We start from the raw sequence: 55,226 nt of genomic DNA, 5'->3' as shown, positions 1-55,226 counted from the left end.
CAGTGACGCGACCACGCGATCGAGGTCGAACGAGATCGCGACCATCCGGCCGCCGCCCGTCAGCCGGCTCCGGTAGGCCCGCAGCTGCGTACCGACCGTGTCCACGACCACGTCGAACCGGCCGAGGTCGCCGGGTGTCACCGCCCGGTAGTCGATGCACTCGTGCGCGCCGAGATCCCGTACCAGGTCGAAGGTCCGCGCGCCGGCCAGCGCGGTCACGTGCGCGCCCAATGACCGGCCGAGTTGCACCGCGATGCTGCCGACCCCGCCCGCGGCACCGCGGACCAGCAGCCGTTCCCCCTGCCGCAGCCCCGCCTTGTCCACCAGTGCCGTCACCGCCGTGGTGCCGACCCCGGCCAGCGCTGCGGCCTGCTCGAACGTCAATCCGTCCGGGATCGGGGCCACCCGGTCGGCGGCGATGGCCGCGTACTCGGCCGCCGCGTTCATCGCGCGGCTGACGCCCCACACGGGCTGGCCGATGGAAAGGCCGGTCACGCCGCTGCCGAGGGCCTCGATCCGGCCCGCCAGGTCGAGGCCCAACTGCTTGGGGAAACCCCGCCCGACGAGCAGGCCCGTGACCGCCTTGACCCGGCCCGCCCTGCCGTAAAGCTCGCCGCCGTTGACGCTGGTGGCGCGCACCCGCACGAGCACCTGGCCGGGTCCGGCCGCCGGTCGTGCGACGTTGCCTTCGTACAGCACCTCGGGCGGGCCGTACCTGTCGTAGAGCGCGGCGCGCATCTGTGCCACTGGCTTGCCTTCCTGTCACTGTGACCCGGACATTCCGGGAGCTCACGCGGGACGACGCTAGCCGCTCAAACGGACAGGGCAATCCGTTTAAGCTAAAGTGAGGAGGATGAGCACGCGATCTTCTCGGTTGCCCGCCGCCCCAGGCCGCCCCCGCTCCGACGCGGCACGCAACCGGGCCCGGCTGCTCCAGGCGGCCGGCGAGGCGTTCGCCACGGCCGGGTTCGACGTGCCCATGGCGGCGATCGCCCGCCGCGCCGGGGTCGGCATGGCAACCCTCTACCGGCACTTCCCCACCCGCGAGCAGCTGGTCACCGAAGTCTTCGCCGACCGGTTCCAGGCCTGCGCGGCGGTGGCCGACGAGGCGTTCGCCGACGAGGACCCGTGGCGCGGGTTCTGCACGCTCGTGACCAAGGTGTCCGCCATGCAGGCCGCCGACCGCGGCTTCACCGCCGCGTTCCTGACCGCATACCCGGACGCGGTCGATCACGAACAGGCGCGGGCCCGCGCCGAGGACGGGTTCGTGCGGCTGATCGATCGGGCCGTGGCGGCAGGGGCGCTGCGCCCCGACTTCGCCGTCGCGGACCTGATGCTGCTGCTGGTCGCCAACGACGCGGTCATCGTCGCCGCACCCGCGGGCCAGGCCCCGGCCGCGTCACGGCGGCTGGTGGCGTACCTGCTGCAGTCGTTCGCGGCGGGACACACTCGGCCGCTGCCCCCGCCGCCGCGCCTGCGCCTGCACCACGTGCACCAGCCCCGCACGGGCGGATCCGGCTGAGCGGCCGACAGTGTCACGTAGCCTCGTCGGGTGGCGTACTTCGTTTCCTTGACCGCGGACGAGGCAGCATCGACCGTCGGCCAGCTTCGGATCGAACAACGCCTGACTGTCGCCCTGCGTCGCGGCCAGCAGCCCGTTGGTGTGGACTCGGCAGGTCCACCTGTGGTTCTCGTACTGACCGAGAGCGGGGTCGGCGGTCCCCGGCGGTTGCAGTTCCTGGGAGTTCGAGCACGTCACAACATCGTCGGGCCGGTCGACCGAAGCATCACGATCGAGCCACTTCGCGAATGCATGCAGACGATTTATTGGGAAGGTCCCGTCGGCAACCTCCTCGACCGCCTTCCGAAGGGACTGGCGTCTGACGCTGACCGTGATGCTCCGCGAGGTGCCGTCGGCGAATGTGACCGCGACGTGTGGTCTGCAGTCGAGGGCTTGCTACGAGAAGGTCATCCGGAGCTCGGTCCGTTGCTCGATTGGCTTCTGGCCCAGGCCAACCAGGTGGTTTTCGACGATTCTCCGGCCGACCAGTCGTGGCAGGAGCAGCAGGACGCGACACGCACCGTCGTTCGCATTGCGGGCTTTCCGCCCTCCGCAGTGGCAGCCTGGGATCGCCCGCCGGGGCGGGATGATCCCTACCTCGCCGGGGTGATTCCGCAGCCGCCGGAGCACAGCCTCATCGAGCACGACATTCGTGCGGCAGGCGTCGCATTCGACATGGCAGCGCAGTTGGCAAACGAGCCGGGAGCGCGTTGCCACATTCACGTGCTTCGCGACAATGAAGGTCGGCAGCTGGAGATCGCAAATGTCAATGCCATCGGCGTCGAGCACCGCACCGGCACCGACATGCTCTACTACTACCAGCCGACTGAGAGTTTCGTCCTGGTGCAGTACAAGAGGATCGACCCGGTCAAGCGCTTTACGCTGGTCGATGCCCGTCTGCGCAGCCAACTGACGCGTTTGGAGAAGGTCGCGAGCCTCAGCAGGTCGGCGCAGGGCCCCGACGACTGGAGGCTCGCCGGCGACCCCTGCTTCCTGAAGCTGGCCTACTGGCCGCAAAGCGACAGCGGGCTACAGGTCGACGGACTCGCGCCCGGAATGTACCTGCCAGTAAGCTATGTTCGGCTGCTGCTCGAAGACGCCTGCACCGGCGACGACGAGCAACGCCACCTCGGTTATCCGCAGGTAGCCCGCCACATCGTCAATACGCAGTTCATCGAGTTGGTCAGGAACGGTCTTGCGGGAACCGTCGGCGTCACCCGAGACCAGTTGCTGGACCTGGTGATCGAACGTACGGCTGCCGGCTCGAGCATGGTCGTGGCGATCGAGAGCAGCAGGGAGTCGGCCAAGGCCCGCCATCAGCGCGCGCACAGCCGCAAACGCAACACCAAGCCATACACCCAACTCACCTTCGCCCAGCCGACCTTGTTCGACGGCGAAGTCACGGGCTGACCGACACCTGACCGCGCAGCCGTGATCCGGTCCGATGGTGACCGTTGCCGCGCCCGAACAGCTCATGTGTCCCGCCCGAGCGAGCGCGACATGGTGGCCAGACCGAGCACCGCGAGCAGGGCGAGGGCGCTCGGGAGGAGAAACACCAGCGGCAGGCCGATCGCCGCGGCGCCAAGACCCCCGGCGCGGCAGCCGAGAACCCGAGCCGGACAGGAACATCGCCACGGCGGCTCCCCGGTACAGCGGGGAAACCCACGTCAACCGCAGCGCCGATGACCGCGCGGTGGGCCTGTTCTACCTGACGAACCTCACCCAGCCGGTGTCGAGGCCGCCTTCGGCGCCTACCGCGGGGCCAAAGCGCTGGAGGTGTACCGCTACGGCGGCCATGAGGGCGGGCACCGTGCGCACGAGCAGAAACAACTCAGGTGGCTACGCGACGTCTTCGAGCAGCCGCGCCCAGGGCGCCGGCGCGACTGCCCGGCCGCACCGAAGGCAGGCGAATCGCCGCGTCAATCGACGCAGAATCCGGGACCTGCGCCTACGCCCACCGCCCACCGGCGATGCTCGAACGGAGACAACCATCCGAGCGCGCTCGCCAGGAAAGGACGGCGGCCATGACCGCGACAGTGCATGACGACGTGCAGATCGCCGACTTCGGCAAGGAGATGTGGGACTTCCTCACCAGGAGGCACGCGGCCATCTCCTACAACTTCCGCGACATGGAGGTGCACGTCCCCCGCCGGACCGGACCCGACTCGCCCCGAGCCACCTGGGTCCTCAACGGCACACTCGAAATCAGCACCAGTGACCACGACGACGCGCCACGCCGCTAGTCGCCGGCCGGGCAGCCCGATCCGGATCTCCGGGGGTGTCGACGTCACGGTCCACGCCGGAGGCCGGCACACCACCGGTCGCCTCGACGCGGAGCCGGGGCACCCGCTCGTCGTGAGTTTCGCCGATCCGGCGCTCGCCCTGGCACAGCTGCCGCAGCTCGCGATGTCGCGCGCCGCGGCAGCGCCGCTTCTCAGAGCACTCGGACGCGTCGAGGTCCGCCGCGCCGACGGAACCTGGCTGCTGCGGATCTACTGGCACGACGGGCGGGTGCACCGCTGGTGGAGCACCGCCGGGCTGCGCCTGCTGCCGCGCGCCGCTGCCCTGCGCGTGCTCGCCCGCCGCACGTCCCGTCGGTGACCCGGCCGATTAGCACCGCCGCGATCCGGTAATACCGGGTGCATGAGCCAGCCGAACCTCGATCCCGCGCAGTACCCGCCGATCGATCCGTCCGAACCCGTGCCCGACGATCCCGGCGTGCTGCTGCCGGGCACGCCGGAGGTGCTGCCCGCGGCACCGGTCGAGCCGATGCCGGGCGATGAGGACCCCGGCGGCGATCCGGGACGCGTACGCGAGCCCGCATGAGCCGTCGGACCCAGCGCCGGCGATCGCTCACGGCTGCGTGGCCGCCCTGCGGTACCCGTCCAGTGCCGTTGTCGCCTCGGCATCAGCGGGATGCCGGACCAGGTGGGCCACGTGCTGCCACATCGCCCGCTCGTCGGCCAGGGTGGCGGGCATCACCAGCCCGAACGCCTCGGCGAGCCGCTGTCGGCCGAGGTTGACCATCGCCCGCACGGCACCGTCCCAGCTGTCCACCGCGCCGACCGCCGCGCTGTACCAGATGCGGGCCGCCACCAGCAGAGCTGCTGCCCCGGCCAGCGGTGCGGGCCCGCTGACGGTGCCTGCGAGCCACAATCCGGTCAGCGTGAGCGACAGCAGCACGTGGCCGGACAGCATGCACACAAAGAAGTCGACGTTGGCACGAGCCGCGGCCTCGTCCTTGCGCGCCTGCTCCTCGACCAGGCTGACGAGCTCGCTCCACAGGATCTGCGAGTCAAGCCCGAACCTGCTCCAGGCATACTCCTCCAGCCTGCGGATCGAATTGCCCAGCCGGGTGGGGGCGATCTGCTCGTCGTCGATCGGATAGCGGCGCAGGCGCTCGGCTGCCAGACCGATCGCGACGGCGGAGACCTCGCCGCGACGGGCGTACCGCGAAAGCCTGCCGTGGGCGCGATACGGGGCGATTGCCTCCGCGACATCCTGGCCCGCGGCCTCGGCCGCCGCGAGACGCATGGCGTCGTGCCGGTCGGTGAGCAGGTGCTTGCGGCTGAGCTGGCGTCGACGGCCCCAGCGCTGCAGGGCCGCCGGCCACAGCGTGTAACCCTCGAGGATGCGGTAGAGCAGGTTCTGGATCGCCGCCAGCACCAGCCCTGCCACCAGCACTCCGACGCCGAGGACGGCGACGGTCGGCGTGGCGGATCCGCTCAGCAGGTCGCCGACCGACAGACCGGACACCGCCGGTGCCAGCGCGATGAACAGCGCGACGTTGATGAGTGTCGGCAGGATCCACCCGACGACCAGGCCCCATCCTCCGCCGAGAATCCCTTTGGCGATGTCGCTCACGAACCACCGCGCATACGCCGCAGCAGCCGCGTGAGCACACTCGGGGTATCGGCCGACAGCGGCCCGGCGGTCGTGGTGCGCCGAGACCAGCCGGCGGCGAGATCCGGGCCGGGTGGCGGCCCCCCGGGCGCGTCGAGGCCGACCGGCAGGTCAGGCGGCGGGCTGGGGCTCCAGGTCGGGGCAGGCTGATAGAGGTCCGGGCCTGGCGGCCGCGCCGACACCGGCGCCGAGTCGCCCTGCTCCGGGCGCGGGGACGGGACGACCTCCGGCCAGGCCGCGACCGGACCGGCTGCCGCGGCGCTCGACGGTGTGAGCCCTTGTTCCGCGAGCCACCGCGGGAAGGCTTCCGGAGTCACGTCCGGATCGAGCGCGTCACGATCGTCCGCGCCTTCTTCTCGCTCCATGTGTCCTCCAGTGCGATGACGGTCGTGATGGGACAGTACGCAGCGGCTGACAGCCCTGCGGCTGAGAGGATCTGCCTGGGGCCTTGCGCCGGACAACAGAGCCTAACGAAGTCCCGCGGGTGACGGTCGATCGCCGCCGCCGCGGCTGGGTGGCCGCATACACCGGCGGTGCCACCGGTTCTCCCGTCTGTCCAGGTGCGGCCGGGCACAGAACCGACGCCTGCCGCCTCAGGATCGCGTCGCGGTGACGACGATGTTGTCGCGGTAGTGGCGAGTTGCCTTGTCGAACGGGCCGCCGCAGGTGATCAGGGTCAGGCGCGGCGCGCCGTCGCGGGCGAAGTATCTGTCCAGCGGGATCCGGGTCTTGCGGTACTGCTCCACCGCCACGACCCGGAAGGCCGCGGAGCCGCCGCGGGCGTCCCATACTGTCACCGGGTCATCCTCGTCCAGATCCCGCAACCCGAAGAAGGCTCCCTTGCCCTGAGTCGCGCTGTCGACGTGTCCGGCGATCACGATCGACCCGGCGGTCGCCTCCAGCCCTGGCCCGTACCGGTACCAGCCGACCCGGTCGACGCTGGGCGGGACTGCGAAGTCACCGGTCCGGGCGTCGATGCCGACCGGCTCGACCCGGGCGTTCAGCGACATGGCGGGGATGGCCAGCCTGGCCGGCGCGATCGTCGGCCCGCCCGTGGGCAGCACTCCCGGTTGCACGGGGACCGCGACGCCCGGTGTCAGCGCGGTCGGTGACGATGAGTCGCCGACCAGGCCGTCGACTGCCGGAGCGGGGTCGTCGGCGTCGGCGCGGCAGCCTGCGGCGGCCAGCAGCGACATGCCGCCGAACAGGTGCAAGGCGTGGCGGCGGGTGACGCCGGGGCGGCGCGCCCCGCGGGTGTCGCGGGGCGCGCCGTAGGGGCGGGGCATGGTCATCGTGTGGTGCGCCGGGTCGCCATCCGGACGCCGCCGCCGACGGCCAGCAGCAGCGCGGCAGCGGCCGCTGCCAGCCACCACGCGCTCATACCGGACTCGTCGGCCAGGCCGCCGTCGCCGCTGGGAACGCCACCGGGAGCCGAGTGCAGACCGGTGATCACCTGGGCGACGACGCCCAGGTTCTTGCCCTCGGCCGAGCCGGTCGCGTACACGATCGTCGCGGTTCCCTCCTTGAGGTCGACGTCGGTGGCCGGGATCGCCACGGTGGTGGTGCCGGCGAGCACGACGTCGGCGCTGACGGTCCCGGCGGGCAGGTCGGCCTTGGCCTCGTCGGGGTTGGTGAGGCCCTTGAACACCGGCGTGCCACCGGCGCGCACGTCGACGGCCGGAGCGGCGGCGGTGTGCCGCACGATCAGGCGCGCCTTGCCCGCGCCGACCTTGCTGACGTCGTTGACGAACGGCGTGATCTTCGGGGTGCCGGCGGCGTCGAGATGCGCGACGATGCTGATGTTCGCCCCGCCGGGGACCTTCGCGCCGTCGACGGACAGGATCGCCTTGTCGATCGGCTCGCCGGGCTTGGTCAGGTCGAGGTCGTAGCTGCCTTCGGGCAGGTCCAGCGGGCCCGCGACGTCGCCGGGCTTGAAGTCCTTCAACGTCACCTTGCCGTTGACGTACACGTCGACCGGCGTGGCGGGGATGCCGTGCACCACCGACACCTTCGACGTGGCCGCATACGCTGGTGTCGCGGTGGCCAGGCCGGCGGTCGCGGTCACGGCGGCGGCCACCGCGCCCAGCGCCAGGATGCGGTGGATGTTCAGGCTGCGCATCGCTTCTCCTTGGATCGTCGTCTGCTTCGGACGGCTGAACTCGCCGTCATCGGGGGCTACGACGCCCGCGCCGACGGCGGATGCGGCCAGTGACATTGACGACGGGATGCATCCGGCAGTGCGTTGCCGGTCGTATCAGGCGTTGTAGGGGTGTGCGCGACAGGCCGAGGAAGCGTGGTGGCCGTGGCGGGTAGAGTCTTGGCGACCCGATGGAAGGCGGCCTGTCCAGTGACTGCGCAGCGCGATCAGGCTACCGCCGTCGTCGCTGACGGCGTGGCGGTCCGGTTCGCCGCCGGGGACGAGTCCGCGCTCCGGGAGGCCTACGACCAGTACGGGTCCGCGGTGCTGCACCTGGCCACGCGGCTGCTGCGCAGCCGCGCCGACGCCGAGGACATCACCCAGGCGGTGTTCGTGTCGGCATGGCTGGCACGCGACAGCTTCGACCCGGCCCGCGGCAGCCTGCTGGGCTGGCTGCTGGCCATCACCCGCCGCAAGGTCATCGACCTGGTGCGGGTGCAGCAGCGGGCTGAACGGGTCGAGGACGCGATCCGGCGGCAGCCCGAGCCGCCGCCGGCCGCGTCCGCAGAGGAGGTCGTCGAGCAGCTGGTGGTCGCCGACGAGCTGGCGAGACTGCCCGACGACCAGCGCAGAGTGCTCGAACTGGCTTTCTACGACGACCTCACCCACCAGCAGATATCCGAGACGACCGGGCTTGCCCTCGGCACGGTGAAAAGCCACATCCGTCGCGGCATGGCGGCGATCAAACGGCGATGGGAGGTGGACGATGCGCCATCTGGACACCGAGCAGCTGACTCTGCTCGCCTTTGACGAGCCGTCGCAGCAGACGACCGCAGCCGCACACCTGACCTCCTGCGACACGTGCCGCGACGAGGTGGCCGAACTGCGGCGCCTGGCCGGCGTGGTAGCCCACACACGACCGCTGCGCGCCCTGCCACCACCGCCGCCTCGCTTGTGGAGTGCCATAGCCGCGCAGGCCGGCCTGGCCGAGGCCGCGACCGGCACCGCTGCCGCCCCGTCAGGCCGAACGTCTGACGCTGCCGCATCACCCGACGCCGGCTCCGGGCCGCGCGGCCCGGTCCGCCCCACCGACAATCGCCCTCCCGCCGCCGCGGGTCCGGCCCGACAGCGGCGCGGCTTGGCCAAGCTCGCCCTCGCCGCCGGCGTCATCGCCGCCGTCGCCGCCGGTGCCGTCGCGGGCGTCTGGTGGGACAGGCCGCCACAGCCGACAGTGCTCGCAGCAGCGGCGCTGACGGCCTACGGCGACACACCCGCCTCGGCGACCGGCAGCGCCGACGTCGTCGCCGGGAATCGCCTGCGCCTGCACGTGGCCGGGCTGCCCGCGGTCGACGGCTACTACGAGGTATGGCTGATCGACCCGGACACGATGAAGATGTTCTCCGTCGGCACCCTCGGCCCCGGCGCCGACGGCGAGTTCAGCCTGCCGGCCAACGCCGACCTGGCGGCGTACCGGCTGGTCGACGTGTCCGCCGAGCACTTCGACAACAACACCGCCCACTCCGGTGACAGCCTGCTGCGCGGATTGCTCACCTGAGCCCACGCGGGCGAGCTCGCGTGGGAGCTGCACCTCGTCAGGAACGGCAGGCGCGCTGCACCGCAGACCCAAGGATCTGACCTTCTGCTGCGATGTCGACCGTTCGGCGTTCGCCATGGTCGGAGAAGTCCGCAATGATCACGTTGTCCTGGCCAGGGTGGCGTGCTGAACGGGTGAACCCCTCACTCGGGAGTCACCAGCCGGCGGTGCCGGGCCCGCCTTTGAACGGGCCCGCGAGGTCACGGGTGATCCAGCCGCCGTAGAAGTCACCTGCCTGCGGCATGACAGGTTCGCCGTCGACGAGGCACGTGTCGAGTTTCGACGGGTAGAACGCGAGCAGGCCGGCGAGTTCCTGGTAGCCGGCCGTCGGTGCCTCGTACGACCAGGCTGCCTGCGGCACGACGACGTCGCCGACGACCAGGTCCCAGTAGCCGGCGGCGCCTTTGAACTCGCAGTAGGTGCTGCGTCCGGACGGCCGCAGTGGGAGCAGCACCGCGTCGCGCGGGACGTAGTAGACCGGCGGGTGCGAGGTCTCCAGCACTCTGACAGCCTGCCGGGTGTCGAAGACGACCCGCCCTCGGTGCGTCGCGGTGATCCGGCGGGCGCTGCGCTCCCAGCGCGGTGGCCGTGGGTAGTCCCACACGTTCTCGGCTGCCGGGCGGGGTCCGCCGACGCCGCGCCCAGCGGGTGCGGTCGTCATCGCGGCACCGGTCCGCCAGGTATCCGCAGGTAGTCAGGTCGGGTGCCGAGCTGCGCGGTGGCAGGCGAATCGGCGGGGACGACGCGTTCGAGCACGGCCGCCGCCGGGCTGGTCTCCGGCGCCGTCGGGTATGTCGACCAGTACGAGGACACCGCTGCCATCGCCTTGGCCTCGTCCTTGGCCTTCTCGCGGATGGCGTCGTCGCAGGCCGACAGCCAGGTGGTGTAGCCCGTGAGCTGCCAGCGCGAATTGTGCGTGATCTTGCCGACCAGTTCCATCGAGCGTCCGGCGCACCGGCGGGACAGGTTGCTGATCTTCTCGTCGATGCCCATGACTTCCTCCGGCTGCGAGTGCCTGCGGCCGTGATCGCCGGCCACGTCTTCATCGTCACTGCCGCCGGTGGGCAGCGCGACCCCTGGCCCACTATTGCGTCGATTTGCGCGTCGAATATTGGCCCGGCGGCGGCCGGGCTCAGCGCGGCTCGGGGCGGTCGGCGCGGGCGGCCTCCCGCGAGGCGACGATCGCGCCAGTCATCCGGCGAATCACCTCGGCGGCCACCAGCAAGTCCTCGGTCGGCAGGTCCGCGAGGGCTTCGGCCATACGCCGGCCGAGGGGTTGGAAGAACTCCCGTGCCATCGCGAGCGCGGTGTCGTTCATCGACAGGGTGAGCCGGCGGCGGTCACGCGGGTCGCGGATGCGCTCGACGTGCCCGGCGCCTTCCAGCCGGTCGATCAGCGAGGTGGTCGCCGAGGCGCCCAGGCCGAGACGTGCGGCGAGTTCGCCGGCGGTGAGCGGCCGGCCCTGCTCGGCGCTCGCGGCGATCCACATGATCGCGTTGAGGTCGCTGCGGCCCAGGTGGTGGGCTCGGGCGAACACGTCGACGAACACGTCGCTCTCCACGGCGCTGACCTGCAGGGCCCTGGCGACCTCGTCGAGCGCGGCGGCCCGACCAGGGGGCCCCGTTTGCTCTCGCATGGCGAGCACTATAGCATTTCGATCGTCGAACCATTCGACTATCGAACCTTTGCATCCTCAACGAGGATCTCCCGAACAGGAGCCCAGATCATGGGTGCGCGTATCGCCACGTGGATCGCCGGCCGGGTCGGCGCAGCCGTCATCCTGCTCGCCACCGCGGCAGTCGCCACGCTGGTGTTCCTCACCAGCCCCGCCCAGCCCGCCGCCGGGCCCACCGACGGCTTGCCCGAGGGCAAGCAGTCGACCCGGGTCACCGAGCTGATGGACCGCTTCGCCAGCGGCCGCGCCGAATCCGCCATCATCGTGTTCGAACGCCCCGGCGCGGCGCTCACCGAGCCCGACCGCCAGGCCCTGGCAACCCTGCGGACGGCCGTGGCCGACCGCGAGCACGTCGGCACGCTGCCGCCCATCGCGTACGCCGACGACGGCCAGGCCGCGCTCCAGGTCGTACCGCTGCGGGCCGACCTTTCCGACGAGGCGCGTGACAGCACCGTCGACGGCCTGCGCGCCCTGCTGCGCGACGGCACCGGCCTGCCCGACGGGATCAGCGCACAGGTCACCGGCGGTGCGGCCTTCGGCCGTGACATCTCCGCCGCGTTCGCCGGCGCCGACGTCACCCTGCTGGTCGCCACGGCGATCGTGGTGGCGCTGCTGCTGCTGATCACCTACCGCAGCCCGATTCTCTGGATCGTCCCACTGACCGTGATCGGGCTCGGCGACCAGCTGGTCGCCAAGCTGCTGCCGTGGATCGGGCACCTGATCGGCGAACCCACCGACGCCTCCATCGCCGGAATCGTCTCGGTACTGGTCTTCGGCGCCGGCACCGACTACGCCCTGCTGCTCATCTCCCGCTACCGCGAGGAACTGCGCCGCACCACCGACCGGCGAGCCGCGCTGGCAGCCGCGGTGCAGGCAGCGGGCCCGGCGATCGTCGGCAGCGCCGCAACGGTCATCCTGGCCCTGCTGACCCTGGTCACCGCCGTGCTGACCAGCAACCGGACTCTCGGCATCGCCGCCGCCGCGGGCGTGGCCGTGGCCCTGGTGTTCGGACTCGTCGTGCTGCCCGCCGCCCTGGCACTGCTGCCTCGCGGCGCGTTCTGGCCGCTGGTGCCCGTCGCCGGCAGCGCCGAGACCAGCGAGACCGGAATCTGGGCCCGGGTGGCAAGGCTCGTCGGCCGTCGACCCGTCGGCGTCCTGGCCGCCGCCGCCGTCGTTCTCGCCGCGCTCGCCGCAGGACTGCTCACGACCACGATCGGGCTGTCGCAGACCGAGCAGTTCCGCACCGAGGTGGAATCGGTCCAGGCGCAGCAGACCCTGGCAGCCCACTTCGCCGCCGGTTCGTCGCAGCCGCTGCAGGTCATCGTCTCCACGGTGAACGCCCAGCAGGCCGCCGACATCGCCGCCCGCACGGCCGGGGTCGCCGCCGTCGGCCGCCCGGAAGCATCCACCGACGGCACGCTGACACTGCTGCCGGTGCAGCTGTCCGACGAATCCGGCACCACCGGCGCCGACCGCGCCGTCACCGCACTACGGCAGGGCCTGTCGGCTGGAGCCGGAACCGACGCCCTGGTGGGCGGGCAGCCGGCCGCCGACCTGGACCAGCGTGACGCCAACGCCCGCGACAACGCCGTGGTCGCCCCGCTGGTCCTGGCCGTGGTCCTGATCGTCCTGATCGCACTGCTGCGCTCGATCGTGGGGCCGCTGGTGCTGCTGGCCACGGTCGTGCTCAGCTACGCCGCCAGCCTCGGCGCGGCCAGCCTGGTCTTCGCCGCCCTGGACATCCCCGCGCTCGCCGCCAGCGTGCCGCTGCTGGCGTTCCTGTTCCTGGTCGCCCTCGGCGTCGACTACAACATCTTCCTGGTCAGCCGGGCCCGGGAGGAGACCGCCGCCCGCGGGGACACCCGGGCGGGCACGCTGCGGGCCCTGTCCGCCACCGGCGGCGTCATCACCTCCGCCGGAGTACTGCTGGCGGCGGTCTTCACGGTGCTGGGCGTGCTTCCGGTCATCGTGCTGACGCAGCTGGGCATCATCGTCGGCATCGGCGTACTGCTCGACACGCTGCTGGTGCGCACCCTGGTCGTGCCGGCCCTGGCACTGCTGCTCGGCGAGCGGTTCTGGTGGCCGTCGCGCCCCGCGCCGCGCCCAGCGGAGATCAACGCGCCACGTCCGGCGCACGACTCCGATCTCCAGTGGAAGCGCGATCCCGCCGCGAGCGGACGCTGACCGGCTGCTGCCGGAGGGGCCCGACACCCTCTCCGGCAGCAGCCGCCGGCACGGTACGGAGACACCGCCCGACGGCAGCTCCGGTCAGATGCCCGTCCGCTGCCACCCGCCGCGCAGGCGTTCGAGCAGCAGACGTCCGAGTGTTCCGAGAAAGGCAAGGAACAGCAGGCAGCCGACCACCACCAGCACCCACGCGAACCGGGCCGGGTAGGTGATGATCCTCGCCGCGCCGTCGGTCACGACGACCGGCTGCTCGCACCTGATGCTGGCGTCTGCCCTTGCCGTCAGGTCGAGCCCGGAGACACCCGCCCACGCCCCCGTGTCGCGGGACATCTCGACGAACGTCGTCGTCGCACCGTCGGTCAGCTCGCAGGTCGTGCCGGACGCCTCGCTGTGCAGGAAGACCGTTCCCTCGCTCCACGCATACGGCGCGCCTGCGGCCAGTTCGGTCCCGGTCCGACGGGCGAGGGCCGTCAGCGCGCACGAGGCGATGAACACGACCACGAACATGACGAACAGGCGAGTCGCCCGCCTGCTCAGCTTGTCGGCGATGAGCCGTTCAGGCAGCAGACCACCGGCACCGTCGGTCATCGCGATCCGTCCTGTTCGATTGCCGTGCGGATGGCCCTGCCGTAGTCGAACCTCTTCGCCTTCTCCAGGTTCGCCAGCAGGAATGGAGCGTACGCCGACGAGGCGGCCAGCTCACGTGCGGTCACCGTGCCGTCCGCGAGCTGCCGTCCGATCTCCCGGGCCGTCGGATCCGTGCTGCGGGTCAGCGCCTCGGCCGTGAACCGCCTGCGGTGCCGCGGGTCGCTCACCTGCTCGGCGACTCGGGTCTCCAGATAGCGGGCGACGCTCTCCCTGCGGGCTTCGACATCGTGCGGGCGGTCGTCGGTCATCGGTTCGCTCCTTGAGCCGCCGCCGGCACGGCGGGTACCCGTTCGGTCATCCGCTCCGGCAGCACGCCTGCGATCTTGACGTCCGAGCCGTACCTGTCGACGACGACCTCGACCTTCTGCATCGTGCTGATCAGGTCGTTCATGCGTTTCATCGCCTGGATGACGTCGGCGATCGCCAGCGCGCCGAACACCACCGGACCGACACCGGTCTCCGCGGTCGCGACCCCCAGCGCGACGAAGGTGGCGGCATCGATGACGTCCAGCAGCAGCAGCTCGCAGATCTCTTCGAGTTCCTTGACCTCTTCGCAGACGTCGCGGTAAGCGTCGCGGCACACGCCCAGCGGCTGGTCGGCGATCTCCAGCGCCCTGCCGAGGTCGCGCAGCTGCAGCCAGGCCGCGTCGGCGGCGTTGCCCTGCCAGCACGCGTTGACGCGGATCTCGGCCCACTGCGTGTTGGACGCCAGGTCGGCCGTCGCCCTGCGCAGGTTCTCCAGCGCGTCGCTGCACGCCCGCATGCCCGACCAGTTGCCGACCAGGTAGTTCGAGATCATGTCGAGCGGATCGTAGACCCGGTCGGCCACGCCGAGCTGGACGGCGATCCAGTTCGCGCCCATGACCAGGTCCCGGCAGATGCCGGCGGGGCTGACGAGGTCGCTCCACTCGGGTTCGTGCGGCCACTGCGGCAGGTAGTCGGGCACGGGCGCGAGGCGATCGGCCGGTTCGAGGAGCTCCGGTTGGGACGCCTGCACGACGTCGAGCCGCAGCGCCGGGTACCGGCCGGCGGTGTGGTCGTAGGTCATCGCAGGCAGCTGCGCGTCCAGCCCGGCGGCGGTCGCCAGATCCGTGTCGTGGTACATCACCAGCGACTCGCGCACGGAGCGTGCCAGCTGATCGGCCCGCACGGCGACGGCGGTGTAGAAGGACGCCACGTCTGCCCGCGCCTGCGCGTGATCACCGCGTACGCGGTTGAGGACACCCGGGCCCCAGGGGAAGTCAAAGGCCTGTCCGGCGTAGTCGTTGCACCGGCGGGCGTCTTCGGCGAGCCGGTCCAGCATCTCGGGCACCTCGTACAGCGCCTTCATGTCGACAGCGAACGTCACGGCGGCCTCCCCCAAGGCATGGACGACGGTGAGCGTACAGAAGGTCGTCAAAGGTGTCGATCGGATGCCGCGCCGAAGGTGTGATCGTCGGGCTACGCGCCACTCTTCGGCAGCCGCAGGCATCCACTCGTCCGGCGATGACGGTCCACATGACATGGACAATGAGTTCGACAATGGTCACTGTATCCGTGCGGGGAGGGTGGGGACCATGGACGGTGCGGGTCTGGACCGGTTGACGCTCGTGGCGACGTCGGCGTGGATCGTCCCGGTGGCGGGTTCGGCGGACGAGGGCATGCCCGCCGACGACGTGCGGGCCGCCAGGCACCCGCTGGCAGCACAGCGGGGGCTGCTGGACCGGCTGCTGGACCGCGCCGGCGGCACCCTGCCGGGCCAGGCGTGGATCCGCCGGGACACGCTGTCGGCCGAGGGCGAGTGGCAGGTGGGCGAGTTCGTGCCGGGCCTGGACTCCCCACCGCTCGTCGACGAGCTGAACGGCAGCCTGGAGGACACGCTGCGGACCGTGTCCGGCGACGGCGCAGGCACCGGAGCCGGCGGCGACGGTCTGCACGCGGTGATCGGCAGGTTCCGCTACCGGATCTTCATCGACCGGTCGCGGTTCGAAGCCCTCGTCGAGGACCTGGTGCTGTCGGCGGAGCTGCAACGCGTCGACCTGCACCCGGAGATCCGGTACGTGTCCTTCGACTTCCGGCTCTACCAGACCCGCGACAAGCTGCGCTGGCACATCAGCGTGCTGGTGGACACGCACCTGCCGCAGGCGCCGGGCAACCGCCCCGCCGAGTTGACCAACGACACGACGGCGGGCCTGCGCTGGAACGGCGGGCAGCGCTTGGCGTACGCCAAGGCGGCACGGGCCGCCGAAGCGCTGCTCGGCGAGTACTTCGAGCACGCCACCTTCCGGGTGCACGACCGCCTGTACCTGCAGGCGGACTTCTGGCTGGTGCGGCCGGACGGGCCATGGCGCGACCCGGAGCACTACCTCACCGGCGACGACGCGCTGCCCGCGATGGCCCGCGAGATCGTGTTCGCCGGCGACGTCCGTGACGACTCGGTGTCAGCGGCCGTGCTCAACGGCGAGTTCCTGACCGTGCGGCGGGTCGGCCGGAAGGCGACACCGGACCGGCTGCACTTCTCACCGCTGTACGTGATCGTCGTCGGGCCCGCCGCGCCCGACGACAGCCCGCGGCGGGAACGGGACGCGCTGGTCATGGTCACGAAACTGGCCGATCTGGAGGCCCGCACCGGCGACCTGCTCGACCACGTGCAGCACGACCTCTATGTGTGGCGCAACCACCTGGAGGTCTACCACCTGGTGGCCACGAGCGGGGCGCGCCTGTGGGACGGGCTGGCCGCCCAGCTGCCCATCCGCCGCGCCCGGGGCCTGGCGCAGGTGCACGCGACGATGGAACTCATGCACCAGGTGCTGCTGCAGGGCATCGCCGACCTGGCCCACCTGGCGACCCTGACGCACGCGCTGCGGGCCCGGGTCAACGCGACGGCCGCCGAACTGGAGGACAGGTACGACGATGCGATCACCGAACGGGCCGTCGACAGCCACCCGTCGGGCATCCGGGCGTCGCTGGCGCAGACCGGCCTCATCCGCCGCCTGATCCGCAGTGTGGACGAGGTCGCCGAGCAGGCGACGCTCGTGCAGCGGACGTACGGCGACCTGCTGGAGGCGATCACGAAGGCGTTCGACGAGCGGCGTGTGCGCGAGGCCGACGCGATGCAGCGCGCCAGCGCCTCCTTCGCGATCATCATCGCGCTGGTCGGCGTGGTCACCGTGCTGGACGCGACGCTGGACCTGAAGCTGCGCGGATTCGACGTGCTGGCCCGGCAGGCCGCCGGCGCCGGCGACTTCAGCATCGTGATCGGGCTGGTGCTCATGGTGTCCGCGGTCTACATGACCGTACGCATGCTCAGGCTGGGCAGGCTCGGCTCGCGCGCGTTCCGCCGCCGCTACCACGGGCGGCGCCCGATGCGGTCGGGTCTGCTGGAGTTCCTGGGCGACAGCTCGACCGAGACGCTGGAGTCGATGCGCGACGACCCGGCGGCCGCCGGCGGATGGGAGGCCACGGACGCGGACCTGTCCCGGCGGCTGGCCCTGCTGTGGGACCAGGCCGGCAGCCTCACCGAGGTGCGCGCCCAGGGAATCCTGGCGCGGGCCGGCGGGCCGGTCGCGACCGTCGTCAAGTGGGTCCGCGGACAGAGCGACGACCTGCACGCCCTGGCCCGGCGCATCGAACGCTGGTGCCTGCACGGACTGCTGGTCACCGAACGCGCCCGCCGCCTGTACCGCTACCGGCTGCCGCTGCTGACCCTGGTGTACCGGTGCCTGTCGCGGCTGGACGGCTCGTTCTTCCAGGACCGGGTCGTCACGCTGGCCGCCGACGTCAACGTGGTCGCGCCGGCGGAACTGGAGCGGGTGCTGCAGGACCTCGGGATGGGCCGGGAGGCCGCCCGGGAGATCGACCACGAGCTGCTGGCCTCGCGGCCGCGCACGGCCGTCGACGCGCTCGCCAGGGCACAGGAGCTGCTGGAGCGGGCCGCCACGGCGACCCGGCCCGGTGGTGTGCCGGACCCGCGCCTGCCCGAGCCCGGCCCGGTCCCGGACCCGGCCTCGACCTGAGCCGCGGCACCCCGACCCGGGGCGGCGCGGTCGGCCTGCTCCGCGCGCGACATCACCCGGCCACAGCCGTCAGCGCTGCCCGGCAGGCGCGCAGGAGGCGCTCGTCGTCGACGACCTGGGCCGAGCCGTAGCCGCCTTCGACGGCGTTGTGCCTGCGCACCCGGCTCAGTTCGGCTTCGATCAGCGGCTCGGCATCGGCAGCGGCTCGTCCCATCTCCGACCACACCCGCGCGATCGCGGTACGGGTATGCGGGTTGGCGTCCCAGACACCTTCGAGCACCGGTGTGACGGCCGAGGTCTCGCCGACGGCCTGCCACAGGGCCCGTGCCGCACCCAGCCGGAGCCAGCCGTAAGGATCCTTGCGACGCAGCAGCTTGCGAAGCCGCCCCGCATACGGGGCTGCCTGAGGCCCCAACCGGCCGAGACCGTCCACGGCAGCGCGCTGTTCGTACACATCCCCGGTGAGGAACCTGTCGTAGACGGCCAACGCCCCTGCGGCATCACCTCCGACGGCATGCAGCGCTTCGGCAGCCGCGGCGGCCACCAGCCGGTCGGAGGCTGCGACCTGTTCGCGGAGCCAGGGCATGGCCGAAGCCGCGGCCGGACCGACGGCGGTGAGGGCCCTGACCACTGCCGAGCTCGCCGGCAGCTTCAACAGGTCAGGGACCGCGTCGGCGGCGGCCGGGCCCATCGCGGCGAGCGCGTGCGCGAGGTCGTCGCGCCGTTCGTCGTCGCGCAGCTTGCGAAGCCGCCGGCGGATGACCGGCACGAGTTGGGCGGCCTCATCGCCGTATCCGGCGATGAGCTGCCCGACGTCGCGCGGCATCTGATCACGTTCGAGCACCCACTGCAGCATCGGCAACGCCCGCAGGTCACCGGCGCCGGCCAGCGCCCTCAACGCCGGTCCCACGGTCGGCAGACCCTGCGGCCATTCCACCACCCACGGCAGCTGGCCGGTCCTCCTCGCATGGTGGGCCACCCGTAGCGACTGGGAGAGGCCCGCGAACAGCGGGTCGGCTGCCGGGCGCGCCAGCTCGCCCAGATTCTCCAGAACCTGCGTGGCCCGGGGCCGCAAACCAGGGTGGTCGTCGTGCAGCCGGTCACCGATCAATGCCACGATCTGGCCGTACGATCCGCGCCATCCGTCGATGAGGTTGCCCGCCGGGAACACGGCGTCGATGCGGCGCTCCCAGTCCGACGAGGCCAGCAACGCCGACAGCAGGGCGACGCGGTCATCGACCCGGTCGGCCAGACCATTGCTGATCGCGCGTACCAGCTGGTCCGCCTGCGGCGCGCGGCGTCCGGCGGCGGAGGCCTCGCGCAGACGCCGTATCGATCCGAGGAGGGTGCCGGTCGTGAATCCGGCCGGATCGGCGACCGGCGTTTCCTGCGTGTACACGGCGTCGAGCAGCTCCAGCGCCGTCTGCACCCGCACCGGGGGCAAGCCGGGCTGCGCGGGAAGCCGCGCCGATGCGGCGAGCGCGGTGATCCGCACCTGCACGTCCTCGTCGCGGGCGAGCAGGTCGGCGATCCACACGCCGGTCGCCTGCGTGGCAGTGCCCCGTTTGGCGAATTCCGCAACGGCTTCGACGATCGCCACCCGTACCCGCGGGTCTTCTTCCATCACGAACCGCGCCCGCAGCAGGTCGACGCAGTCCGTCGCCTGCTCGGCGCAGACCGGCAGCACGGCGGGCACAGCGGCACGGACCTGCGGGTCGGGGTCGTGGGCCAGTGCCGACCACAAGGGATAGCCGGCCGCGACGGATTGCCGTGCCCGCCGGTACAGGCCGGTGCGGGGTTCGGGATCGTCCGCGCCGCCGATGCTCGCCAGCAGTCCGACCACTTCGGCCCGGCCCGGCCGGCCGGCGTCCGCGGCGATGCGCAGCAGGAACGGGATCACCTCGATGGTGCAGGCGTACACGTCGCCCTGGTGGTGGATGCCCCCGTACATCGCGTCGAGCGCGGTCTCCCGAACCGCGGGGTCGGCGTCGGCCAGGTCGCGCAGCAGCTCGGGCACCTCCGCCGCCGGACCGTACGCGTGCCGCATCCGGCTCCAGCGCACCTCGTCGACCCCGGCGAGCAGCTCCCCCACGTCCATCACGCGAGGATCATGCCGAACGCCACCGACACTCGGCCAAGCGTTGCCTTACTGTGCGGCGCTATGTACTGTAGCTCGCATGGTAGATGGCCCCGTCGGGCAGTTGCCGAAGCTGGAACAGGACCTGCGCAAAGGCGTGCTGGTCCTGGCAGTGCTGTCGCAACTGCGCACCCAGCAGTACGGCTACTCGCTACGCCAGGCACTGGCCGAACGCGGTATGCCGATCGAGGAAGGCACCCTCTACCCGCTCCTGCGGCGCCTGGAAAGCCAGGGACTGCTCGCCTCCGTGTGGCAGGCCGACGACGGCCCCCCGCGCCGCTACTACACGCTCAGCGCACATGGCGCCGAGATCTACCGCGAGCTGACCGGAGCCTGGCGGTCGCTGACGTCGGTCATGGACCTCCTAGTGGACGAGAAGGGCTGACATGGACCCCAAGGCCGTCATCGAGACATACGTCGGCGACGTCGTGCGCCACCTGCCGCGCCGCCAGCGCCACGACGTGGGCTTCGAGCTCCGCTCCCTGCTGAACGAGGACCTCGACGGGCGCGCCGCCGACAGCGGCCGGCCCGCCGACACCGCCATGGCCCTGGAGCTGCTCACCGCGTTCGGGCACCCGCAGGAGGTCGCCGACCGCTACCGGCCCGCCGGCTTCACCGTCATCCGCCCTGCCGACGCGCCGCGGTTCGCCCGGCTGGCACTGGGCGGCCTGGCCCTGCAATGGGCGATCACGCTGCCCGCAGCCCTCACCGGCCCGGTCCAGGCCGACGGCTGGATCTACGCCGACACCTGGTGGGGGCGGTTGACCGCCTGGTGGCTCAGCTGGGGACTGGGCTCGTTCTGGTGGCCCGGCTTCCTGATCACCCTTACGCTGATCAGCTCCGCGCTCGGCCGGCACCGCACCGAGGCCAAGCCGTGGACACCACGGCGCACCGTGGACCGCGACCACGCCAGCCGACCGGCGATCGTGCTCGGGCTCGCCGCCGGCGCGGCCGGCGCCACCCTCATGATCGCGCTGCCCTGGCTCGCCGTCTGGGCCCCCGGCCTGCCGCAGCCGCTGCTCGACGCGTTCACCTTCGATCAGCAGTTCCTGCTCCAGCGGGCAGCATGGGTGCTGCCGATGTGGGCCGCGGGCTTCGGCGTGCTCATAGCCGTGCTGATCGCCGGGCGCTGGGACAGACGCACCCGGCGCGTCAGCCTGTTCCTGAATCTGGGCTGGCTCGTACTGCTGAGCTGGTGGCTCGCGGCCGGACCCGTCTTCGTCGCCGAGGCCGCCGACGGCGCCGCCAAGTTCGGGCTCCTGCTGGTCGTCGTGTTCGTCGTCGTCGACATCGCGATCACCCTGCGCCGCACCTCCGCCGCGATTCGGCCGCCCGTGGTGCAGGCCTGACCGATCAGCCGGCCTGCAGGCGCAGCACCTTCAGCGCCTTGCCGGACCGGCGGCGAGGCCGGACGGATCCGGTCACCTGATCTGGTTCGAGTGGTCCGCGGTGCACTTGTTGAGCCGCTGGATCGGATCGTTCGGCGCGGCCACGGCCGTGAACACCGTCGCCACGCACACCTCGTCGATCCCGCGCAGGAACAGCCCGTCGAACCCCTGCTGCTCCGCCCACGGGGCCACCACGTTCGACTTGTTGGGCTTGGTCGAGCGGCGCAACTCCTCGGCCAGCGACTGGTGCTGGGCCACGCTGAGGCTGGGGATCCGCTGGGCCAGGTTCTGCGGGTCGATGGTTTCGATGGAGGTCACGGGCAGGAGGTTCTTGCCGGTCAGGTCCACTTTGAACACGAACTCGCCGTAGCCGGCCGCCCGGCACTGGCAGAAGGCGAAGTAGTTGCCCTGGCCGTAGCTCTTGCCGTAGCCACCGGGCGCCGCCGGGTTGAAGCGGCGGCCGGCGGCGATCTGCGCGGCGGCACCGGCATCGGTGCCGTGGAACCAGGCGATGTCCTCCCAGGGCCGCCACGGGCCCGGGAACACCTGGTCGCCGAACGGGTTGCTGTTCGGGACGATGAATTGGATGTCGCAGCTCGGCAGGTTGACGACGGCGACGTTGGCGAGCGGGTTGGGCAGCATCACGGCCTCCGGTCTCGGGTGGATGTGCCGCGACCGTAGCCAGTGCCGACGTGGCCGGTCGATACACACGTCCTGTTCTCGGCACTGTGTATCAGGACGGCGTCGGCCTCCTCGTCTCTCCCGGAACGGCCGACAGCGTCGTGCTCCGACGCCCACCCGCGTGGAGGCGGCACCCACCGGTCGGTGGACGCCGCCCGTTTCAGGGCTCGGTCGGGCCGGTGCGCGCCTACCGTTAGGTGATGTCGCACTCCTTGACCTTGCAGTTGCTGTCGTTCCAGCCTTCGCCCAGGTAGGAAGGCTCGCTGCCCTTGGGCACGCCCTTGTACCTGCCGCACACGGTCGCGCTGGAGCTGTTGATCAGGGTGACCCGGGTGATGGTCGCGATGTCACCCCAGTTGCCGTCGATGCCGGCGACCATGTCGATGTCGTCCAGGATCGCATCATCGATCTTGACATTGCGCTGGTACGAGCTGGAGCAGTTGCCACAGGCCCGGTGCACGAGCAGGCAACGGCTCACCCGGCCAGCGCCGAGCTCGCGGCACTGGCCTGGAACGCCCGGCGGCTCACCAGCGCCCAGCTCTCCGACCTGGTCCACCTGCTGGAGGACACCAGGCGGCTGCGGCCGGCCACCTCCTCATCGGACGATGGCGGCCAGGACCGTTGGACCGTCGTCGCTTCACCTGGCCGCCGCGACGGAAGTCCTGACCTCGGCAGTCTCCGGCACCGCGCCACTCGGCAGGCGGCGCATGGTGATCGGGCCGGCCACGGCGATCGCCGCCGCCAGCACGGCGGGGACCATCAGCGCGACCGTGAGATCGGCGGCGTCGGCGATGTATCCGATCGCGGCCGGACCCAGCAGCATGCCGGTCGAACCGGAGATCGAGATCAGCGCGATGTCCGACGGCGAGCCACCGGCTTGGCCCATGGCACTGAACAGCACCGGAACGATCAGCGCGATTCCGCAACCGGCGAGCAGCCACCCGGCCCACGCCAGGGCGAGGCCGCCGACCGCGCCGGAGGCCAGCACGAGGGCGTAGCCCGCGGTGGCGAGGGTTCCTGCGCCGAGCAAGGCCGGTCCGGGGCCGAGCCTGGCCCGGATCGGGTCGCCGAGCAGGCGGAACACCGTCATGGCGCAGGCGAACACCGTGTACGACAGCGGCGCGAGCGCGTCGTCGGCGTCCAGCACGCGGGCGGCGTGCAGGTTGGCCCAGTCGACGGCGCCGGACTCGATCAGGTGGCCGCCCAGACCCAGCACGAAGATCGCCCCGAGCATGATCACGCCGAGGCGGCCGGCCCTGGCCGGGGCGGCGCTGTCGCCGTCGGCCCGGCCCGGGGGCGCCAGCAGCGGTCGGGTGAAGGCGGCGAACGCGGCGGTGCAGGCCAGCGCGGCGATCACCAGGATCGACTGGTTGCCGAGCCCGAGGGTGAGGCCGAGGGAGGTGAGCGCGCCGGCGGCGGCACCGCCGAGGCTCCAGAACCCGTGGAAGGACGAGACGATCGGCCGCTGGTAGTGGCGTTCGAGTTCGACGGAGTGGGCGTTGAGGCCCACCTCGACGAAACCGACGCCGACGCCGTAGAGCGCTGCGCAGACCAGCAGCGTCCGGTAGTCGGGTGCGAGCGCCGGGGCGATGAGGACCAGCTGGGTGGCGGGGCCGGTCCAGCGCAGCAGGCCGCGGGTGGTGATCCGATCGGCGATCTTCCCGGCGACGATCATGGAGGCCAGGCCGACGACCTGGATGAGCAGGAGCAGTGTGCCGAGGCGGGCGGCGCCGAGCCCGAGCCGGTGGTCGACGGAGGGCAGGGCGGCAGCCCAGGCGCCCATCACGAACCCGGAAGTCGCGAAGGTGCCGAAGACGCCGCCGCGGGCTCGGCGCAGGGCGGTGGTGTCGGAACGCATGGATGTCCTTCGCGAGTCGATGATTTTGTACGCGCCAAGAACTTAACAGCGCGCGCCACCGAAGTCGAGACTTATGTCCTCGACGTGCACAAATTCGGTGGGCAGGTGATAATGCCTGGCATGCCGCAGCTGCAGACCAGCGCCGACCTCCGCGTCCACAACCAGGCCCGGCTCCTGCGCGCCGTCCACGACGCCGACGAGCCGCTCACCCGCGCCGGCGCCGCCCGGCTGCTCGGCATCGGCCGCAACACCGCCGCCGCGCTGGTCGGTGAACTCCAGGCGGCCGAACTCCTGCACGAGATCCCCGCCGAGGCCGCCGGCCGAGGCCGGCCGACCAGCCTGCTCCTGCCCCACCCGCACGGACCCGTCGCTTTCGCCGCCGACATCCGCGAAGACACCTGGACCCTGGCGCAACTCGAACTCGGCGGAGAACTGACCACGCTCGACAGCGGCGAACACGACCGCACCCCCGCGGTGTTCGGCACGCTCCGCGCAGCCACCCGCCGACACGCCACCGGTCGGCTCGCCTGCCTCGGCATCGCCATCGCCGGCCCGATCCGCGACCAGCGCCACCTGCACATCTCCCACCTCGGCTGGGACGACGTGGATCTACGCGCCCACCTCAGCGGCGACTGGCCCCCGACCGTCGTCGACAACGACGCCCGGCTCGCGGGCCTGGCCGAGGCCCGCCGGGGAGCGCTGCGCTCCACCGGGACCGCCCTGCACTTTCACATCGATTTCGACATCGGCGGGACCCTGCTGCTGGGCGGGGACGCCCAGCGCGGCGCGCACAACGTGGCGGGCGAGTTCGGACACATGCCGCTCACCGGTTCGGACCTGCGGTGCATGTGCGGCGTGCGCGGATGCTGGAGCCTCGACGTGGGAACCAACGCGCTGCTGCGCCGCTTCGGCAAAGAACCCGGCTACGGTGCCGGCAGGCAGCTCGGACAAGAGATCCTGGCCCGAGCCGAGGACGGCGACGCCGAGGCCGGCCGGGCCGTCGACGACAACGCCGCTGCCCTGGGCCGCGGGCTCGGCGCGCTGGCCAACGCGCTCGACCCCGAGGCGATCACCCTGTCCGGGCTCGGCGTGGACCTGATCCGGCTACGGCGCGACCTCATCGAACAGTCCTGCGCCGAAGGGCTGATGGCGTTCCGGCGCGCCGACCCGCCCCGAATCCTCGCCGCGACCGTCGGCGAGATCGGACCGCTGCGCGGCGCGGCCGAGATCGCCTTCGACACGATCCTGCAACCCGAGTGGATCCGCGCCCGAATCTGAGCACCCGGCCGGGAGGTCCGCATACTTCCTGGTCGCCATCGGCATGCACATCCGTGCGCGCGACCTTTTCGTCAACGCCTCCGGCATGGTCCTGCTCAGCACCGGTGTCTTCGCGTACACGTTCGGCTGAGTCTGTGCGGCACCGACGGCCGAAGCTCCGTTCCCGCTGCCGGAGCAGTAGAAACGGAGCTTCAGGTCCACACCCGAGCACGTCCGGGTCAGCGGCGAAGGCGGCGGCTCACGACCGTGACGGCCGCAGCTGCCCCGGCGTGATGTAGTCGATCCAGACCACGTACCCGTCGTCGAGACGGAACGCGAGCCGCGCCCCCGCGGGCACCCGCACCGGCACCGTCGCCGTGGCCCAGGCGGTCGCCGAACCCTGGTTGGGCAGCGCCACCGTCGTGGCCGCGACCCCGTCGACCAGCGCGGAGTTCTGCGCACCAGGTGCTCCCGAATATCGCAGTGCAGACACCGGAGCCCCGCAGGATGCCCGCGGGGCTGCCACGGCGGCCGAGACCAGACGTCGTCGACCGCCGCGGTACGGCGTCCATCTCACGGCCCGGGGCGGCGACCGGACAATCCTCTGCGCAACGTCGACCTGCCCAACCCGATCTGCTCTGGGCTAAGTCGCTGTCAGCAGATCGCCTTGGCGCACCGCGCCCCCGGGCCTGATCGTGGAGAACGAACAGCCCGAGGAACAGGAGCGCACACATGGGTGTCACCGCCACGCTGGACGACGAATTCAGCAAAAGACTGCTGCACGAGCGCATCATCGTGCTCGGATCCGACGTCGAGGACGAGATCGCCAACCGGATATGCGCCCAGCTGCTGGCGCTGTCCGCCGAAGACCCCCGCCGCGACGTCGCGCTGTACCTGAACTCGCGGGGCGGGTCCGTGCTCGCGGGGCTGGCCGTGTACGACATGATGCGGCTCATCCCCAACGATGTGATCACCGTGGCGATGGGGCTGGCCGGGAGCATGGCGCAGTTCCTGCTGTGCGCCGGAACGCCAGGCAAGCGGTTCGCGCTGCCGAGCGCGCAGATCCTCATGCACCAGGGCTCGGCCGGCCTGGGCGGCACCGCCGCCGACGTGGAGATCTACGCGGGGCAGCTGGACCGGATCAGCAACCTGATGAGCGCGCTGACCGCCGAGCACACCGGCCGACCGGTGGCCGACATCGTCGAGGACGGGCAGCGTGACCGCTGGTTCAGCGCGCAGGAGGCGCTCGCCTACGGGATGGTCGATCACATCGTCGAACGCCTCGACGACATCCGCCCGCGCGTGGTCAAGCAGCGGATGGGGGTGTAAGCGGTGGGCCAGTACACGATTCCCACGGTCGTCGAGCGGACCTCGCGCGGCGAGCGCGCCTTCGACATCTACTCCCGGCTGCTGTCGGAGCGGATCATCTTCCTGGGCACGGAGATCACCGACGACGTCGCCAACGTGATCATCGCGCAGCTGCTGCATCTGCAGTCCGAGAGTCCCGACCAGGACATCGAGTTCTACATCAACTCGCGGGGCGGTTCCTACAGCGCGCTGACCGCGATCTACGACACGATGCAGTACGTGCGGCCGGACGTCGCCACCCTGTGCATCGGGCAGGCGTCCTCGGCTGCGGCGGTGCTGCTGGCGGCGGGGACGGCCGGCAAGCGCTCGGTGCTGCGCCACGCCAAGGTCGTCCTGCATCAGCCGTCGACCGAGGAGGGCTCGTTCGACGTGGCGCAGGGCACGCTGCCGGATCTGGCGATCCGGGCGCGCGACGTGTCCCGGGTGCGGGCCGAGATGGACGACATCCTCAGCCGGCACACCGGGCACCCCACGCAGAAGATCCGGCACGACCTCGACCGGCACAAGACGTTCAGCGCCACCGAAGCCGTCGCGTACGGCCTGGCCGATCAGGTCATCTCCACCGTGAAGACGACGCCGGAAGCTTAGGCGGCCAGGGCGTAGGCGTCGCCGGCTCGCCGGGCCGGCGGCGCCGCGACGTCGAACTGTCCCGCGGCCATCCGCCGGACCGGGAGCACCGTGGTCGCGGTGCTGCTCGCCGAGATGTGGAAGGCGACGGCGACGAGCAGGTCCGACAGGTCGATGCCCAGCGCCGCGCACAACGCCGCGAGCACCTCGGAGGAGACCTCCTTGAGACCGCGCTCGACCTCGGACAGGTACGGCATCGAGATCCGCGCCGCCAGCGCGACCTCGGCCAGCGTACGGCCCTGTTCGAGGCGCAGGCGCCGCAGTGATTCGCCCAGCGCCGAGCGCAACAGCACCCGACGCGGAGCCGCCTGGGCGCGAGCCCGCTCCGCCGGATTCGACATGGCTCCTTTATAGCCAGGCCCGCGCCTGCCCGACAGCCCAGTTCGCTACCGGCAGAGCCATGGGCCGGAGCACGGCGCGATCCTGGTAGCCTCGTGATCATGTCGGTTCTGGTCGCGTTCTCCGTCTCACCGGTCGGCGCCGGGGAGGACGTCGGCGCACTGGTCGCCGAGGCGGTCCGGGTGGTCCGCGCCTCCGGCCTGCCCAACCGCACCGACGCCATGTTCACCACCGTCGAGGGCGAGTCCTGGGACGAGGTGATGGCCGTGATCAAGGCCGCCACCGAGGCCGTCAAGGCGAAGTCGCCACGCGTGGGCCTCGTGCTGAAACTGGACTGGCGCGACGGCGTCAGCGGCGCGCTGCACACCAAGGTCGCCACCGTCGAACGCCACCTCGCCGAGGACTGACGGCCTGCCGTCCGGCTCGGCTGAGCCACCCGGCAGGCCGTCGGACGAGCGGTCAGGCCTGGGTGCGCTGCCAGTGCTGATGGGTGCCGGTGCCGCAGGTCCACTGGACCGCCTGGGCGCCGTCGGTGGTGGCAGCGTTGAGCACGTCCAGGCACTTGCCGCTGTGGCGGGCGACGAGCTGGGAGTATCCGCCGCCGACGTCCTGGACGCGCCAGTGCTGGTTGGTGCCGGTGCCGCAGGTCCACTGCACCACGCGCACCCCGTCGGCCGTGGCGCTCGCACCGCCGTACACGTCGAGGCACTTGCCGCTGTTGACGCTGACGACCTGGTAGTAGCCGCTGCCGGCGTCGCGGAACTGCCACCGCTGGTTGGACTGCCCGTTGGCGGCCCACTGGACGGCGTTCGCACCGTCGGTGAGGGCGGCGTTGTAGACGTCGAGCAGCTTGCCGCTGTGCCGTGCGGTCAGCGTGTAGGTGGGGGTCGGCGGCGGCGTCGGCGTGGTGGTCTGTGTCGCGATGCGGTAGAGGCCGGAGCCGTGGGCGGGCAGGGAGCGGGTGAAGGTGCCGGTGGCCGTGCCCAGGTTCGCGCCGGACCACAGGTCGGTGACGGTGGCCGAACCGACGCCGAGCTCGGCGAGGTTGGCCGTCACGGTGGCCGTCGCGCCTTCGCGGTTGAACAGGGCCAGGTAGCGGTGGTTGGTGCCGGGCACGTCGGCGGCCCAGACCTGCCGGGTGCCCGCGGTGATCTGGCGGTTGTTGGTGCTGTTCTGGTCGACGGCGAGCACCGCGGCGTTGGTCATGAGCGCGAGTTCGGCGGCCCGGTTCTCGACCAGGTTGCCTCCCCACATCAGCGGCGCCCGGTTGACGACCCACAGGGTCATGAGGGTGCGCTGCTCGTCGGCGGTCAGGCCGGAGTAGCGCGGTGAGCCGACCGGCCCGTACTTGGACAGCCGACCGATCGGGATCATGTCCGGGTCGGGCCAGGCTCCGGTGGCGCGGTACGGCGTCCACGCGCGCAGCGGGTCGAAGAGCGCGTCGAGTGCGGACCAGTTGTCCCACAGATCGTTGACGATGCGCCACATGTGCGCGTTGGCCTGCACGTGCGGGCCGCTGGCGACCGGCGTGGGACCGGGCGACAGGCTCAGCACCATCGGGCGGCCGCTGCGCTGGATCGCCAGCCGGTATCCGTCGACCTCGGCCTGCCGGTAGGTCGGTGCGGCGATGTCGTCGACTTTGACGAAGTCGACGCCCCAGCCTGCCAGCAGCTGGAACACCGAGTCCAGGTAGGCCTGTGCGCAGCTGTTGGACATGTCGAGGCCCCACATCAGGTTGAGCCAGGCCGCGGTGGTGCTGTTGTCGATCTGGTTGGCGCGGCAGCTCGTGCCGAGGACCGGCACGTTGTCGGCGACTGCTTGGCGGGGTATGCCGCGCATGAGGTGTACGCCGAACTTGAGGCCTTGGGCGTGCACGTAGTCGGCGAGTGGTTTGAAGCCGTTGGCGCCTGTCGCGGACGGGAATCGCGTGGTGTCGGGCAGCAGCCGGCCGTTGGCGTCCATGCGCAGGCGGGGTTGCAGGTTCGCGTCCTGGTTGGGGCTGTTGTTGTGCCGGCCCGGGTAGTACCACGCCCAGTCGATCACGATGTACTGCCAGCCGTGCTGGCGCAGGTTGTCGCGCATGTAGTCGGCGTTGGCCCGGACGTCGGCCTCGGTGACGCTCCAGTTGAACGCGTCGTAGCTGTTCCAGCCCATCGGCGGGGTGGACGCGACGCCGTTGTCCCACGCCAGGGCGCGCTCCTGCGGGTGGACCACGAGTCCTGCGGTGAGCAGCAGCGTCACCGCCGCCAGCACTGCCATGACCGGTCGGCGCCGCTTCGCCGGTCGGGTTCGAACACGGCTCATCAGACCCTCCACGAGGGGTTCGCGCGGCGAGAGCCTATCGGATTGCGTAAATGTTAGCGATAACATTCCGGATGTCAACCGCAGCCGACTTTGGCATTGCACTCAATGAATGGGAATGGTTCGATTGGTGCCTGGCTGGCAAGCTACGTCCAGAACGGGGAACTTCATGTCAAGGCGTACGGTCCTGCGTGTCGTCGTTTCTGCCGCACTTGTGATCACGTCGACGGTGGTGATCAGATCCCCGATCGCCCAAGCCGCCGCCGCCAACCCCGTCGTCGTCTGGGACACCAACGCCCAGCAGGCCATCTGGGACGTCGCGCAACAGCAGCCGAACGAGCAGGCGCGCAGCTTCGCGATGGTGCACGGGGCCGTCTACGACGCCGTCAACGCGATCGCGGGCACGCCGTACCGCCCATATCTCGGCGCACCGGCAGCCGACGGAACGGAGTCGACCGAAGCGGCCGTCGCGACCGCCGCGTACCAGGTGCTCGTCTCGTTGTTCCCAGGTCAGCTGGCAAGGCTTCAGGCCCAGTACGACGCCGCGCTGGCGGCCATCCCCGACAGCTCTCCCAAACAGCGCGGCGTATCGGTGGGGGCGCAGGCGGCGGCCGCGATGATCGCGGCACGTCGCAACGACGGCGCGTTCGGGTCGCAGACCTGGCAGGCGGGCACGCAGCCCGGCCAGTGGCGCCCGACACCGCCGACGTTCGCGTCGGCCGGCGCGTGGACAGGGCACGTCAGACCGTTCCTCCTCCCCAGCGCGTCCATGTTCCGCACCTCCGGACCACCCGCACTCACCAGCAGCGCCTACACCCGCGACTACAACGAGATCAAACGGCTCGGCGCGGTCGACAGCTCGGCACGCACCGCCGACCAGACCTCGGCCGCGATCTGGTGGCACGACCGGCGGCTCACCGAATGGGAGATCAAACGCCAGGTCGCGACCAGTCGAGGGCTGAACACGCTGCAGGCCGCGCGCATGTTCGCCATGGTCGACATGACCGAAGCCGACGCCCTCATCGCCTGCTACGCCGAGAAGGAGTACTGGAACTTCTGGCGGCCGGTGACAGCGGTCCAGCTCGGCGACACCGACGGCAACCGGGCGACCGCGGGCGACCCTGACTGGATGCCCCTGCTCGTCACACCGCCGTTCCCCGAGTACACCTCAGGCCACACCTGCTTCACGTCGGCGTCGATGGCGACCCTGGCGTACTTCTACCAGCGCGACGACATCTCCTTCAGCGCATACAGTCCCGCCGCCGACGCGACACGGCACTTCCCGAGCTTCTCGAAAGCCCTGGCCGAAGTCGTCGAAGCGCGCATCTGGGGCGGCGTGCACTTCCGCTCCGCCGACAACCAGGGTGTACGGATCGGGCTGTCCGTCTTCGCCTACATGGCCGCAGGAGACTTCTTCAAACCGGTCAGGCACCGGCCCTGACCCGACAGCCGCCCGAAACCGGTGGACCGGGGCCACCGCACGCCGCTAACCTGCTGCCCAGCCACATCGTCGAGCCAAGGACCGGCCGTTGTACACCCTGTGAGACCCACCGAGCACTGAACCTATCGCGCGTCACACCTGTGCGCTGCGCACCTTCCTGCTGCGGACTTCTCACGGAAACCGGTATATCTCCATGCTCCACAACCGGGCAGTCGTGCCCACGCACCTCCCGCTCGTCCCAGGCCATCGCCGCTCCTGCGCTTCAGGTCACTCGCGGACCGACAGCAAGTTCCGTGTCGACGTCGACCACAGGCTCCTCGACGCCTGGCTGCTTGCCCTGTGCACGGCCCGCCGGGACACGGCGACGCCCACGGTCCTGGAGCGGATCACGCTCTGGCTCCGCACGACCCGGGGCCCCGGACCAGCGGCACGACGCCTTCGATCCGACTGCCGCGCTGTCTGCGGGCCAGGCCGGGCGATATCGCACGCACATCGCCTCGGACTGGGGCGACGCTTGGCATGCCATCGGCGGATCGGACCGCTGTGAACCGATAGGCGACCGGCGTCGACGGTCCGACCGCTGTCTTCGCGGCCGGACCGTCGACGCCCGCGAGGCCCGGCCGACCCTGATCGCATGAGCGCCGCACGGTCAGTCGTGGCGGTGACGCACGATGTACCCGATATAGCGGATCGTGTCTGCGCGATCCTGCTCGCTGATGGAGTCCCACAGGTCCGCCAGCCAGTAGAGCGAGCCCGACAGCGGCCAGGCCCACCCGCGTACCCAGGTCGCCTCGTCGAACCCGAGCGCCTCCCGGTAGGCCGCCCGTGCACGGGCGTCGAACAGGCTCCAGCCCGGCCGCACCTCGACCGCCGGATCGCCCCGGCCGAGACCACCGAAGTCGATCACCCCGGTGAGCCTGCCCCGGTCGTCGACCAGCAGGTTGCCTTCCAGGAGATCACCGTGCAGCCACACCGGCGGTCCGGGCCACTCGCCCGCCGCCATCGCCTCGTCCCACGCCGCGGTCACCGCTCGCCCGTCGATCCGGTCACCCAGCACCCCGATCGACCAGCGGGTGACCTCGTCGCGCTGCGCCAGCGGCACACCGCGCTGGATCCCCTCCTTGAGCGGCCCGTCCATCGGCTCGATCGCGATCATCGCGCGCACGAATCCGGCGAGGTCGACAGCTAGTTCGACATGGTCCTGCCCGGCTCGCGGATTGCGCCCGTCCAGCCAGGGGACGACCGTCCACGGCCACGGGTAGTCCCCGCCCGGCCCGCCGGCCGCGATCGGCACGGGCACCGGCACCGGAAGGTGCGGCGCCAACCGCGGCAGCCACGCCGTGTCCGTCGCCACCTGCCCGACCGCCCATTCCGCCCGGGGCAGCCGCGCCGTCAGGGAATCGCCCAGCCGGAACAGCGCATTGTCGGTGCCGTTCAACGGCTGCGCGACGATCGGCAGGTCCGACCACTCGGGGAACTGCTCGTCGATCAGGGCGTGTACCTGCTCGACGGTGACGATGACCTCTCCAGGACGCATCGCGCGACCGTAGAACCCACTCGATCATCCCGTCAATCACGTTCGAAGCACGCCGCACCACGCGGCCGGATCGGCCACCTGTACGGCGGCGGCATCGAAGTCGCGGATCGTGGTGGCCGATGGCCCGGCGCGCCCTCGGCCGCCGAAGATCGAGCGGTCGCCCGTCGGAGGCGACAAGGTCCAGAGTTCGTCGGTGGCCTACTCTGACGCGATGCCTCATGCGTCTACCGGCGGTCGCGACTCGACTCGTGCGGTCTATCCCGGGACCTTCGATCCCTTCACACCAGGTCACTTCGACATCGTCGACCGGTCACGCCGCATGTTCGATCACGTCACCGTGCTGGTCGCCGTCAACGCCGACAAACGGCCGGACCAGACGACCGCCGCACGGGCGACGGAGGTCCAGCGCCTGCTTCCGGCGGACTGGTTGAACGTCTCGGTGGCCGCCTGGCACGGATTGACCGTGGAGTACTGCCGACACCACGGATGCGGTGTCATCGTGCGCGGCGTCAGGAACTCCACCGACTACCAGCGCGAGCACGAACTCGCCACGACGAACGAGGCGCTGGGAGTGAGCACGGTGTTCGTGCCCACCCGGCCGGAGCTGGCAGCGATGTCGTCCACCGCGCTGCGGGCACTGCGAACCTGAGCCACTCGCCTGGGCCGCGCCACGCCGCGAAGCTCCTGCGGTCGCACCGTCGTACCTGCCCACCAGACCCGCGGGCGCAGGGAACCCGAACACGCTCCTTTGGGCCGACCAGCTCGGCGGTCTGCCTGCGGAGCTTCGCCAGGTCGGCGAGCAGCGGACACTCCGCATCGGTGCTCGCCAGACGGAGATAGGTCCGGAAGCGACAGTCCGCCACCGCGGCAGCCTGCGCAGGCGGCAGCTCATCATCGAGCAGCCTGGCACCGCCCCCTTCATCCATCGTTGTCGGGTGCCGTGGCGGCTCGTTTTCCTGTTTACTGACTCCCCGACCGGGCTGTCAGCGTCCCCGGGTCTCCCAGACCGGATGCTGGGGCTCGTCGTTGTGCACGATGATGTCTACCTGGTCGGCCGGGCGGACCGCGGCGAAATACCACTGCTGGGAGGGGATGTATCGCTCGCGCCAGCGCCGTTCGACTTCGGCGCGAGACGACACCCCGCGTTCTCGGATCACGGCACGGTCGACGGTTCTGTCAAGCTCGGTCGACACGAACACGCGCAAGTCCCACCGATCGACGAGTTCCGGGCGCATGAGGAAGACGCCGTCGAAGACGAGCACGGCGTCGGCGGCGGCCTGCTCGACCGGCGGGGACAGCACGGTGTCCGCGGCGCGGTCGTAGACCGCGTGCTGGAAGCGCCGATCTCCACCTGGGCCGAGCGGATCGAGCAGAACCCGGTTCAGCGCGTCATGGTCATGGGTGTCGAAGTAACAGCCCTCGGCCGAGTACTCACCGCGCGGATAGCGCCGTGCCCGGGGGAAGACGAAGTCGTCGATCGTCGCGCGGATGACCTCGCGGCCCCGCTGCCGCAAGACGTCGGCCAGCTCGTCGGCGAGCGTGGTCTTGCCGGCGGCGGGCGGTCCGTCGATGGCGACCCGCGTCGGGTGTGCGGCCGTGACGGCCCCGACCGCCTCTGCCAGGCGGCCGAGCACGTCGTCGCGGGTGCTGTGGTCCATGTCCTGCCCGTCCTGATCTCGCGAAGGCCGCCGTGCCGAGCCGACCGTATGACCGTAACTCCATAGCTCACCGGTGGACATTGCACCGAGTGCTCGGATTCGGCGGCTGGTGCGAGACATGTCGAAATCCCTTCTTGAGTACGGCCGATCGATGGGACCTGCGCCGTGCTGTCGGGTATGCGAGATGCGCGCCCGGCGACAGTGGCTAAAAAACATCGTCGTACGTCGAATCAATCAGGAACTCGCGACGCGCGAATCAGCGAACTCACCAGTGCGGACCTCCGGCCCCATGGTCGGCACACTCCGCGCACGTGTGATGATCACAGCTTCGGCGGACCGTTCGAGCGTGAGGAGATCCCGGTGACCCCTGCCCGGCTCCGGGTCCTGTACGTCAGCGATCTGGCCTACCCGGCCCGCGGCCGCCGATACTGCGACGAGGACATCTACCTCACCTCCCGACTGCGGGAAGACTTCGACCTGGCGGTCTGCCATCCGCTCGACGCCCGCGCCCTGATGGACGGCTTCGACGTCGTCGCCGTACGCAACAGCGGCCCGGTCCTGTACTACCGCGCCGAACACGACGCGTTCCGGACCGCGGCCGCCGACGCCGGAGTCCGGGTGTTCACCGAGCTCACCGGCAAAGGCGACATGGCAGGCAAGCAGTACCTGCTCGACCTGTTCGCGGCCGGCCATCCGGTGATCCCGACCGTCGACCGGTTCGCCGACCTCGGCCGCCTGCCCGACACCGAGACGTACGTGGCCAAGCCGAAGTTCGGGGCGGACTCCGTCGGGCTGACCTTCGTGCCCCGCGCCGACCTGGACCGGCTCGACTACACCGACCTGCTGGTGCAGCCGCGCATCGACTTCCGGTACGAGGTGTCCTTCTACTTCGTCGGCCGCACGTTCCAGTACGCCCTGTACGCACCGCACCCGGACCAGCGGTGGGTCCTCGAACCCTACGAACCCGGCGACGACGACCTGGCCTTCGCGCAGCGTTTCGTCGACTGGAACGACGTCCGCCACGGCATCCAGCGCGTCGACGCCTGCCGCGCCCAGGACGGAACCCTGCTGCTCGTCGAGTTGGAGGACCTCAACCCGTACCTGTCACTCGACCGGATCAGTCCCGCGGTCCGGGACCGGTTCGTGCAGGCCATGAAGACGTCGCTGACCCAGCTCGCGACCGCACCCACCCCCTGACACACCCCCGCCGGGCGCCGCGTGTCACTCGACCGTCATCCCCTCGGTGACCTGCTCCAGCCCGGCGATGACGATCCGGTCGCCTTCGGCCAGGCCCTGCAGGATCTCCCGGCGGTCGTTGCCGACCGCCCCGGCCTCGACGAGTTGCAGGCGCGCGCCAGCCGCTGCTGGGCGAGGGGTGAGGAGATGACACCGAGGACGTCGCCTGCCTCGACCACCGAGCAGGATCGACGGTTCGGGCTCCCGCACGGCGCCGGCGGTCAGCGAGAGCGGCAGAGCCGCAGCGGTCAGGCCTAGAACAGCACGGCGGGCGGGGGTCGGGCGGATCATGATTGCATCATAGGGGCGATATGCACTATTAGTTCTTATTGGATCCTTGCGATGTTTCATGTATGCGGCGTCACCAGGAAGATCTACCTTATTGCCAGCACTTTGCAATAAGGTGGATCGTGATGGAAAAACGCGACGCGGCCTCGTACACCGGAAGCACCAATCCGGCACTCGTCGACCGCACACTCACCGCCCTGCCCGATCTGGTGATGGCATGGGGCCACGGCTGGGCGGACTCCCGTGGCGTGCCCCGCCCGGCCGTCGTCCCGGGCGGCTTCCGGGCCGAGGTGGGACTGCGCGGTCACCGCGTGCGGTACGTGCTGCACACCTGGGATCGCGAGACGTTGGCAGCCCTTGACCGACAGGTCGCCGCACCCGGAACCTGGATCAAAGTCAGTGGAGGGCACGCCGACCTGCGCGAAGCCCTCTCGGCAGGCTGGACCATGGACACCACCGGCTACCTGATGAGCATCCGGTTCACCGCGGGCACCGCCGAAATCGGGCAGCCCTATGAGATTCAGGTCGCGACCGCCAGTGGGGTCGTCGTGGCGACCGTCGTCGACCGCGCAGGCGCCACGGCGGCTTCCGGACGCCTGGCACCCACCGGCGAGTTCGGCATCATCGACCAGGTGGAGACCGCACCGGCGCACCAGCGCCGCGGCCTGGGCACCGCCGTCATGCGGACGCTGAGCGACCACGCCGCGCGCAACGGGATGAGCACCGGACTACTCGTGGCCACCGACGATGGACGGCACCTGTACCAGTCACTCGGCTGGCGGGTGCGGTCCGAGGTCGCGGCGGCGTTCGTCCCCGAGGACTGAGACACCGGGCCTGTCCGCGCCGAGACGGTCGACCCGGGAGTCGGTCCCGGCACCGTCGCGGATCAGCAGATCCAGGTCCACGTAGAAGCGGCCCGACTCGCGCAACTCGCCCAGAAGCACACGCCGGGCGACATCGGCGATGAGCGCTCCCCCGAGGCTCACCCCGGACGCCAGCTGCGGCCAGCTGCTCAAGTCGACGCCGATACGCGGGATCGACGCGGCCAGCTTCGGGCTGATCTCGCCGATCATCTTGAGCACACTGTCGATGACCTCCGCGCGGCTGAGGTCGGCCAGGTCCGCCGAACCGATCGCGCCGAGAACGCCGTGCAGCAGCGGCCGGTCGGGCTCCAGGTCGAAGCGCTCGATGTCGAGCATGCCCCGGTCGTTGGTGTCCATCAGGACCGGGATGCGGCAGGTACGCGCCCATTCGCGGGCGGCGAGCTTGATGCGCGGCTCGTCGCACTCCTCGACCAGCAGGTCGATCGGGCCGCTGCCGCCGAGGAAGAACCGCTTGATGTTGTTGTCGTGCAGGCCGTCGGGGTAGACGTCCACGTCGAGGTACGGATCGAGCTCGAACAGCTGCCGGGCCGCGATGACTGTCTTGTTGACGCCGAGCTCGTGCACCCCGGCGCGCAACCGGTTGAGATTGGACAGGGCCAGGGTGTCGAAGTCCGCCAGGGTGAACGCGGTCGCGATCCCCTCGGTGGCCAGGGTCAGCGCCGCGCTGTTGCCGACCGACAGCCCGATCACACCGATCCGCCGTCCGGCGAGGCTGCGCTGCTGCTCCCGGCTGATCTTGCCCCGGTTGCGGTCGGTGCGCAGCAGCCGGAAGTCGTCGCGGTCGAGCAGGTGCACCAGCCGCCCCGACCAGGGATAGAACACCCACGTGCCGGCCTGCCACGGCTCGACGCCGCCCAGGTGTTCGGCCGACAGCCGCGCGAGCTGGTCACGATCGCCCTTCAGCGGCGGGTGCAAGGTGGCGGCCAGGTCGGTCACCTGCTCGGCGAACGTGTCGCAGACCTCGCGTACCCGTCCGGAGACCAGCAGGTGCTCGAACCGCTGCCGGTCGCTCTCGCCACCCGGCCGGAACAGTTCGGGACGCCAGGCGAGCACGTCGCCGTCGCGTTCCCGCTCGGCCAGCAGTTCCGGGATGCTCACCGGTCCTCCTTCCACACGAGCCCAGCGGGGCCGGAGGCCGACAAGGCCGCCGGGACGGTCGACTCCATGATGGACACCTCGGGTCCGTCCGGCTTCCACTCGTGGGCGAGCACGGAGTAGCTGACCACGTCGTGCCAGACGCCGTGGGTGTGGAACAGCTCCCGCATGAACCCCTCCTGGACCAGGCCGAGCCGGGTCATCCGCTCGTGCATGCGCAGGTAGTCGGTGCGCCTGCCGCCCCAGATGCGGTGCAGGGCGAGCGGGCCGAACCCGTACGCCATGAGCAGGCGGGAGGCGGTCACGCCACGGCCCACGCCCGACGATTCGGGGATCACGATGAGGCCGCCGAGCATCGCGTTGCGGCCGTACTCCTCCACCAGCAGCCGGACCACCCCGACCAGGTCGGGTGAGCCGTCGACGGTGATGGCCAAGGTGTACTGGGTGCGGGGCGTGCGGCGCGCCGCGGCCAGGTGCGCTTGCAGCGCGTCAGGCACCTCGGAGGTCGCCAGCTTGTCGAAGCCCATGAACTGGGTCAGCTCGGGATCGGTGTAGAGCCGTGTCAGGGGCGGCAGGTCCTGCTCGCACAGCTCCCGCAGGACGATGTCGCCGCCGTCGATGGTCACCGGAAAGGGCACGCGGAACCCCTCGTGGTCTGATGATTTCATGGCCGCGACTTCGATGTCCGCCGATCTTCGCAGCCTATGGGATGCGACGGAGGGGCCGCCTCAGCCGCCCGGATAGGGCCATCGAGCCACGTCGACGCCCCGAACCGGCCGCGCAGTCAACGCGCCTGCGTGGTGGCCGCCCGCAGTGCCGAGTGACAGATTTCAGCCGCGGCGGCGACGAGGTCAGCCCACTTCCGCACGCAGGGTGCGCCAAGCGAGCAGCGCGGTCAGTGCCGAAGCGGCGCGGGCCAGCGTCACGACCAGGCTCGGCTCGAGGATCTCCCCCAGCGCGCCACCGGCCGCCGCGGCGACGCCCTGCAACGTCATCGTCCCGGTCGCCGCCAGGCCGAACGCCTGACCGCGATGCGCCTGCGGCACCGCGTCGAGAAACCTTCGGGCCAACCCCAGCTGGTACGCGATGCCGAAGCCGGACGCGGCCAGCAGCCCCGCCGCGACGGCGGGCCCCGGGGCGAGCACGAAGGCGAGCAGCGGCGTGCCCAGCAGCAGAGCCAGCGGGCCGGCCAGCCGCTCCCGGCGCGCGGGGACGGCCAGACGGCCGATCACCAGGTCGCCGGCGAGCATGCCCAGCGCGACGGCGCAGAACAGGACACCCGCCGACGCCGGTGTGCCCACCTGGTCGGCGTACGGGACCAGGACTCCTTCCGCGCCGACGATCAGCGACGGCGGCAGCCACTGCGCGAGCAGCAGCGACCGGACCTCGGGCCGGCCGACCCCCGGGTGAGCTGGCACTCCGACGGCCCCACCGGCACCATCGAGGTGCGCACCGGCCCGCGCTCGCAACGGGAGCGATACCGGCTCGACGGCAAGGGTCTGCTGCTGATGCCCACCGTCTTCGGCACGCTGATCAGCTATGTCGAACCGCCCTGGCCGTACGCGCTGGTCTACCCGGCCCGCGGCGTCGCCGACCTGTTCGGCCCACCGCCGGGCGCGGCCGCGCCGCAGGCCCTGGGCCGGCTGGTGGGACCGCACCGGGCGGACGTGCTGCGGGCGCTGGCCGTGCCGGCGACCACCACGCAGCTCGTCCGCCAGCTCGGTCTCAGCCTCGGCACGATCGGCGGCCACCTGGCCGTGCTGCGGGAGGCAGGGCTGGTGACCGGGATACGCACCGGCCAGTCCGTCCGCTACCAGCGCACGGCCCTGGGCGATGCCCTCGGTGGTTGAAGCCGCGGCCCTTCACCACCAGTAGTTGTCCTGAGGCGCGTAATGCCTTTCCAGCTCGGCGATCTCGGCGTCGGTCAGCGACAGGTCCAGCGCCGCGACGGCGTCGGCGAGGTGATCCGCTTTCGTCGCACCGACGATCGGGCACGACACCACGGGCTTGGAGAGCAGCCAGGCCAGGGCTACGTGAGCCATCGGCACCCCGTGGGCTCCGGCCACCGCCTGGACGGCGTGGACGACCGGCTCGTCGACGTCACGGTCGAAGGCACGGGCGACGTCGTCCGAGGAGCCCCGGGCCGTCTGCTCGCCCCAGGGCCGGGCCGCGCGTCCCTTGGCCAGCGGTGAGTACGGAGTCAGCCCGACGCCCTGATCCAGGCACATCGGGATCATGTCGCGCTCTTCTTCGCGCTTGAGCACGTTGTACTGGTCCTGCATGGCCGAGAACGTGGTCCACCCGTTGAGTTCCGCGACGTGCTGCAGCTTCGCGAACTGCCAGGCCCACATCGACGACGCGCCGAGATAGCGCACCTTGCCCGCCTTGACCAGGGTGTCCAGGGTCGCCATCGTCTCCTCGACCGGTGTGGCGGGGTCGAAGCGGTGGATGTAGTAGACGTCGATGTAATCGGTGCCCAGCCGCCGCAGGGAGCCGTCGACCTGTTCGAGGATCGCCTTCCGGGACAGGCCGCTGCCGCCGGGGCCGTCGTGCATCCTCCCGCTGACCTTGGTGGCCAGCACGATGTCCTCACGGCGGGAGAACCTGCTGATCGCCCGCCCGACGAACTCCTCCGAGCTGCCGCCCTGGTAGACGTTCGCGGTGTCCCAGAACGTGATGCCCAGCTCGGCGGCCTGCCGGAAGAACGGGGCTGCGGCGTCCTCGTCCAGGGTCCACCGGTGCAGACCGCCCGCCGGGTCGCCGTAGCTCATGCAGCCCAGACCGATCCGGCTGACCTTCAACCCGGTCCGCCCCAGCCTCGTGTACTCCAAGGATCACCTCCGCAGCTGCCGGACTCCGACGCGATGGGCCTGATCCTGGCAAATGCGCGCTGCTCCCGCCGTGGCGGGGTGGTTCAGCGGGTGGTGATCGCGGAGCCGGCCGGGGCGACCAGCCACCACAGGGCGCCGAAAGCGTCCAGGCCCTGGCCGTTGGTGTCGCCCGCCTTGGCGTCCTTGACGAAGTAGTACAGCGGGTGGTTGTCGTAGACGACCTGCATGCTGCCGTCGGGGCGGGCCACAGTCTTGAGCTTGTCCGCGCTGACGCCTGAACCCGCCTGGGGCGCACCGGTGGTGACCAGCGGCGGCCAGGCGGCCGCGCAGGTGCCCTCGCACGTCGAGGTCCCGGCGGTGTCCGCCGCGAACAGATACAGCGACCTGCCTTGGCCATCGGTGAGGTAGGCGCCCATCGGGCCTTGTTTCGTCTGAACGGTGACGTGTTCAGCGGCGAGCCCGGTCATGCCGTGACCGGTGACGCCGCTCTCGGCGCGAGCCGCCGCCGGGGCGACGAGCGCCGCGGCGAGGAAGGCCAGTGCGATGACCGCTCGGCGCGGCCCGGTCGACTTCGTGGAGCCCATGTCAAATCCCTTCCCGTGAGGCCGGTCCTGACCTGCGCAATCCTAAGTCGGCCGGGCCTGGGCTCGGGCGACTTCGGTGCTATCGCCGCCGGGCCGCGAGGCCGATGTGCGCGGCCTCCTCAGCTCTCCGGCGAGGCCAGGGCCTGTACCACGGCATAGCCCGGAACCGAGGGCAGTTGCGGAAGAACGCCGTTCGCACGAAGGTGCACGGCCGCGTCCACGGCCGCGCCGAGGGCCAGCCGGAACAGCAGCGAGCCGAGGCTGACCCGGCGCACCCCGAGGTCGGCGAAGACGGCGAGCGAAGGCCCGTCCGCAGTGGCGAGGGCGTTGAGCGGCAACGCGGTCGCGCCCACGGCCGCTGCGACAGAGGCCGGATCGGTCAGACCCGGCACGAAGACGCCGTCCGCGCCCGCGTCCTGGTACGCCGCCAAGCGCGTGGCGGTCTGCCCTTCGCGTCCGCCGCCCAGCCAATGGGTGTCGGTGCGGGCGTTGACGAAGAGCCAGGGTACGGCTGACTTGACCGCGGTGATCTTCGCCGCGTGCAGGCGCGGTGGGGTGAGGCTGCCGTCGGCGCGGCCGTCCTCCAGGTTGACGCCGACCGCGCCCGCCTCGGCGAGTTCTGCCACAAGGTCGGCGATCTCGGCCGGGTCGTCGCTGAAGCCGCCCTCGATGTCGACGGTGAGCAGGAAGGATCCGCCGCCGATCCGGCGCGCGAGCAGCAGCGTCTCAGCGCGGGTCCGGCCGGTCCCGTCGGGCAGCCCGGCCGCGGCGGCGACACCGAGGCTGGTGGTGCCGACAGCGGCGAACCCGGCAGCGGCGAGGGCGGCCGCGGAGGCGTGGTCCCAGGCGTTCGGCAGCAGCAACGGCGCGCCGGGGCGGTGGTGCAGTTCGCGGAAAGCGTTGGCTGCGGATGGGCCGACGGTGCTCATGCCTGCTCCTCGAACTTGGTGGAGGCGCCGAGGCGGCCGCCGGCCCCGGCGTGGTGGTCCAGCGAGCCGGCGACGTGTGCGGCCGGGTCGTCCCGGACCAGCAGTCCGGCGGCGATCGCCAGTGCCTGGGCCTGGCCCGGACACCGGTGCGGCCCCGCGCCGAAGGCGAGCTGCGCCTGCTCGTCACCGGTACCGGGGTCGGGATCGGACTGATCGGCGAGGGCCTTCGCGGCCGTGACGTCGATCAGCACCGTTTCCCCGGCCCGGAGGTCCAGCGTGCCCACGCGGATGTCGGCCAATGCCCGTCGGCGCAGCGCGGTCACCGGCGGGTCATCGCGCAGCACCTGTGCGAGGAGAGCGTCCGCGCCACCTGGCGGGAGCCCGTCCGGCGCGCTCCGGCGGGCGTGCTCGACCAACCGGGCGGTCGCGTCGCACGCCTGTACCAGCAGCCCGATCCGCTGCGCGGCGGCCTCCAGGTTCGCCTCGCCGCCCGCATGGGCCGTCCGGGCGAGCAGCGACGCGACGGCCTCGTCGGCGGCTCTCGCCTGGGTGGGCGTGAGTTCGCCGCCGAAGTATCCGGCGGAGACGGCTACGACCGCTTCGGCGACCTCGTCCGGGCCGGGCAGGCCCAGTGCCTCGGCCAGGATGCGGACGACCGTGTGCCGGTCGTCCGGGCCGATCGCCGAGCTGGCGGCCGCCTGGCGTAGTTCGCGCGGGTCGAGGTCGACAAGCGCCGTCATCGCGTGGGCGCGCCGGCGGGCGTGGACGTGAGCGTCGCCGGTGAATCGGGCGACGGTGGCGCGCAGCCAGGCGAGTGAGCCGTCTTCTGCGTCCGTCTCGGCGGCGGGTTCGGGGATCAGCTGCGGCTCGTCGAGCACGGCGCGGGCATCGGCGTACGAGGTGACGGCGGACGCGGCGGAGATCGTCATGTGGCCGACGCTACGTGCGGAACACTTCGGTGTTCGCCGAACCGTGGCCGGGGCATGATGGGCCTCATGCCCGCGTTACCGCTGGCCCGGCTGGCCGGGCTGCTGGCCGACCCCACCCGGGCGGCGATGTGCCTGGCGCTGCTGGACGGCCGCGCCTGGACCGCCGGCGAACTGGCCCACCACGTGGGCGTCGTGGCGTCGACCGCGAGCGAGCAGCTGTCCCGGCTGGTCGCCGGCGGGCTGCTGGTCGAGGAGCGCCAGGGCCGGCACCGCTACTTGCGGTTGGCCGGGCCCGATACCGCCGCGCTGATCGAGGACCTGGCCGCGTTCGCGGCGAAGTCGGCTTCGGCGCCCGCGCCGCGCAATCTGCGGGACAGCATCCGGCGCAGCGCCGAGGCCCACGCCCGGACCTGCTACGACCATCTCGCCGGCCGCCTCGGCGTCGCCCTAGCGGACGCGCTGCTGGCACGCGGTGTCGTCACGCAGGAGGCGGGCCTGGCCGTGACCGGACCGGGCCGTGCCTGGCTGGCCGGAATAGGCATCGACCTGGACCCGAAGCGCCGCGGCGCGCGTCCACTGGTCCGCAGCTGCCTCGACTGGACCGAACGCCGCCCCCACCTCGCCGGTGTGCTCGGGGTGGCGCTGCGGGCGCACGCGATGAACACGGGCTGGCTCGAACCCGTCGGCACCGGCCGCGCCCTGCGGATCACCCCGTCCGGCGCCGACGCTCTCCACGAACTGTTCGGCATCGACGCCGCCTGAGCCTGCCTCGGTCCCTGCCTGTCCGGCAGCGCTTCCGGTCAGCGCGACAGGATCGCAGCCAGCTCCCCGAAGCCCCGGCGGCGCGCGTGTTCGAGGGCGTCCACCCCGTCCTTGTCGCCGATGTCCACCCGGGCTCCGGCCGCCACCAGGATCCGCGCGATCTCCTGGTACGGCCCAGATCCGTCGCCGAGGACGACGCATTCCAGCAGCGCGGTCCAGCCCAGATTGTTGACGTGGTTGACGTCGATGCCGAGCCGGTGACCGTCGACGGCCAGGTGGTGGCCGGCATCGGTGTCGGCGGCGCGCCGTCGGGCGACCTCGACGAGCAGTACGCCGCCGCGGGCGCGGCCAGCCTGCGCTGAACCCGGCGGCCGGGCCGCGGGCGGCTCGCCCGTGGCCCAGTCAGCCGGCCGTCGTGGCGCGGCGGGTCAGCACCTGTGGACCCGAGGCCGTGATGGCGACCGTGTGTTCGGAGTGGGCGGTGCGCGAGCCGTCGGCGGAGCGGATCGTCCAGCCGTCGGCGTCGTACTTGACCCGGTCGGTGGAGTGGCAGAGCCAGGGCTCGATCGCGATGGTGAGGCCGGGGACGAGTTTCACCCCACGACCGGCGCGGCCGCTGTTGGCGACGTGCGGGGCCTCGTGCATGGTGCGGCCGATGCCGTGGCCGCCGAACTCCCCGTTGACGCGGTAGCCGTAGGAGTGGGCGACCTCGCCGATCGCGTGGGAGACGTCGCCGAGGCGGCCGCCGGGCTGGGCGGCGGCGATGGCGGCCTCCAGCGCGACCTCGGTGGCCTCGATGAGTTTCAGGTCGGCCGGGTCGGGGGTGCCGACGACGACCGACAGCGCGGAGTCGGCGACCCAGCCGTCGATGCCGACCGCCATGTCGATGCTGAGCAGGTCGCCGTCGCGCAGCACGTAGTCGTGCGGCAGTCCGTGCAGCACCGCGTCGTTGACGGACAGGCACAGCACGTTGCGGAACGGGCCGCGACCGAACGAGGGGGCGTAGTCCCAGTAGCAGGACACCGCGCCGCGTTCGGCGATCCGGCGGCGGGCGCGGTGTTCGAGGTCCATCAGGTTGACGCCGACCGCCGCGGCACCGGCCAGTTCGGCGAGCAGTTCGCCGACGAACTGGCCGGTCACCGCCATGCGACCGATCTCCTCGGCGGACTTCAGCTCGATCACGACGGCTCCCTTCGTGGTATTTTTATGCGGGTATTTTTATACCACACGGGGACGTCTGCCTACCGCAGCGACCGCAGACCGGTCCGCACCTCCTCCACGAACGCCTCCGGCTGCTCCCAGGCCGGATAGTGGCCGCCCGCGGGCAGCCGGCGATAGTGGACGAGGTTCGGGTAGCCACGCTGCGCCCAGCTGCGGGGCGGCTGGTAGAGCTCGTCGGCGAAGACGCTCACCGCGACCGGGAGCTTGACGCCCTTGGCGGCGAAGAACGAAAACCTGTTCTCCGCATACAGCCGCGCTGAGGAGACGCCGGTGTTCGTCAGCCAGTACAGCGTGATGTTGTCGAGCACGTCGTCGCGCGAGAGGCTCTCCGCCGAGCCGTCGAACGCCCGCGAGATCAGCGCCAGGCTCTTGGCCTCCAGGTCGGTCATCCACGCCGCCAGGAACACCGGCGAGTCGGCCAGCCCGGTCAGCGTCTGCGGCCGCGAGCCCTGCTGCAGCGCGTACGTCACGTGCTTCCAGGTGAAGTCGAGCTGCTCGCACGCGGCCCGCTCCTCGTCGGACAGTCCGGCCGGCAGGTTCGCCAGCGCGTCGGCGGCGCCGATGACGTTCTGCTGGAACAGGACGTCGATGTCGTCGGGTACGACGCAGGCCATGTTGGTGTGGATGCCGGCAAGGCCCTCGACCTCCTGCGCGGCCATCAGGTCGGTGATGATCGCGCCCCAGTCGCCGCCCTGGGCCACGTAGCGGTCGTAGCCGAGGCGCTTCATGAGCTTGGCCCAGGTGCGGCCGATGCGGTCCGGACCCCAGCCGGGCTCGGTCGGCTTGCCGGAGAACCCGTAGCCCGGAAGCGAGGGGATGACCACGTGGAAGGCGTCGGCCGCGGTGCCGCCGTGGGCGGTGGGATCGGTCAGCGGCTCGATGACTTTCAAGAGCGCGGCCACCGAGTACGGCCAGCCGTGTGAGATGACGATCGGCAGGGCGTCGGGGTGTTCGGAGCGCACGTGGAGGAAGTGGATGTCGAGCCCGTCGATCTCGGTGACGAAGTTCGGGTACGTGTTCAGCCGCGCCTCGCAGCGCCGCCAGTCGTACTCCTCGGCCCAGTAGCGGGCGAGTTCTCTCATCGTGGCCAGTTGCGGGCCCTGGGAACGGTCGGTGACGGTCTCCCGCTCGGGCCAGCGCGTGTGCAGGATGCGCGCGCGCAGGTCCGCGAGGTCGGCGTCGGAGAACTCGACCCGGAACGGCCGGATCGCGGTCGTGTCGGTGTTCGCTGTCATGGCGGGGTGTTCCTTGCCGTTCGGGTTCGGGCGATGGAGGCGATCCCCGGGGTGACCGGGCGGGCCGGCGTGCGGCCGCCCGGTCACCCCGTTCGCTCAGCGCAGCGACCGCAGGCCGGTGCGGATCTCGTCGACCATGTACTCCGGCTGCTCCCAGGCGGCGAAGTGCCCGCCCTTGGGGAGCCGGTTGTAGTGGACGAGGTTCGGGTAGGCCTGCTCCGCCCAGCTCCTGGGCGCCTGGTACAGCTCGTCGGGGAACACGCTGACCGCGACGGGCAGCTTCACTCCCTTGACGCCGAAGAAGGAGAACCTGTTCTCGGCGTAGAGCCGCCCGGACGACACACCGGTGTTCGTCAGCCAGAAGTGCGTGACGTTGTCGAGCACGTCATCGCGGGTCAGGCCCTCGGGAACGCCGTCGAACGTCCGCGAGATCAGCGCCAGGCTGCGCGGATCGTGGTCGAGCAGCCATGCCGCCAGGAAGACCGGCGAATCCGCGAGCCCGGTGAGGGTCTGCGGCCGCGAGGCCATCTGCAGGGCGTAGGCGACGTGCTTCCAGGTGAAGTCGAGCTGCTCGCAGGTGGCCCGCTCCTCGTCGGACAGCCCGGCAGGCAGGTTCTCCAGCGCGTTGGCCGCGCCGATGACGTTGCGCTGGAACAGGTTGTCGATGTCGGCGGGCACCACACCGGCCATGTTGGTGTGCAGGCCGACCAGGCCCTCGACCTCCTGCGCGCCCATCAGGTCCACGACGATCGCGCCCCAGTCGCCGCCCTGGGCGACGTACCGGTCGTAGCCCAGGCGCCTCATCAGCTCGCCGTAGGCGCGGGCGATGCGGTCCGGGCCCCAGCCGCCCTCGGCCGGCTTGCCCGAGTATCCGTAGCCCGGCATCGACGGGATGATGACGTGGAAGGCGTCCTCGGCCGTGCCGCCGTGCGCGGTGGGGTCGGTGAGCGGCTCGATGAGCTTCAGCTGCTCGACGACCGAACCCGGCCAGCCGTGGCACACGATGATCGGCAGGGCGTTCTCGTGCTTGGACCGCACGTGGATGAAGTGGATGTCGAGCCCGTCGATCTCGGTGATGAAGTTCGGGTACGAGTTCAACCTGTCCTGGCAACGGAACCAGTCGTAGTCGTGCGCCCAGTACTGCGCCAGCGCCTGCATGGTGGCCAGCGTCGGGCCCTGCGACTGGTCGGAGACGGTCTCCTTCTCGGGCCAGCGCGTGTGGGCGATACGCGCGTGCATGTCCTTGAGATCGGCCTCGGAGACCTCGACCGTGAACGGCCGGATCGCCGAGCTGTCATTGGTGACAGACATGAGAGCTTCCTTGCTACTCGATGGGATGGTGGGACGACGTTCGGTCCTCACCGGGAAGGCGGCAGTGCCGCTTGCTTTCTCGCGGCGGAACCCCGGATTCGGCGGCCCCGCGCGGACGTGCCCTAGTCAGGCATTGATTGCCCCCATCTGCGGTGATTTTACGTCCGAGCGTCCTGCGCGGATACGCCCATCTGCGGCTCCGGCCCGTCTGCTCGCATCGGACTTGTCCACGATCGCCGCCAGGCGGGCGCTCCACCCCCGTGCCGACCCCCGGTGCACCCCCGGGTCCACCCCCGGCACCACGGTGCGCCGCGAACTTCGCGATCAGGCACCAACCGCGCAGGAGCACCGTTTCGAGCCGATCGCGAGCCGCCGCTCAGCCACCACCCACGCCGCTACCTGGAACAATTCGACCTATGGGCGCATCCGTCGCCGGAACCCGAGCAGGCCTGCGCGGGCGCGGCCGCGAACTGGCCGAGCTCGACAAGGCGCTCGCCGCCGCACGAGCGGGAACCAGCGCGGTGCTCGTGTTGCGCGGCGAGGCGGGCATCGGTAAGACCGCCCTGCTGAACTACGCCGAAGAACACGCCGCCGGCTTCGGCCTCACCGGCACCATGGGCGTCGAGACGGAGATGGCATTGCCCTACGCCGGTCTCCACCAGGTCTGCGCACCGCTGCTCGGCAGGCTGCCGCTGCTGCCCGCCCCGCAGCGCGACGCCCTCTCGGCCGCGCTCGGCCTGCGCGAAGACCCGGCGCCGAACCCCTTCCTCGTCGGCCTGGCGGCGCTCAGCCTGCTCTCCCGCGCCGCCGAGGAGAGGCCGCTGGTGTGCCTGCTCGACGACGTCCACTGGCTCGACGAGCAGTCCCTGCAGGCCATCGCCTTCGTCGCCCGGCGGCTCGCGGCCGAACCCATCGCGATGATCCTCACCCTGCGCTCCCCCGGCGACCGCGGCGAACTGGCCGACCTGCCCACCCTGACCGTGCCCGGCCTCAACGACACCGATGCCCAGGACCTGCTGACCTCGGCCGCGCACGTCCCGTTCGACCCCCGGGTACGCGACCGCATCGTCGCCGAGGCACACGGCAACCCGATGGCCCTGCTCCTGCTCCCCCGCCTGGTCCCGCCCGCCGAACTGGCGGGCGGACTGTGGCTGGCCGGCCGCCGTCCCGTGGCCGAGGACCTGGAGGAAGCGTTCCACCTGTGCTTTCGCCGGCTTCCTCCGGACACCAGACGCCTGCTGCTCACCGCCGCCGCCGAGCCCACCGGAGACGCCGACCTGCTGTGGAGGGCCGCCGAGCGGCAACACCTCCCGGCGGATGCGGCCGCGCCGGCCGAAACCGCAGGCCTGATCACGTTCGACACCATGGTGCGGTTCCCGCACCCGCTGGCCCGCTCGGCGATCTACCAGAAAGCGTCGGCGCCCGAACGCCGAGCCGCTCACCGCGCACTGGCCGAGGCCACCGACCCCCACCAGGACCCCGACCGCCGGGCATGGCACGCCGGCCAGGCCACCACCCGGCCCGACGAGGCGCTGGCCACCGAACTGGAGGACTGCGCACGCCGGGCGTACCGCAGAGGCGGAGCCGCCGCGGCCGCCGCGTTCATGCACCGCAGCGCGCAACTGACCCCCGACCCGGCACGCCGGGCCGCCAGAGCGCTGGCCGCCGCCCAGACGAGCATCGACGCGGGTGGCCTCGCCCAGGCCCATGCCATGCTCGCGACCGCCGCCGACGGGCCGCTGGACGAACCGAACCTCGCCCAGCTCGAACGGCTGCGCGCCCGCCTGGTCTTCATCCAGGAACGCGGCACCGAGGCGCCCCGGATGCTCCTGGACGCCGCCCGACGGCTCGCACCCCTGGACGCCGCACTCGCCCGCGACACCCTGCTGGAGTCCCTCGGCGCGGACCTCTACGCCGGCCGGCTCAACACCGGACCCGGCCGCCCGGACATCGCCCGCGCCATCCGAGCCATACCCGCACCGAACCCGCCCCGGACGCTCGACCTCCTGCTCGACGCCGTCGCCACCCTGATCACCGACGGCCACCGCGCCGGGGCGGGCCCGCTACACCGGGCCCTGCGGGCTGTCCAGGACGAACAGCGCTCCGCGGCCACCGGCGCGGACCTGCGCTGGATGTGGCTGGCCTGCCCGGTCACACCGGAACCGCTGGCGCCCGAACTCTGGGACGACGACGCCTGGCACGAACTGGCCACCGGGGCCGTGAACCTCGCCCGTGACGCCGGCGCCCTCGCGTTCCTGCCGATGGCGCTCAGCTACGAAGCCTGCTACCGCGTCCACACCGGCGACCTCGCCACTGCGGCCGCCCTCGCCGATGAGGCGACCGCCATCTCGACCGCCACCGGCGCCGCCCCCATGGTCCACCCTGCCCTGGTCCTCGACGCCTGGCGGGCCCACGAGACCCGCGCCCGCCGGCTGCTCGAAGCGGTGCGCGGCGAAGCAACCGCCCGGGGCGAAGGGCGCGCGCTCGCCATCGCCGACTACGCCGCCGCGGTCCTGGACAACGGCCTGGCCCGCTACGACGACGCCCTGGCCGGCGCGACCCGGGCGGGCCAGTACGACGACCTGGGACTGTACGGCTGGGTGCTGGTCGAACTGATCGAGGCCGCCGCCCACAGCGGCCACCCGCACGCCGCCGCGACCGCGCTCGACAAGCTCACCGAACGCACCCGGGCAGGCGCGACCGAATGGGCCAAAGGCATGGAGGCCCGCTCGCGGGCGCTGCTGTCCGACGGCCCCGACGCCGACGCGCTCTACCGCCAGGCGATCAAGCACCTGGACCGTTGCCGGATCGCCGTCCACCAGGGCCGCGCCCGCCTGGTGTACGGCGAATGGCTGCGCCGGCAGGGCCGCCGCGCGCTGGCTCGCGAGCAACTGCGCGCCGCCTACGACATGCTCACCCGGGCCGGGGCCGACGGCTTCGCCGAACGCGCCCGCAAGGAACTGCTCGCCACCGGCGAGACCGTGCGCCGGAGGTCCGCATCCGCCCTCGCCGAACTCACCGGCCAGGAGGCACAGGTCGCCCAGCTGGCCCGCGAAGGACGCACCAACGTCGAGATCGCCGGCCGGCTGTTCATCAGCCCGCGCACCGTCGAGTGGCACCTGGGCAAGGTGTTCACCAAGCTCGGCATCACCTCGCGCAAGGACCTGCGCGCCGCGTTCAGCTCGCCGCCCGCGGACGGGATCCGGTCGACGAGCACGAAGTGAGGGGGCCGGCCCGGACTGCCTCATCCGGACCGGCCCCCTCTTTTCTGTGGTGGATCAGGCCACAGGCTCTACCCAGATGTTGCGGTAGAACAGGTTGGCTCCCGGGTCACCGTGGTCCTGGAACCGCAGCGGTCCGGGGGCCGAGGTCTCCGCCGCGCCGTTGCCGGTCGGGCCGTTGATCTCGGCGTTGTTGATGACCGTGACACCGTTCCAGACGACCGTGACGCGGGCGTTCTCAGTCTTGGTGGTCCCGTTGTACCGGGCCGCCCGGAACGTCACGTCGTAGGTCTGCCACGTCTGCGGCGCGGTGGCCGCGTTGACCGACGGTGCGATCTTCTCGTAGATCGCGCCGCACTCGTTGTTGGCGAGGGTGGTGTCGCCGTACGAGTCCAGCACCTGCAGCTCGTACCGGTCCTGCAGGTAGATGCCGCTGTTGGCCCGTTGCTGGCCGGTGACGTCGCCCGGCAGCAGCGGCAGCCAGAACTCGGCGTGCAGCTTGAAGTCACCGAACGCCTGCTTGGACTTGATGTCGCCGCCGAGGACCTCGACGCCGCCGTTGCCCAGCGGCCACGTCACCGGGGTGCCGTTGGAGTGCTGGAAGTTGTCCATGTTGGTGCCGTCGAACAGCACGATCCGAGTCGGCTGGGTGGTCGTCCCGTACGCCTCGAACTCGTAGATGCGGGCGGCGCCGTTGCCGTCGCTGGCCGGGGTCGTGATGTTCAGCCTGATGTAGCGGGCCGACGTCGCGGTGATGTTGTGGGTGGTGACGCTGGCCGTGTTCGCGGTGACGGTCGCGACCGTGGTCCAGCTGGTGCCGTTGGTCGACACCTGCAGGTTGAAGTCGCGGGTGTTCCAGGCGGTGTTCTCCCCGCCCGCCCCGGCGTGCCGGACGACCAGCTGGGCCACCGTCTGCGCGGAGCCGAGGTCGACCTGCAGCCACTTGGAGCTGCCGAGCGAGCACCACTTGTCGGCGTTGCCGCCCGACACGCTGCCGTTGACCGCCTTGGCGGGGCCTTCGGTCGTGCCGCAGGAGCTGTCCGCGGTCGCCGTCTTGTTGAGCGCGAGGTTGCCGGCCGGCGGCGCGGTGCTGCCGTAGGCCTCGAACTCGTAGATGCGGGCCGCGCCGTTGCCGGTGGTGCCGCCCGCGGTGATGTTCAGCCTGATGTATCTGGCCGATGTCGCGGTGATGTTGTGGGTGGTGGTGTTGGCTGTGTTGCCACTGACGGTCGCCGCCGTGGTCCAGCTCGTGCCGTTCGTCGACGTCTGGATGTTGAAGTCGCGGGTGTTCCAGCCCGCGTCCTCACCACCGGCCCCGGCGTGCTGGACGACGAACCGGGTGAGGTTCTGCGCCGAGCCGAGGTCGACCTGCAGCCACTTGGAGCTGCCGAGCGAGCACCACTTGTCGGCGTTGCCGCCGTTGACGGTGCCGTTGACGGCCTGCGCCGGGCCCTCGGAGGTGGCGCAGGAGCTGTCGGCCGTGGCCGGCTTGTTCAGCGCCAGGTTGCTGGACGGCGCCGCGCCGGGAATGTTGTTGAGGGTGTACCAGACCTCGGTGTTCCACAGCGACTGGCCGTTGGTCGAACCGAACGGCCGCGGCGAGCGGATGTGCACGACCCGGCCGGCCTTCAGGCCGTTGATCACCAGGGTGACCTTCTTGCCGTCGGCGGACAGGGTCGCCGAGGACACCGACAGCGTCTCCTCGTCGATCTTCGGGCCGCCGTAGGCTGCGGTCGGGACGTAGCGCCACTGCTTGACCCGGTACTTGGTGGCCAGGCTGGTGGCGGTCGCCGCCGACAGCGGCTGGGTGTACTCGATCTCGAAGCCGTTGGACAGGGCCTTCATGTTGAGCATGTCGAAGGCGTTGTTGCCGTTCGGGATCAGCTTCTGCAGGCCGAAGTTCAGCTTGCCGGACTGGCCCCAGTTGCCGCCGCCGCCGATGCCGCCGACGTAGATCGCGCCGTCGGGGCCGACGTTGACCTCGGAGATGCCGGCTTCCAGGCCCTGCGTCATGCGGAACAGGGCGCCCTGGTACTCGCCGTTGACCTTCTCGACCGCGGCGCGCTGCAGGCCGCCGTAGGTGACGTCGCCGATGACGAACTGCCCGGCGTACAGGCCGCTGGTCATGTACTTCGGGGTGCTCGGCGAGTTGCCGATCTCGTTCTGCGGCAGCCAGATCACCGGCGGGGTGACCGGGGCGCTGTCGAACGGGCCGGCCGGGTTGAGGTAGTGGTTGAAGAACCGGCCCTGCTTGATGTGCACCAGCTTGGAGGCCGGCTGCCAGCCGCCCTGGTTGTCGGTGACGAACAGGCCGTTCTCCGGGCCCCAGCCGATGCCGTGCGGGGTCCGCAGACCGCCGGCGACGTACGTCCACGCGCCCGTGTCCTTGTTGATCTTGATGGTGGTGCCGCGGTTGCCCACCACCTGCGGGTTGGTGGTGTTGCCGCCGTAGTCGATGCCGACCGAGAGGTTGAGGTAGAAGTACGGGGCCTCGTACATCAGGCCGAACGCGAACTCGTGGAACGTTCCGCCGTACGGCCAGGTCGCGACCTGCTGGTACTGGTCGGTGACCTCGTCGCCGTTGGTGTCGACGAGCCTGGTCAGCCGCATCTTCTCGGATACGTAGATGACCCCGTCGACGACCTTCAGGCCCATCGGCTCCTTGAGCGCGCTGGCCACCCGCTTGGTCGTGACCGTGCTCGGGTTGGCGTTGCCGCTGGTGTTGCCCAGGATCCAGACCTCACCTGCCTGCGAGGTGCCGGAGTCGTTGGTGCCGCCCCAGGTGCAGATGACCAGGCGGCCGTCGGCGAGCCAGTCCATGCCGGTGACCCGCGGCTCGAACCCGCTCGGGCGCAGGTTGGCGAGGTTGAAGTTCGGGTGCACGGAGGTCAGCGGCAGGCCGTCGCCCGGCGAGTCACCGGCGCCCTCGCACTCCTTCTTGCCGGGCGCGGTGACCCGCACGACCCCGGCGTCGGTGCTCAGCACCGAGTTCGGCACGGTCACGAACGACGTCGAGCCGGGCGTCTGCCACTGCAGCGTCAGCTGCTGGCCGCCGCCGGCCTCGAAGAAGTCGACGCGCAGCGCGTGGTAGCCGGTCGTCAGCGTGACAGCGCCGTCCTTGGCCGTCGCGCCGTGCAGGCCGTCGTGGTTGATGACCACGTTGTCATCGATCAGCAGCCGGGACCCGTCGTCGCTGATCAGCCGGAAGGTGTAGCTGCCCGCGGTGGGGATGTTCACGTAGCCCAGGGCTTGGGTGTAGAAGTTGTCCTCATACCCGAACTGGGCGGACGTGGTCCAGTCGATCGTCGACATGAGCTTGTCGACGTTGGGTGTCTGCGCCGGCTTGAGGTTGCAGAGCGCGCTCAGCGCGACCTGCAGGTCGAAGGTGCGCAGGGTGATGCCGGGTGTCTGCGGTGGCGGAGCGGCGGCAGCGGCGGTGGCGGGCAACCACCCGGCCGCGGCGATGACCGCTGTAGTGAGGGCGCCCGCCATAGTCAGGCGCGCCCATCGGGACGGATGGAACACTTTTCCTCCAGTGTGAGCGGGACTGGTGCGCTTCGTCCTTCGACGTGGCAACCCGCTCACGGCGGCGTGCCAGGACATTGGACGGTAACGCGATCTGTCCTGAAGCGACCTGGCACGCCGATGCCTGGCATGGACACCATAAAATTCTTTTTTCGAGATGTACAGATGTATTCAAAGTTTGGTCGGAACTTTTGACGATCGTGGCAAAAGTTGTGGGAGCAGCTCGACGAGCCCGGTGACGGCGAGCCGCGCTCGCGCTCGAACCGGGCGGAGAATCCCCCCTTGACCTCGGGCCATTGCGCCACTCGTGACTCATGTTTGTCAATGGCTTGCTCGTGCCGACACGCCGTGCCGTCGAGGTCGCGTCCTGCATGCGACCGGGCCGGTCTACTGTGGACGTCTCGCGCCCGGTCGATGTGCCAGCTGACTCAGGGAGACCATCTGTCCGAGAGCGACCTCTACTACCCGGCCACCTGGTGCGCACGGCTGGACGCCGACACGCTCACCCTGCGCAAAGCCACCGTCGACCCGGGCAGACTGCCCGACGCGGGGGTGGACAAGCTGTACCTGCCCGATGCGCTCGTCCCGTACGGCAGCGGTTTCCTCATGAGCGGCCAGACGCTCACCGGGGTCGGCGGCATCTACGGCGTCGGCGGGCTGTGGATCTCCGAGGACGGCTGCGACTGGACGAAGGACAAGGTGCGCGACCACGGGTTCGACAAGGTGGACAGCGTCTCTGATTACCTGTGTTTGCCTGAGGGAGTCAGGCGTTTCGGGTGGGGGCGTGGCCGTGTCGTGCCGGGTCCGTAGTCGCCGGTGAGGGTGATTGCGGGGGTGGCGCGGACGTGGTGGAAGCCGGTCCGGTGGTGCCGTGGTTTCAGGT

53 protein-coding genes and 3 pseudogenes (1 of these 56 running past the window's edge) are annotated in these 55,226 nt (G+C 71.0%); 24 read left to right on the top strand and 32 right to left on the bottom strand.

Annotation, left to right across the window (positions count from 1 at the left end):
- Positions 1-738, bottom strand: partial view of an NAD(P)-dependent alcohol dehydrogenase gene (locus tag AB0B35_RS20420; protein ID WP_361047890.1) — the 5' portion only. 216 nt of this gene lie to the left of the window's left edge; 738 of the gene's 954 nt are visible here — the first part of the coding sequence; the start codon lies at positions 736-738; its stop codon lies off the left edge, out of view.
- A gap of 115 nt (positions 739-853) precedes the next feature.
- On the opposite strand from AB0B35_RS20420, the gene AB0B35_RS20415 reads away from it, so the two are divergent.
- From AB0B35_RS20415 to AB0B35_RS20395, 5 genes are all read left to right on the top strand, one after another.
- Positions 854-1,522 (top strand): helix-turn-helix domain-containing protein, encoded by a 669-nt coding sequence (locus AB0B35_RS20415; protein ID WP_361047645.1) that lies wholly within the window; start codon positions 854-856, stop codon positions 1,520-1,522.
- Positions 1,523-1,552: 30 nt separating this feature from the next.
- Positions 1,553-2,971 (top strand): hypothetical protein, encoded by a 1,419-nt coding sequence (locus tag AB0B35_RS20410; protein WP_361047642.1) that lies wholly within the window; start codon positions 1,553-1,555, stop codon positions 2,969-2,971.
- Positions 2,972-3,585: 614 nt separating this feature from the next.
- A complete protein-coding gene (locus tag AB0B35_RS20405; protein WP_361047639.1) occupies positions 3,586-3,804 on the top strand; it encodes a hypothetical protein in 219 nt (72 codons plus the stop codon).
- On the top strand, positions 3,776-4,162 hold the full coding sequence (locus AB0B35_RS20400) for a hypothetical protein (protein ID WP_361047636.1): 387 nt from the start codon (positions 3,776-3,778) through the stop codon (positions 4,160-4,162). Before AB0B35_RS20405 ends, AB0B35_RS20400 begins: the two co-directional genes overlap by 29 nt.
- A gap of 42 nt (positions 4,163-4,204) precedes the next feature.
- The gene (locus tag AB0B35_RS20395; RefSeq protein ID WP_361047633.1) at positions 4,205-4,387 is read left to right on the top strand and encodes a hypothetical protein; all 183 of its coding nucleotides are present in this window, start codon (positions 4,205-4,207) and stop codon (positions 4,385-4,387) included.
- 27 nt (positions 4,388-4,414) lie between these two features.
- On the opposite strand, the gene AB0B35_RS20390 is transcribed toward AB0B35_RS20395, so the two are convergent.
- The 4 genes from AB0B35_RS20390 to AB0B35_RS20375 all read right to left on the bottom strand — a co-directional run bounded on the left by AB0B35_RS20390 (position 4,415) and on the right by AB0B35_RS20375 (position 7,583).
- Positions 4,415-5,425, bottom strand: coding sequence for a hypothetical protein (locus AB0B35_RS20390; RefSeq protein WP_361047631.1), 1,011 nt, complete (start codon positions 5,423-5,425; stop codon positions 4,415-4,417).
- Positions 5,422-5,829 carry a hypothetical protein gene (locus AB0B35_RS20385; protein WP_361047628.1) on the bottom strand — a complete coding sequence of 136 codons (408 nt, stop codon included), beginning with the start codon at positions 5,827-5,829 and terminating at the stop codon, positions 5,422-5,424. The genes AB0B35_RS20390 and AB0B35_RS20385 overlap by 4 nt, the downstream gene beginning before the upstream one ends.
- 228 nt (positions 5,830-6,057) lie before the next feature.
- Positions 6,058-6,750: a class F sortase gene (locus AB0B35_RS20380; RefSeq protein ID WP_361047625.1), complete on the bottom strand. Its 693-nt coding sequence runs from the start codon at positions 6,748-6,750 to the stop codon at positions 6,058-6,060.
- Between the two features lie 2 nt (positions 6,751-6,752).
- Positions 6,753-7,583, bottom strand: a complete 831-nt coding sequence (locus tag AB0B35_RS20375) for a DUF4397 domain-containing protein (protein WP_361047622.1) — start codon at positions 7,581-7,583, stop codon at positions 6,753-6,755.
- A gap of 228 nt (positions 7,584-7,811) precedes the next feature.
- Here AB0B35_RS20375 and AB0B35_RS20370 point away from each other — a divergent pair, with 228 nt between their 5' ends.
- The gene (locus AB0B35_RS20370; RefSeq protein WP_361047619.1) at positions 7,812-8,411 is read left to right on the top strand and encodes a sigma-70 family RNA polymerase sigma factor; all 600 of its coding nucleotides are present in this window, start codon (positions 7,812-7,814) and stop codon (positions 8,409-8,411) included.
- A complete protein-coding gene (locus tag AB0B35_RS20365; RefSeq protein WP_361047616.1) occupies positions 8,368-9,156 on the top strand; it encodes an anti-sigma factor in 789 nt (262 codons plus the stop codon). Before AB0B35_RS20370 ends, AB0B35_RS20365 begins: the two co-directional genes overlap by 44 nt.
- 193 nt (positions 9,157-9,349) lie before the next feature.
- Here the strand turns inward: AB0B35_RS20365 and AB0B35_RS20360 are convergent, their stop codons facing one another.
- The 3 genes from AB0B35_RS20360 to AB0B35_RS20350 form a co-directional block, all read right to left on the bottom strand.
- A complete protein-coding gene (locus tag AB0B35_RS20360) occupies positions 9,350-9,856 on the bottom strand; it encodes a DUF427 domain-containing protein (protein WP_361047613.1) in 507 nt (168 codons plus the stop codon).
- Complete coding sequence (locus AB0B35_RS20355) at positions 9,853-10,233, bottom strand: hypothetical protein (RefSeq protein WP_361047610.1); 381 nt, start codon at positions 10,231-10,233, stop codon at positions 9,853-9,855. Before AB0B35_RS20355 ends, AB0B35_RS20360 begins: the two co-directional genes overlap by 4 nt.
- A 94-nt stretch (positions 10,234-10,327) precedes the next feature.
- Positions 10,328-10,831 (bottom strand): MarR family transcriptional regulator, encoded by a 504-nt coding sequence (locus AB0B35_RS20350; RefSeq protein ID WP_361047608.1) that lies wholly within the window; start codon positions 10,829-10,831, stop codon positions 10,328-10,330.
- A 90-nt stretch (positions 10,832-10,921) separates the two neighbouring features.
- Here AB0B35_RS20350 and AB0B35_RS20345 point away from each other — a divergent pair, with 90 nt between their 5' ends.
- Positions 10,922-13,054: an MMPL family transporter gene (locus AB0B35_RS20345; protein WP_361047606.1), complete on the top strand. Its 2,133-nt coding sequence runs from the start codon at positions 10,922-10,924 to the stop codon at positions 13,052-13,054.
- A gap of 84 nt (positions 13,055-13,138) precedes the next feature.
- On the opposite strand, the gene AB0B35_RS20340 is transcribed toward AB0B35_RS20345, so the two are convergent.
- The 3 genes from AB0B35_RS20340 to AB0B35_RS20330 are packed head-to-tail and all read right to left on the bottom strand — an operon-like array spanning position 13,139 to position 15,053.
- Positions 13,139-13,645: a hypothetical protein gene (locus tag AB0B35_RS20340; protein ID WP_361047603.1), complete on the bottom strand. Its 507-nt coding sequence runs from the start codon at positions 13,643-13,645 to the stop codon at positions 13,139-13,141.
- The gene (locus AB0B35_RS20335; RefSeq protein WP_361047599.1) at positions 13,642-13,953 is read right to left on the bottom strand and encodes a hypothetical protein; all 312 of its coding nucleotides are present in this window, start codon (positions 13,951-13,953) and stop codon (positions 13,642-13,644) included. Before AB0B35_RS20335 ends, AB0B35_RS20340 begins: the two co-directional genes overlap by 4 nt.
- Positions 13,950-15,053 (bottom strand): hypothetical protein, encoded by a 1,104-nt coding sequence (locus AB0B35_RS20330; protein ID WP_361047596.1) that lies wholly within the window; start codon positions 15,051-15,053, stop codon positions 13,950-13,952. Before AB0B35_RS20330 ends, AB0B35_RS20335 begins: the two co-directional genes overlap by 4 nt.
- Positions 15,054-15,261: 208 nt before the next feature.
- Between AB0B35_RS20330 and AB0B35_RS20325 the strand changes: the two genes are divergently transcribed.
- Positions 15,262-17,700: a hypothetical protein gene (locus tag AB0B35_RS20325; protein ID WP_361047594.1), complete on the top strand. Its 2,439-nt coding sequence runs from the start codon at positions 15,262-15,264 to the stop codon at positions 17,698-17,700.
- A 52-nt stretch (positions 17,701-17,752) separates the two neighbouring features.
- On the opposite strand, the gene AB0B35_RS20320 is transcribed toward AB0B35_RS20325, so the two are convergent.
- Positions 17,753-19,801, bottom strand: coding sequence for a hypothetical protein (locus tag AB0B35_RS20320; protein WP_361047591.1), 2,049 nt, complete (start codon positions 19,799-19,801; stop codon positions 17,753-17,755).
- A 76-nt stretch (positions 19,802-19,877) separates the two neighbouring features.
- Here AB0B35_RS20320 and AB0B35_RS20315 point away from each other — a divergent pair, with 76 nt between their 5' ends.
- Together AB0B35_RS20315 and AB0B35_RS20310 are read left to right on the top strand one after the other, a co-directional pair.
- Positions 19,878-20,222, top strand: a complete 345-nt coding sequence (locus AB0B35_RS20315) for a PadR family transcriptional regulator (RefSeq protein ID WP_360528150.1) — start codon at positions 19,878-19,880, stop codon at positions 20,220-20,222.
- 1 nt (position 20,223) lies between these two features.
- Positions 20,224-21,186, top strand: coding sequence for a hypothetical protein (locus tag AB0B35_RS20310; RefSeq protein WP_361047588.1), 963 nt, complete (start codon positions 20,224-20,226; stop codon positions 21,184-21,186).
- A gap of 72 nt (positions 21,187-21,258) precedes the next feature.
- Here AB0B35_RS20310 and AB0B35_RS20305 read toward each other — a convergent pair whose 3' ends face one another.
- From AB0B35_RS20305 to AB0B35_RS20295, 3 genes are all read right to left on the bottom strand, one after another.
- Entirely contained in the window at positions 21,259-21,867 is a 609-nt protein-coding gene (locus AB0B35_RS20305) for a hypothetical protein (protein ID WP_361047585.1), read from the bottom strand.
- 232 nt (positions 21,868-22,099) lie between these two features.
- A complete protein-coding gene (locus AB0B35_RS20300; RefSeq protein ID WP_361047582.1) occupies positions 22,100-22,384 on the bottom strand; it encodes a pectate lyase in 285 nt (94 codons plus the stop codon).
- Positions 22,385-22,543: 159 nt separating this feature from the next.
- Positions 22,544-23,764 carry an MFS transporter gene (locus AB0B35_RS20295; protein ID WP_361047579.1) on the bottom strand — a complete coding sequence of 407 codons (1,221 nt, stop codon included), beginning with the start codon at positions 23,762-23,764 and terminating at the stop codon, positions 22,544-22,546.
- Between the two features lie 120 nt (positions 23,765-23,884).
- Here AB0B35_RS20295 and AB0B35_RS20290 point away from each other — a divergent pair, with 120 nt between their 5' ends.
- Positions 23,885-25,042 carry an ROK family protein gene (locus AB0B35_RS20290; RefSeq protein WP_361047576.1) on the top strand — a complete coding sequence of 386 codons (1,158 nt, stop codon included), beginning with the start codon at positions 23,885-23,887 and terminating at the stop codon, positions 25,040-25,042.
- A gap of 238 nt (positions 25,043-25,280) precedes the next feature.
- On the opposite strand, the gene AB0B35_RS20285 is transcribed toward AB0B35_RS20290, so the two are convergent.
- Entirely contained in the window at positions 25,281-25,514 is a 234-nt protein-coding gene (locus tag AB0B35_RS20285; RefSeq protein ID WP_361047573.1) for a hypothetical protein, read from the bottom strand.
- A 239-nt stretch (positions 25,515-25,753) separates the two neighbouring features.
- Here AB0B35_RS20285 and AB0B35_RS20280 point away from each other — a divergent pair, with 239 nt between their 5' ends.
- Both AB0B35_RS20280 and AB0B35_RS20275 read left to right on the top strand, forming a co-directional pair.
- Positions 25,754-26,350 carry an ATP-dependent Clp protease proteolytic subunit gene (locus tag AB0B35_RS20280; RefSeq protein ID WP_361047570.1) on the top strand — a complete coding sequence of 199 codons (597 nt, stop codon included), beginning with the start codon at positions 25,754-25,756 and terminating at the stop codon, positions 26,348-26,350.
- A 3-nt stretch (positions 26,351-26,353) separates the two neighbouring features.
- Entirely contained in the window at positions 26,354-26,977 is a 624-nt protein-coding gene (locus AB0B35_RS20275) for an ATP-dependent Clp protease proteolytic subunit (RefSeq protein WP_361047569.1), read from the top strand.
- Between the two features lie 134 nt (positions 26,978-27,111).
- Here the strand turns inward: AB0B35_RS20275 and AB0B35_RS20270 are convergent.
- Positions 27,112-27,357, bottom strand: a pseudogene (locus tag AB0B35_RS20270) (helix-turn-helix transcriptional regulator); the annotation flags it as partial.
- 99 nt (positions 27,358-27,456) lie between these two features.
- Here AB0B35_RS20270 and AB0B35_RS20265 point away from each other — a divergent pair.
- Positions 27,457-27,762, top strand: coding sequence for a thiamine-binding protein (locus AB0B35_RS20265; RefSeq protein ID WP_361047567.1), 306 nt, complete (start codon positions 27,457-27,459; stop codon positions 27,760-27,762).
- A 52-nt stretch (positions 27,763-27,814) separates the two neighbouring features.
- Here AB0B35_RS20265 and AB0B35_RS20260 read toward each other — a convergent pair whose 3' ends face one another.
- Positions 27,815-29,659, bottom strand: coding sequence for an alpha-galactosidase (locus AB0B35_RS20260; protein ID WP_361047565.1), 1,845 nt, complete (start codon positions 29,657-29,659; stop codon positions 27,815-27,817).
- Positions 29,660-29,885: 226 nt separating this feature from the next.
- Between AB0B35_RS20260 and AB0B35_RS20255 the strand changes: the two genes are divergently transcribed.
- A complete protein-coding gene (locus AB0B35_RS20255; RefSeq protein WP_361047562.1) occupies positions 29,886-31,097 on the top strand; it encodes a vanadium-dependent haloperoxidase in 1,212 nt (403 codons plus the stop codon).
- 649 nt (positions 31,098-31,746) lie between these two features.
- On the opposite strand, the gene AB0B35_RS20250 is transcribed toward AB0B35_RS20255, so the two are convergent.
- Positions 31,747-32,634 carry an aminoglycoside phosphotransferase family protein gene (locus AB0B35_RS20250; RefSeq protein ID WP_361047560.1) on the bottom strand — a complete coding sequence of 296 codons (888 nt, stop codon included), beginning with the start codon at positions 32,632-32,634 and terminating at the stop codon, positions 31,747-31,749.
- A 109-nt stretch (positions 32,635-32,743) separates the two neighbouring features.
- Between AB0B35_RS20250 and coaD the strand changes: the two genes are divergently transcribed.
- Positions 32,744-33,283: a pantetheine-phosphate adenylyltransferase gene (coaD, locus tag AB0B35_RS20245; protein ID WP_361047557.1), complete on the top strand. Its 540-nt coding sequence runs from the start codon at positions 32,744-32,746 to the stop codon at positions 33,281-33,283.
- Positions 33,284-33,617: 334 nt separating this feature from the next.
- Here the strand turns inward: coaD and AB0B35_RS20240 are convergent, their stop codons facing one another.
- A complete protein-coding gene (locus AB0B35_RS20240; protein WP_361047554.1) occupies positions 33,618-34,292 on the bottom strand; it encodes a cytidylate kinase family protein in 675 nt (224 codons plus the stop codon).
- Positions 34,293-34,652: 360 nt separating this feature from the next.
- Between AB0B35_RS20240 and AB0B35_RS20235 the strand changes: the two genes are divergently transcribed.
- Positions 34,653-35,489 carry a hypothetical protein gene (locus tag AB0B35_RS20235; RefSeq protein WP_361047551.1) on the top strand — a complete coding sequence of 279 codons (837 nt, stop codon included), beginning with the start codon at positions 34,653-34,655 and terminating at the stop codon, positions 35,487-35,489.
- Between the two features lie 24 nt (positions 35,490-35,513).
- Here AB0B35_RS20235 and AB0B35_RS20230 read toward each other — a convergent pair whose 3' ends face one another.
- Complete coding sequence (locus AB0B35_RS20230) at positions 35,514-35,819, bottom strand: hypothetical protein (RefSeq protein ID WP_361047549.1); 306 nt, start codon at positions 35,817-35,819, stop codon at positions 35,514-35,516.
- 62 nt (positions 35,820-35,881) lie between these two features.
- Here AB0B35_RS20230 and AB0B35_RS20225 point away from each other — a divergent pair, with 62 nt between their 5' ends.
- On the top strand, positions 35,882-36,640 hold the full coding sequence (locus AB0B35_RS20225) for a GNAT family N-acetyltransferase (RefSeq protein ID WP_361047547.1): 759 nt from the start codon (positions 35,882-35,884) through the stop codon (positions 36,638-36,640).
- On the opposite strand, the gene AB0B35_RS20220 is transcribed toward AB0B35_RS20225, so the two are convergent.
- The 3 genes and pseudogenes from AB0B35_RS20220 to AB0B35_RS20210 form a co-directional block, all read right to left on the bottom strand.
- Positions 36,584-37,798: a ThiF family adenylyltransferase gene (locus tag AB0B35_RS20220; protein WP_361047545.1), complete on the bottom strand. Its 1,215-nt coding sequence runs from the start codon at positions 37,796-37,798 to the stop codon at positions 36,584-36,586. The genes AB0B35_RS20225 and AB0B35_RS20220 overlap by 57 nt on opposite strands.
- Positions 37,795-38,433: a GNAT family protein gene (locus AB0B35_RS20215; RefSeq protein ID WP_361047542.1), complete on the bottom strand. Its 639-nt coding sequence runs from the start codon at positions 38,431-38,433 to the stop codon at positions 37,795-37,797. The genes AB0B35_RS20220 and AB0B35_RS20215 overlap by 4 nt, the downstream gene beginning before the upstream one ends.
- A 213-nt stretch (positions 38,434-38,646) precedes the next feature.
- Positions 38,647-39,180: pseudogene (locus AB0B35_RS20210) on the bottom strand (MFS transporter); the annotation flags it as partial.
- A 93-nt stretch (positions 39,181-39,273) separates the two neighbouring features.
- Between AB0B35_RS20210 and AB0B35_RS20205 the strand changes: the two are divergent.
- Positions 39,274-39,645, top strand: a pseudogene (locus AB0B35_RS20205) (winged helix-turn-helix domain-containing protein); the annotation flags it as partial.
- A 12-nt stretch (positions 39,646-39,657) separates the two neighbouring features.
- On the opposite strand, the gene AB0B35_RS20200 reads toward AB0B35_RS20205, so the two are convergent.
- From AB0B35_RS20200 to AB0B35_RS20185, 4 genes are all read right to left on the bottom strand, one after another.
- On the bottom strand, positions 39,658-40,626 hold the full coding sequence (locus tag AB0B35_RS20200) for an aldo/keto reductase (protein ID WP_361047540.1): 969 nt from the start codon (positions 40,624-40,626) through the stop codon (positions 39,658-39,660).
- Positions 40,627-40,709: 83 nt separating this feature from the next.
- Complete coding sequence (locus AB0B35_RS20195) at positions 40,710-41,210, bottom strand: hypothetical protein (protein ID WP_361047538.1); 501 nt, start codon at positions 41,208-41,210, stop codon at positions 40,710-40,712.
- Positions 41,211-41,329: 119 nt separating this feature from the next.
- Positions 41,330-42,139 carry an isocitrate lyase/phosphoenolpyruvate mutase family protein gene (locus AB0B35_RS20190; RefSeq protein WP_361047536.1) on the bottom strand — a complete coding sequence of 270 codons (810 nt, stop codon included), beginning with the start codon at positions 42,137-42,139 and terminating at the stop codon, positions 41,330-41,332.
- On the bottom strand, positions 42,136-43,068 hold the full coding sequence (locus tag AB0B35_RS20185) for a cytochrome P450 (RefSeq protein ID WP_361047535.1): 933 nt from the start codon (positions 43,066-43,068) through the stop codon (positions 42,136-42,138). The genes AB0B35_RS20190 and AB0B35_RS20185 overlap by 4 nt, the downstream gene beginning before the upstream one ends.
- Before the next feature lie 66 nt (positions 43,069-43,134).
- On the opposite strand from AB0B35_RS20185, the gene AB0B35_RS20180 reads away from it, so the two are divergent.
- On the top strand, positions 43,135-43,830 hold the full coding sequence (locus AB0B35_RS20180; RefSeq protein WP_361047532.1) for a winged helix-turn-helix domain-containing protein: 696 nt from the start codon (positions 43,135-43,137) through the stop codon (positions 43,828-43,830).
- A 233-nt stretch (positions 43,831-44,063) separates the two neighbouring features.
- Positions 44,064-44,192, top strand: coding sequence for a hypothetical protein (locus AB0B35_RS20175; RefSeq protein WP_361047530.1), 129 nt, complete (start codon positions 44,064-44,066; stop codon positions 44,190-44,192).
- A gap of 40 nt (positions 44,193-44,232) precedes the next feature.
- On the opposite strand, the gene map is transcribed toward AB0B35_RS20175, so the two are convergent.
- From map to AB0B35_RS20160, 3 genes are all read right to left on the bottom strand, one after another.
- Complete coding sequence (gene map / locus AB0B35_RS20170) at positions 44,233-45,012, bottom strand: type I methionyl aminopeptidase (RefSeq protein WP_361047528.1); 780 nt, start codon at positions 45,010-45,012, stop codon at positions 44,233-44,235.
- Between the two features lie 59 nt (positions 45,013-45,071).
- Positions 45,072-46,286 carry an epoxide hydrolase family protein gene (locus AB0B35_RS20165; RefSeq protein ID WP_361047524.1) on the bottom strand — a complete coding sequence of 405 codons (1,215 nt, stop codon included), beginning with the start codon at positions 46,284-46,286 and terminating at the stop codon, positions 45,072-45,074.
- Between the two features lie 96 nt (positions 46,287-46,382).
- Positions 46,383-47,597, bottom strand: coding sequence for an epoxide hydrolase family protein (locus AB0B35_RS20160; RefSeq protein ID WP_361047521.1), 1,215 nt, complete (start codon positions 47,595-47,597; stop codon positions 46,383-46,385).
- A 416-nt stretch (positions 47,598-48,013) separates the two neighbouring features.
- Here AB0B35_RS20160 and AB0B35_RS20155 point away from each other — a divergent pair, with 416 nt between their 5' ends.
- A complete protein-coding gene (locus AB0B35_RS20155) occupies positions 48,014-50,821 on the top strand; it encodes an AAA family ATPase (RefSeq protein WP_361047519.1) in 2,808 nt (935 codons plus the stop codon).
- Positions 50,822-50,875: 54 nt separating this feature from the next.
- On the opposite strand, the gene AB0B35_RS20150 is transcribed toward AB0B35_RS20155, so the two are convergent.
- Entirely contained in the window at positions 50,876-54,310 is a 3,435-nt protein-coding gene (locus AB0B35_RS20150) for a discoidin domain-containing protein (protein ID WP_361047517.1), read from the bottom strand.
- A gap of 447 nt (positions 54,311-54,757) precedes the next feature.
- On the opposite strand from AB0B35_RS20150, the gene AB0B35_RS20145 reads away from it, so the two are divergent.
- Positions 54,758-55,153 carry a hypothetical protein gene (locus AB0B35_RS20145; protein ID WP_361047514.1) on the top strand — a complete coding sequence of 132 codons (396 nt, stop codon included), beginning with the start codon at positions 54,758-54,760 and terminating at the stop codon, positions 55,151-55,153.
- Positions 55,154-55,226: the final 73 nt, after the last annotated feature.

It is taken from the genome of Catellatospora sp. NPDC049133 (genome assembly GCF_040648455.1).
In the GTDB taxonomy this organism is placed as follows: domain Bacteria; phylum Actinomycetota; class Actinomycetes; order Mycobacteriales; family Micromonosporaceae; genus Catellatospora; species Catellatospora aurea.
The sequence above is the reverse complement of the archived record's forward strand: the minus strand, read 5'-3'. Positions and strand labels throughout refer to the sequence as shown.

Excerpts from the sequence above, each read along its gene's own strand:
- AB0B35_RS20340 (WP_361047603.1), bottom strand. The coding sequence starts at position 13,645 with ATGACCGACGGTGCCGGTGGTCTGCTGCCTGAACGGCTCATCGCCGAC.
- AB0B35_RS20280 (WP_361047570.1), top strand. The coding sequence starts at position 25,754 with ATGGGTGTCACCGCCACGCTGGACGACGAATTCAGCAAAAGACTGCTG.
- AB0B35_RS20345 (WP_361047606.1), top strand. The coding sequence starts at position 10,922 with ATGGGTGCGCGTATCGCCACGTGGATCGCCGGCCGGGTCGGCGCAGCC.
- AB0B35_RS20305 (WP_361047585.1), bottom strand. The coding sequence starts at position 21,867 with ATGCTGCCCAACCCGCTCGCCAACGTCGCCGTCGTCAACCTGCCGAGC.
- AB0B35_RS20145 (WP_361047514.1), top strand. The coding sequence starts at position 54,758 with ATGTGCCAGCTGACTCAGGGAGACCATCTGTCCGAGAGCGACCTCTAC.
- AB0B35_RS20225 (WP_361047547.1), top strand. The coding sequence starts at position 35,882 with ATGCGGCGTCACCAGGAAGATCTACCTTATTGCCAGCACTTTGCAATA.
- AB0B35_RS20315 (WP_360528150.1), top strand. The coding sequence starts at position 19,878 with ATGGTAGATGGCCCCGTCGGGCAGTTGCCGAAGCTGGAACAGGACCTG.
- AB0B35_RS20310 (WP_361047588.1), top strand. The coding sequence starts at position 20,224 with ATGGACCCCAAGGCCGTCATCGAGACATACGTCGGCGACGTCGTGCGC.
- AB0B35_RS20350 (WP_361047608.1), bottom strand. The coding sequence starts at position 10,831 with ATGCGAGAGCAAACGGGGCCCCCTGGTCGGGCCGCCGCGCTCGACGAG.
- AB0B35_RS20365 (WP_361047616.1), top strand. The coding sequence starts at position 8,368 with ATGCGCCATCTGGACACCGAGCAGCTGACTCTGCTCGCCTTTGACGAG.
- AB0B35_RS20190 (WP_361047536.1), bottom strand. The coding sequence starts at position 42,139 with ATGAGCACCGTCGGCCCATCCGCAGCCAACGCTTTCCGCGAACTGCAC.
- AB0B35_RS20230 (WP_361047549.1), bottom strand. The coding sequence starts at position 35,819 with ATGATCCGCCCGACCCCCGCCCGCCGTGCTGTTCTAGGCCTGACCGCT.
- AB0B35_RS20295 (WP_361047579.1), bottom strand. The coding sequence starts at position 23,764 with ATGCGTTCCGACACCACCGCCCTGCGCCGAGCCCGCGGCGGCGTCTTC.
- AB0B35_RS20380 (WP_361047625.1), bottom strand. The coding sequence starts at position 6,750 with ATGCCCCGCCCCTACGGCGCGCCCCGCGACACCCGCGGGGCGCGCCGC.
- AB0B35_RS20155 (WP_361047519.1), top strand. The coding sequence starts at position 48,014 with ATGGGCGCATCCGTCGCCGGAACCCGAGCAGGCCTGCGCGGGCGCGGC.
- AB0B35_RS20415 (WP_361047645.1), top strand. The coding sequence starts at position 854 with ATGAGCACGCGATCTTCTCGGTTGCCCGCCGCCCCAGGCCGCCCCCGC.
- AB0B35_RS20265 (WP_361047567.1), top strand. The coding sequence starts at position 27,457 with ATGTCGGTTCTGGTCGCGTTCTCCGTCTCACCGGTCGGCGCCGGGGAG.
- AB0B35_RS20180 (WP_361047532.1), top strand. The coding sequence starts at position 43,135 with ATGCCCGCGTTACCGCTGGCCCGGCTGGCCGGGCTGCTGGCCGACCCC.
- AB0B35_RS20395 (WP_361047633.1), top strand. The coding sequence starts at position 4,205 with ATGAGCCAGCCGAACCTCGATCCCGCGCAGTACCCGCCGATCGATCCG.
- AB0B35_RS20165 (WP_361047524.1), bottom strand. The coding sequence starts at position 46,286 with ATGACAGCGAACACCGACACGACCGCGATCCGGCCGTTCCGGGTCGAG.
- AB0B35_RS20260 (WP_361047565.1), bottom strand. The coding sequence starts at position 29,659 with ATGAGCCGTGTTCGAACCCGACCGGCGAAGCGGCGCCGACCGGTCATG.
- AB0B35_RS20375 (WP_361047622.1), bottom strand. The coding sequence starts at position 7,583 with ATGCGCAGCCTGAACATCCACCGCATCCTGGCGCTGGGCGCGGTGGCC.
- AB0B35_RS20360 (WP_361047613.1), bottom strand. The coding sequence starts at position 9,856 with ATGACGACCGCACCCGCTGGGCGCGGCGTCGGCGGACCCCGCCCGGCA.
- AB0B35_RS20185 (WP_361047535.1), bottom strand. The coding sequence starts at position 43,068 with ATGACGATCTCCGCCGCGTCCGCCGTCACCTCGTACGCCGATGCCCGC.
- AB0B35_RS20240 (WP_361047554.1), bottom strand. The coding sequence starts at position 34,292 with ATGGACCACAGCACCCGCGACGACGTGCTCGGCCGCCTGGCAGAGGCG.
- AB0B35_RS20160 (WP_361047521.1), bottom strand. The coding sequence starts at position 47,597 with ATGTCTGTCACCAATGACAGCTCGGCGATCCGGCCGTTCACGGTCGAG.
- AB0B35_RS20150 (WP_361047517.1), bottom strand. The coding sequence starts at position 54,310 with ATGGCGGGCGCCCTCACTACAGCGGTCATCGCCGCGGCCGGGTGGTTG.
- AB0B35_RS20195 (WP_361047538.1), bottom strand. The coding sequence starts at position 41,210 with ATGGGCTCCACGAAGTCGACCGGGCCGCGCCGAGCGGTCATCGCACTG.
- AB0B35_RS20405 (WP_361047639.1), top strand. The coding sequence starts at position 3,586 with ATGACCGCGACAGTGCATGACGACGTGCAGATCGCCGACTTCGGCAAG.
- AB0B35_RS20335 (WP_361047599.1), bottom strand. The coding sequence starts at position 13,953 with ATGACCGACGACCGCCCGCACGATGTCGAAGCCCGCAGGGAGAGCGTC.
- AB0B35_RS20325 (WP_361047594.1), top strand. The coding sequence starts at position 15,262 with ATGGACGGTGCGGGTCTGGACCGGTTGACGCTCGTGGCGACGTCGGCG.
- AB0B35_RS20250 (WP_361047560.1), bottom strand. The coding sequence starts at position 32,634 with ATGCGTCCTGGAGAGGTCATCGTCACCGTCGAGCAGGTACACGCCCTG.
- AB0B35_RS20385 (WP_361047628.1), bottom strand. The coding sequence starts at position 5,829 with ATGGAGCGAGAAGAAGGCGCGGACGATCGTGACGCGCTCGATCCGGAC.
- AB0B35_RS20290 (WP_361047576.1), top strand. The coding sequence starts at position 23,885 with ATGCCGCAGCTGCAGACCAGCGCCGACCTCCGCGTCCACAACCAGGCC.